Annotated in this window: 51 protein-coding genes, 1 tRNA gene and 1 pseudogene (1 of these 53 running past the window's edge); 37 read left to right on the forward strand and 16 right to left on the reverse strand. The window is 72.2% G+C overall.

The window, feature by feature from the left end:
* The first annotated feature begins 201 nt into the window (after positions 1–201).
* Positions 202–1,821, forward strand: a complete 1,620-nt coding sequence (locus KBX34_RS00005; RefSeq protein ID WP_210922531.1) for a DUF885 domain-containing protein — start codon at positions 202–204, stop codon at positions 1,819–1,821.
* A 135-nt stretch (positions 1,822–1,956) separates the two neighbouring features.
* Here KBX34_RS00005 and KBX34_RS00010 read toward each other — a convergent pair whose 3' ends face one another.
* Positions 1,957–2,649: a hypothetical protein gene (locus KBX34_RS00010; RefSeq protein ID WP_210922533.1), complete on the reverse strand. Its 693-nt coding sequence runs from the start codon at positions 2,647–2,649 to the stop codon at positions 1,957–1,959.
* Positions 2,650–2,862: 213 nt separating this feature from the next.
* Here KBX34_RS00010 and eno point away from each other — a divergent pair, with 213 nt between their 5' ends.
* From eno to KBX34_RS00030, 4 genes are read left to right on the forward strand one after another with little or no spacing between them, the layout of a single operon-like run.
* Positions 2,863–4,146, forward strand: a complete 1,284-nt coding sequence (eno, locus tag KBX34_RS00015) for a phosphopyruvate hydratase (RefSeq protein ID WP_210793240.1) — start codon at positions 2,863–2,865, stop codon at positions 4,144–4,146.
* 32 nt (positions 4,147–4,178) lie between these two features.
* Entirely contained in the window at positions 4,179–4,817 is a 639-nt protein-coding gene (locus KBX34_RS00020; RefSeq protein WP_210922535.1) for a septum formation initiator family protein, read from the forward strand.
* A 28-nt stretch (positions 4,818–4,845) separates the two neighbouring features.
* Entirely contained in the window at positions 4,846–5,403 is a 558-nt protein-coding gene (locus KBX34_RS00025; RefSeq protein WP_088946235.1) for a DUF501 domain-containing protein, read from the forward strand.
* Positions 5,400–5,936: an amino-acid N-acetyltransferase gene (locus tag KBX34_RS00030; RefSeq protein ID WP_088946236.1), complete on the forward strand. Its 537-nt coding sequence runs from the start codon at positions 5,400–5,402 to the stop codon at positions 5,934–5,936. Before KBX34_RS00025 ends, KBX34_RS00030 begins: the two co-directional genes overlap by 4 nt.
* Position 5,937: 1 nt before the next feature.
* Here the strand turns inward: KBX34_RS00030 and KBX34_RS00035 are convergent, their stop codons facing one another.
* Positions 5,938–6,807, reverse strand: a complete 870-nt coding sequence (locus KBX34_RS00035) for a PHB depolymerase family esterase (RefSeq protein WP_247671272.1) — start codon at positions 6,805–6,807, stop codon at positions 5,938–5,940.
* A 119-nt stretch (positions 6,808–6,926) separates the two neighbouring features.
* Here KBX34_RS00035 and KBX34_RS00040 point away from each other — a divergent pair, with 119 nt between their 5' ends.
* The 13 genes from KBX34_RS00040 to KBX34_RS00100 all read left to right on the forward strand — a co-directional run bounded on the left by KBX34_RS00040 (position 6,927) and on the right by KBX34_RS00100 (position 18,873).
* Complete coding sequence (locus KBX34_RS00040; protein WP_210922537.1) at positions 6,927–7,967, forward strand: helix-turn-helix transcriptional regulator; 1,041 nt, start codon at positions 6,927–6,929, stop codon at positions 7,965–7,967.
* A gap of 22 nt (positions 7,968–7,989) precedes the next feature.
* Entirely contained in the window at positions 7,990–8,922 is a 933-nt protein-coding gene (locus KBX34_RS00045) for a Ppx/GppA phosphatase family protein (protein ID WP_210922759.1), read from the forward strand.
* A gap of 160 nt (positions 8,923–9,082) precedes the next feature.
* Positions 9,083–9,415 carry a PadR family transcriptional regulator gene (locus KBX34_RS00050; protein ID WP_109820301.1) on the forward strand — a complete coding sequence of 111 codons (333 nt, stop codon included), beginning with the start codon at positions 9,083–9,085 and terminating at the stop codon, positions 9,413–9,415.
* Positions 9,412–10,449, forward strand: coding sequence for a hypothetical protein (locus KBX34_RS00055; RefSeq protein WP_210922540.1), 1,038 nt, complete (start codon positions 9,412–9,414; stop codon positions 10,447–10,449). The genes KBX34_RS00050 and KBX34_RS00055 overlap by 4 nt, the downstream gene beginning before the upstream one ends.
* A gap of 130 nt (positions 10,450–10,579) precedes the next feature.
* A complete protein-coding gene (locus KBX34_RS00060; protein WP_307871283.1) occupies positions 10,580–11,308 on the forward strand; it encodes a hypothetical protein in 729 nt (242 codons plus the stop codon).
* Positions 11,309–11,507: 199 nt separating this feature from the next.
* On the forward strand, positions 11,508–12,194 hold the full coding sequence (locus KBX34_RS00065; protein WP_179782177.1) for a dienelactone hydrolase family protein: 687 nt from the start codon (positions 11,508–11,510) through the stop codon (positions 12,192–12,194).
* 19 nt (positions 12,195–12,213) lie between these two features.
* Positions 12,214–12,927: a uracil-DNA glycosylase gene (locus tag KBX34_RS00070; protein WP_210922542.1), complete on the forward strand. Its 714-nt coding sequence runs from the start codon at positions 12,214–12,216 to the stop codon at positions 12,925–12,927.
* 19 nt (positions 12,928–12,946) lie between these two features.
* Positions 12,947–13,732, forward strand: coding sequence for a DUF4129 domain-containing protein (locus KBX34_RS00075; protein WP_088946243.1), 786 nt, complete (start codon positions 12,947–12,949; stop codon positions 13,730–13,732).
* A gap of 57 nt (positions 13,733–13,789) precedes the next feature.
* Positions 13,790–14,374 carry a hypothetical protein gene (locus KBX34_RS00080; protein ID WP_210922544.1) on the forward strand — a complete coding sequence of 195 codons (585 nt, stop codon included), beginning with the start codon at positions 13,790–13,792 and terminating at the stop codon, positions 14,372–14,374.
* On the forward strand, positions 14,374–15,381 hold the full coding sequence (locus KBX34_RS00085) for a MoxR family ATPase (protein ID WP_088946245.1): 1,008 nt from the start codon (positions 14,374–14,376) through the stop codon (positions 15,379–15,381). Before KBX34_RS00080 ends, KBX34_RS00085 begins: the two co-directional genes overlap by 1 nt.
* Complete coding sequence (locus tag KBX34_RS00090; RefSeq protein ID WP_210922546.1) at positions 15,381–16,823, forward strand: DUF58 domain-containing protein; 1,443 nt, start codon at positions 15,381–15,383, stop codon at positions 16,821–16,823. Before KBX34_RS00085 ends, KBX34_RS00090 begins: the two co-directional genes overlap by 1 nt.
* A gap of 55 nt (positions 16,824–16,878) precedes the next feature.
* Positions 16,879–17,439, forward strand: coding sequence for a hypothetical protein (locus KBX34_RS00095; protein WP_374223639.1), 561 nt, complete (start codon positions 16,879–16,881; stop codon positions 17,437–17,439).
* Positions 17,440–17,541: 102 nt separating this feature from the next.
* Positions 17,542–18,873, forward strand: a complete 1,332-nt coding sequence (locus KBX34_RS00100) for an NAD(P)/FAD-dependent oxidoreductase (RefSeq protein ID WP_088946248.1) — start codon at positions 17,542–17,544, stop codon at positions 18,871–18,873.
* Between the two features lie 175 nt (positions 18,874–19,048).
* Here KBX34_RS00100 and KBX34_RS00105 read toward each other — a convergent pair whose 3' ends face one another.
* Positions 19,049–20,908, reverse strand: a complete 1,860-nt coding sequence (locus KBX34_RS00105) for a hypothetical protein (RefSeq protein ID WP_210922548.1) — start codon at positions 20,906–20,908, stop codon at positions 19,049–19,051.
* A 101-nt stretch (positions 20,909–21,009) separates the two neighbouring features.
* Here KBX34_RS00105 and KBX34_RS00110 point away from each other — a divergent pair.
* From KBX34_RS00110 to KBX34_RS00125, 4 genes are all read left to right on the forward strand, one after another.
* Positions 21,010–21,090 (forward strand) — tRNA-Leu (locus tag KBX34_RS00110).
* A 108-nt stretch (positions 21,091–21,198) separates the two neighbouring features.
* Positions 21,199–22,014, forward strand: a complete 816-nt coding sequence (locus tag KBX34_RS00115) for a Bax inhibitor-1/YccA family protein (RefSeq protein ID WP_099850598.1) — start codon at positions 21,199–21,201, stop codon at positions 22,012–22,014.
* A gap of 269 nt (positions 22,015–22,283) precedes the next feature.
* On the forward strand, positions 22,284–23,042 hold the full coding sequence (locus KBX34_RS00120) for a Bax inhibitor-1/YccA family protein (protein ID WP_210922550.1): 759 nt from the start codon (positions 22,284–22,286) through the stop codon (positions 23,040–23,042).
* 46 nt (positions 23,043–23,088) lie between these two features.
* Positions 23,089–23,409 (forward strand): hypothetical protein, encoded by a 321-nt coding sequence (locus tag KBX34_RS00125; RefSeq protein ID WP_247671275.1) that lies wholly within the window; start codon positions 23,089–23,091, stop codon positions 23,407–23,409.
* A gap of 2 nt (positions 23,410–23,411) precedes the next feature.
* On the opposite strand, the gene KBX34_RS00130 is transcribed toward KBX34_RS00125, so the two are convergent.
* The 3 genes and pseudogenes from KBX34_RS00130 to KBX34_RS00140 form a co-directional block, all read right to left on the reverse strand.
* Positions 23,412–24,674 (reverse strand): acetyl-CoA C-acetyltransferase, encoded by a 1,263-nt coding sequence (locus KBX34_RS00130; RefSeq protein WP_210922552.1) that lies wholly within the window; start codon positions 24,672–24,674, stop codon positions 23,412–23,414.
* Positions 24,675–24,751: 77 nt separating this feature from the next.
* Positions 24,752–25,540: an SGNH/GDSL hydrolase family protein gene (locus KBX34_RS00135; protein ID WP_370453071.1), complete on the reverse strand. Its 789-nt coding sequence runs from the start codon at positions 25,538–25,540 to the stop codon at positions 24,752–24,754.
* Positions 25,532–26,610, reverse strand: a pseudogene (locus KBX34_RS00140) (SGNH/GDSL hydrolase family protein); the annotation flags it as partial. The pseudogene KBX34_RS00140 and the gene KBX34_RS00135, both read right to left, overlap by 9 nt.
* Before the next feature lie 150 nt (positions 26,611–26,760).
* Between KBX34_RS00140 and KBX34_RS00145 the strand changes: the two are divergent.
* Both KBX34_RS00145 and KBX34_RS00150 read left to right on the forward strand, forming a co-directional pair.
* Positions 26,761–27,117 carry a YkvA family protein gene (locus KBX34_RS00145; RefSeq protein WP_088946255.1) on the forward strand — a complete coding sequence of 119 codons (357 nt, stop codon included), beginning with the start codon at positions 26,761–26,763 and terminating at the stop codon, positions 27,115–27,117.
* 71 nt (positions 27,118–27,188) lie between these two features.
* Positions 27,189–28,559 carry a cystathionine beta-synthase gene (locus tag KBX34_RS00150; RefSeq protein ID WP_210793231.1) on the forward strand — a complete coding sequence of 457 codons (1,371 nt, stop codon included), beginning with the start codon at positions 27,189–27,191 and terminating at the stop codon, positions 28,557–28,559.
* 151 nt (positions 28,560–28,710) lie between these two features.
* Here the strand turns inward: KBX34_RS00150 and KBX34_RS00155 are convergent, their stop codons facing one another.
* The 4 genes from KBX34_RS00155 to KBX34_RS00170 all read right to left on the reverse strand — a co-directional run bounded on the left by KBX34_RS00155 (position 28,711) and on the right by KBX34_RS00170 (position 31,693).
* Positions 28,711–29,220, reverse strand: coding sequence for a GNAT family N-acetyltransferase (locus tag KBX34_RS00155; RefSeq protein ID WP_210922554.1), 510 nt, complete (start codon positions 29,218–29,220; stop codon positions 28,711–28,713).
* Positions 29,217–30,146, reverse strand: a complete 930-nt coding sequence (locus tag KBX34_RS00160) for a ribonuclease Z (RefSeq protein WP_210922556.1) — start codon at positions 30,144–30,146, stop codon at positions 29,217–29,219. The genes KBX34_RS00155 and KBX34_RS00160 overlap by 4 nt, the downstream gene beginning before the upstream one ends.
* A 386-nt stretch (positions 30,147–30,532) precedes the next feature.
* A complete protein-coding gene (msrA, locus tag KBX34_RS00165; RefSeq protein WP_088946259.1) occupies positions 30,533–31,195 on the reverse strand; it encodes a peptide-methionine (S)-S-oxide reductase MsrA in 663 nt (220 codons plus the stop codon).
* Positions 31,196–31,270: 75 nt separating this feature from the next.
* On the reverse strand, positions 31,271–31,693 hold the full coding sequence (locus KBX34_RS00170; RefSeq protein ID WP_210922558.1) for an HIT family protein: 423 nt from the start codon (positions 31,691–31,693) through the stop codon (positions 31,271–31,273).
* A 118-nt stretch (positions 31,694–31,811) separates the two neighbouring features.
* Here KBX34_RS00170 and KBX34_RS00175 point away from each other — a divergent pair, with 118 nt between their 5' ends.
* From KBX34_RS00175 to ilvA, 5 genes are all read left to right on the forward strand, one after another.
* On the forward strand, positions 31,812–32,861 hold the full coding sequence (locus KBX34_RS00175; protein WP_210922560.1) for a hypothetical protein: 1,050 nt from the start codon (positions 31,812–31,814) through the stop codon (positions 32,859–32,861).
* Positions 32,862–32,962: 101 nt separating this feature from the next.
* Positions 32,963–34,105 (forward strand): cystathionine gamma-synthase, encoded by a 1,143-nt coding sequence (locus tag KBX34_RS00180; protein ID WP_099850618.1) that lies wholly within the window; start codon positions 32,963–32,965, stop codon positions 34,103–34,105.
* Between the two features lie 12 nt (positions 34,106–34,117).
* Positions 34,118–35,527 (forward strand): amidase, encoded by a 1,410-nt coding sequence (locus KBX34_RS00185; protein WP_088946263.1) that lies wholly within the window; start codon positions 34,118–34,120, stop codon positions 35,525–35,527.
* Between the two features lie 44 nt (positions 35,528–35,571).
* Entirely contained in the window at positions 35,572–36,471 is a 900-nt protein-coding gene (locus KBX34_RS00190; protein ID WP_210922561.1) for a DUF4328 domain-containing protein, read from the forward strand.
* Entirely contained in the window at positions 36,468–37,688 is a 1,221-nt protein-coding gene (gene ilvA / locus KBX34_RS00195) for a threonine ammonia-lyase (RefSeq protein ID WP_088946265.1), read from the forward strand. Before KBX34_RS00190 ends, ilvA begins: the two co-directional genes overlap by 4 nt.
* A 61-nt stretch (positions 37,689–37,749) precedes the next feature.
* Here the strand turns inward: ilvA and greA are convergent, their stop codons facing one another.
* Both greA and KBX34_RS00205 read right to left on the reverse strand, forming a co-directional pair.
* Positions 37,750–38,247, reverse strand: a complete 498-nt coding sequence (gene greA, locus KBX34_RS00200) for a transcription elongation factor GreA (protein ID WP_099850624.1) — start codon at positions 38,245–38,247, stop codon at positions 37,750–37,752.
* 156 nt (positions 38,248–38,403) lie between these two features.
* Positions 38,404–38,844 carry a DUF4307 domain-containing protein gene (locus KBX34_RS00205; RefSeq protein ID WP_088946267.1) on the reverse strand — a complete coding sequence of 147 codons (441 nt, stop codon included), beginning with the start codon at positions 38,842–38,844 and terminating at the stop codon, positions 38,404–38,406.
* A gap of 203 nt (positions 38,845–39,047) precedes the next feature.
* Between KBX34_RS00205 and mca the strand changes: the two genes are divergently transcribed.
* The 6 genes from mca to purE all read left to right on the forward strand — a co-directional run bounded on the left by mca (position 39,048) and on the right by purE (position 47,071).
* Positions 39,048–39,929 carry a mycothiol conjugate amidase Mca gene (gene mca, locus KBX34_RS00210; protein WP_141907931.1) on the forward strand — a complete coding sequence of 294 codons (882 nt, stop codon included), beginning with the start codon at positions 39,048–39,050 and terminating at the stop codon, positions 39,927–39,929.
* A gap of 48 nt (positions 39,930–39,977) precedes the next feature.
* Positions 39,978–40,271, forward strand: coding sequence for a hypothetical protein (locus KBX34_RS00215; RefSeq protein WP_088946269.1), 294 nt, complete (start codon positions 39,978–39,980; stop codon positions 40,269–40,271).
* Positions 40,272–40,450: 179 nt separating this feature from the next.
* Entirely contained in the window at positions 40,451–42,982 is a 2,532-nt protein-coding gene (locus tag KBX34_RS00220; protein WP_210922562.1) for a bifunctional diguanylate cyclase/phosphodiesterase, read from the forward strand.
* 179 nt (positions 42,983–43,161) lie between these two features.
* Positions 43,162–45,255 carry a thioredoxin domain-containing protein gene (locus tag KBX34_RS00225; protein ID WP_210922563.1) on the forward strand — a complete coding sequence of 698 codons (2,094 nt, stop codon included), beginning with the start codon at positions 43,162–43,164 and terminating at the stop codon, positions 45,253–45,255.
* Positions 45,256–45,377: 122 nt separating this feature from the next.
* Positions 45,378–46,553: a 5-(carboxyamino)imidazole ribonucleotide synthase gene (locus tag KBX34_RS00230; RefSeq protein WP_088946271.1), complete on the forward strand. Its 1,176-nt coding sequence runs from the start codon at positions 45,378–45,380 to the stop codon at positions 46,551–46,553.
* A gap of 26 nt (positions 46,554–46,579) precedes the next feature.
* Positions 46,580–47,071 carry a 5-(carboxyamino)imidazole ribonucleotide mutase gene (gene purE, locus KBX34_RS00235; protein WP_088951467.1) on the forward strand — a complete coding sequence of 164 codons (492 nt, stop codon included), beginning with the start codon at positions 46,580–46,582 and terminating at the stop codon, positions 47,069–47,071.
* A gap of 160 nt (positions 47,072–47,231) precedes the next feature.
* Here purE and KBX34_RS00240 read toward each other — a convergent pair whose 3' ends face one another.
* On the reverse strand, positions 47,232–52,127 hold the full coding sequence (locus KBX34_RS00240) for an SCO7613 C-terminal domain-containing membrane protein (RefSeq protein ID WP_210922564.1): 4,896 nt from the start codon (positions 52,125–52,127) through the stop codon (positions 47,232–47,234).
* Between the two features lie 148 nt (positions 52,128–52,275).
* Positions 52,276–53,703: a UDP-glucose/GDP-mannose dehydrogenase family protein gene (locus KBX34_RS00245; protein ID WP_099850637.1), complete on the reverse strand. Its 1,428-nt coding sequence runs from the start codon at positions 53,701–53,703 to the stop codon at positions 52,276–52,278.
* Between the two features lie 251 nt (positions 53,704–53,954).
* Between KBX34_RS00245 and KBX34_RS00250 the strand changes: the two genes are divergently transcribed.
* Positions 53,955–55,124 (forward strand): acyl-CoA dehydrogenase family protein, encoded by a 1,170-nt coding sequence (locus KBX34_RS00250; RefSeq protein WP_210922565.1) that lies wholly within the window; start codon positions 53,955–53,957, stop codon positions 55,122–55,124.
* 88 nt (positions 55,125–55,212) lie between these two features.
* Here KBX34_RS00250 and KBX34_RS00255 read toward each other — a convergent pair whose 3' ends face one another.
* Positions 55,213–55,806 (reverse strand): DoxX family membrane protein, encoded by a 594-nt coding sequence (locus tag KBX34_RS00255; protein ID WP_088946275.1) that lies wholly within the window; start codon positions 55,804–55,806, stop codon positions 55,213–55,215.
* A gap of 161 nt (positions 55,807–55,967) precedes the next feature.
* Complete coding sequence (locus tag KBX34_RS00260) at positions 55,968–56,936, reverse strand: nitroreductase (protein WP_247671277.1); 969 nt, start codon at positions 56,934–56,936, stop codon at positions 55,968–55,970.
* Between the two features lie 201 nt (positions 56,937–57,137).
* On the opposite strand from KBX34_RS00260, the gene KBX34_RS00265 reads away from it, so the two are divergent.
* A protein-coding gene (locus KBX34_RS00265; RefSeq protein ID WP_088946276.1) for a response regulator transcription factor crosses the window boundary here: on the forward strand, positions 57,138–57,671 show its 5' portion. The gene runs 105 nt beyond the window's last position; only the first 534 of its 639 coding nucleotides appear in the window; it begins with the start codon at positions 57,138–57,140; its stop codon lies off the right edge, out of view.

Raw genomic sequence — 57,671 nt, forward strand, 5'->3', positions numbered from 1 at the left:
GGCCTCGACGAAGTCGCCCACGAGATGAACACCCGCCCCCGCCAGACACTCGGCTGGGCAACCCCAGCCGAGCGCCTGGACCACCTCATCGCCACCTGACGATTGCACTCACCCCTTGACCCCAAGCCGAGGTCGACGGCAATAACTTCATGATCGACGTAACAGGTGGCAGTGGGTGGGCCGGTCGGTAGGGTGGGCCGGGTGGAGGCGTTTGGGGTACTAGCTGAGCGGGTTGTCGAGGCACTGCTGGAGTCACGGCCGGGGGTTGCCACCGCTGCCGGGGACCACCGGTTCGACGACCGGCTGCCGGACCTGTCCGTCGACGCGCTGGCCGCCGACCGGGCGATGCTCTCCGACGCGGCCAACGCCCTGTCCGAACTGGACCCGGACTCGCTCGACGTGGAAGAGCAGGTCGACCACGCGCTGCTCAGCTCATTCGTGGACCGGGGGCTGTTCGAGCTGACCGAGATCCGGTCGCACGAGTGGGATCCGCTGCGCCACAACCCCGGCGCGCTCCTGCACCCGCTGCTGGCCCGCCCGTACGCCCCGGCGGAGGTGCGGCTGACCCAGCTGGCCGGCCGGCTCGCCGCCGTACCGGACGCCCTCGCCACCGCCCGCGCGACGCTGCGGGACATGCCGCGGATCCACGCGGAGACGGCGGTAGGCCAGTTCGCCGGCACGGCCGCGCTGATCCGCGACGAGCTGCCGCCGCTGCTCGCCCAGGCCCCGAGCGCCCTCGACCGGGTCGAGCCGGCGGCCACGGCGGCGATCGCCGCGCTGGAGGAGTTCGTCGCGTGGCTGCGCGCCGGCCTGGCCGCCGACGCCGGCCCGGGACGGGACCCGCGGCTGGGCCGCCGCCGCTGGGAGGCCCGGCTCTGGCACACCCTCGACACCGAGCTGGGCGCCGCCGAGATCCAGCGCCGCGCCTGGGCCAACCTGGACCGGGTCACCGCGGAGATCCGCGAGGCGGCCGTCGAGCTGGTCGGCGGCCCGGCCGACGACGCGGCCGTCCGCCGCGCGCTGGACGTGCTCGCCGCCGAGCACCCGGACGACGCGACGATCGTCGACCTGGCGGGGGTGACCCTGGACGAGGCGACCGACTTCGTCCGCGCGCACGACCTGGTCACCCTGGTCGACGACCGGTGCGTGATCCAGGAGATGCCGGAGTTCGCCCGGGGTGTCGCGGTGGCCTACTGCGACGCGCCCGGCCCGTTGGAGACGGCGGCCGTGCCCACGTTCTACTGCATCGCGCCCACCCCGTCGGACTGGCCGGTGCAGCGGGTGGAGTCGTTCTACCGCGAGTACAACGACCACATGATCCGCAACCTGACCGTGCACGAGGCGATGCCGGGGCACTTCCTCCAGCTCGCCCACGCCCGCCGCTACGTCGGTGGCACCCGGGTCCGGGCGCTGGCCGAGTCCGGCCCGTTCATCGAGGGCTGGGCGGTCTACACCGAGGAGCTGATGACCGGCCTAGGCTACGGCGGTCTGCCGGTGCGCTTGCAGCAGCTCAAGATGCAGCTCCGGATGACCATCAACGCCCTGCTCGACCAGTTGGTGCACGCCGACGACCTGCCCGAGGCCGAGGCGATGGCGTTGATGACCGGGCGCGGCTTTCAGGAGGAGGGCGAGGCGGCCGGCAAGTGGCGCCGGTCGTTGCTCACCTCCACCCAGCTCTCCACCTACTTCGTCGGGTACAGCGAGATGGCCGAGATCGCCGCCGCCCGCCCGGACGGCGTGTCGGTGCGCGACTGGCACGACGCGATGCTCGCCCACGACTGCCCGCCCCCGCGCCACCTGCGGACCCTGCTCGGGGTCTGAGCAACACCGGCGCCCGCGCCGGTCACCGCGTCCCGCCTCAAGATCGGCGCAACTTCTCGGATGTTGCTGCCTCCAGCGCCCCGGAGGCAGCAACTTCCCCGAACTTATGCGGATCTTGAAAGCTGCGCACCGCGGTCACGATCCGCCTGGGCGGCGGTCCACGACGCCGGCGCCGGCCGGTGGGTCGAACGCGTCCTTGTCCACGGTCTCGGAGTAGCGGCTCAGCGCCAGCTCCATCGGCTTGCCGTCGACCGGTCCGGTGAAGCTGCCCAGCACGCCCTCGGTGGTCACGCAGGCGGTGAAGTCGCCGGACGAGCCCTGCACCTCGACGCAGGCGGCGTGGTGCCCGGCGACGGTGGTGTCGCTCTGCTTGATGACCGCCTGCGGGTCGAGCGCGGCGGAGGTCAGCAGCCCGATCACCACCGGCGGCGTGACCAGACCCTGCTGGTTGGCCTCACCGAAGAGGGTCACTGTGGGTTTGCCACCCGGGGTGGGCGGGGCGACGAGCGTGCACTGCGGGCGGGTGCCGGTCGTCGTACACCGGGTGACGGCCTCGGGGGTGACGGTCAGTCGGCCTCCGGGGTAGGTGTACGCGGAGCGGGCCGGGTCCTGCGCCTGCACGATCGCGGCGCTCTGGCCGCCGGGCAACTGGTAGTCGGCCGAGTAGGTCGACTCCAGCGCGCGGTCGAGGCGGGCGGCGAGGTCGTTGACGAGTTCCGAGCGACTCATGGCGACTCCGGCGTCCTCGAATGTCTGACAGCCGGTGACCGTGAGCGACGCGATGACCGACACGGCAAGCATGCGGAGGGTGGTCGAGGCGGCGGGCATGGCGACCAGCCTGGTGGATCCGGTCCGCGCAGCGCAAACCCGTTGCCGGTTGACGCCCGGAAATCCGGGAATGTCCGTCAGTGCGGGCCGACTCGGGTGCGCGGGCGACGCCGTGCCCGTTCGCGCCGCCCGATACGCTGCGTTCAACACCTGCCTCAGCCGCACCGTCGCGGCCCACCCACGGACCGGATCACAACAACGAGGAGCGACTCAGTGGCAACCATCGAGGGAATCGTCGCCCGGGAGATTCTCGACTCGCGGGGCAACCCGACGGTCGAGGTCGAGGTCGGCCTGGACGACGGCACGGTGGCCCGCGCGGCCGTGCCCTCCGGCGCCTCCACCGGCGCCTTCGAGGCGATCGAGCTGCGCGACGGTGACGCCGACCGCTACCAGGGCAAGGGCGTGGAGAAGGCGGTCTCCAACGTCGAGGACAAGATCGTCGACCAGATCATCGGGTACGAGGCCAGCGAGCAGCGGCTGATCGACCAGAAGATGCTCGACATCGACGGCACCGACAGCAAGTCGGAGCTGGGCGCGAACGCCATCCTCGGGGTTTCCCTCGCGGTGGCGAAGGCCGCTGCCGGCAGCGCCGAGCTGAGCCTCTTCCGTTACCTGGGCGGCCCGAACGCGCACCTCCTGCCGGTGCCGATGATGAACATCCTCAACGGTGGCGCGCACGCCGACTCGAACGTCGACATCCAGGAATTCATGGTCGCCCCGATCGGCGCCCCGACCTTCCGTGAGGCGCTGCGCTCCGGCGCGGAGGTCTACCACGCCCTCAAGTCGGTGCTGAAGAAGAAGGGCCTGTCCACCGGGCTCGGCGACGAGGGCGGCTTCGCCCCGAACCTGCCGACCAACGCGGCGGCCCTGGACCTGATCGCCGAGGCGGTCGAGAAGGCCGGTTACCGGCTGGGCACCGACATCGTGTTCGCGCTCGACGTGGCAGCCACGGAGTTCTTCGACAACGGCACCTACACCTTCGAGGGTTCCGCGAAGTCCGCCGAGGAGATGAGCAACTACTACACCAAGCTGGCCGGTGACTACCCGATCGTGTCGATCGAGGACCCGCTGGCCGAGGACGACTGGAGCGGCTGGCAGACGCTGACCGCCTCGCTCGGCGACCGGGTGCAGATCGTCGGCGACGACCTGTTCGTGACCAACCCGCAGCGCATCGCGCGCGGCATCGCGGAGAAGTCGGCGAACGCGGTCCTGGTCAAGGTCAACCAGATCGGCTCGCTGACCGAGACGCTGGACGCGGTGGACCTGGCCCACCGGGCCGGCTTCAAGTGCATGATGAGCCACCGTTCCGGCGAGACCGAGGACACCACCATCGCCGACCTGGCGGTTGCCACCGGCTGCGGCCAGATCAAGACCGGCGCGCCGGCCCGCTCGGACCGCGTCGCGAAGTACAACCAGCTGCTCCGGATCGAGGAGGAGCTGGCCGACGCGGCGCGCTACGCCGGCGCCGGCGCGTTCCCGCGCTACCGTTCGGCCTGAGACGCGCGAAGCCTCGGGGGAGGGGTGTGACGATGCAGCAGCGCCGCACACCGGGTGGTCAGCGTCCCGCCCGCCGACCGGGTCAGTCCGGTCGGCCGGGTGGTGGCCGCGCCACGCGGGGATCGGTCCGGGAGGCCGGCGTACGCGCCGACCCCCGCGCCGCTGGTCGGGCGCCGGGTGCTGCCCGGGGCACCGAGGGCGTTCGCTCGGCGAATCGTCCGGCCGCAGCTCGGCGTACCGCCGCCGGCGCAGGCGTGAAGCGGCTCGCCGCGCCCCACCCTCGTCGCTTCACCGGCCGGGCCACAGTGCTGTTCGCGGTCCTGATCGCGCTCGCGCTGGCCTACACGTACCCGGTCCGGGTCTACCTGGACCAGCAGGCCGACATCGAGCGGATGGAGGCGGCCCAGGCGGTGCAGGCGGCGGAGATCGCCAAGCTCGAGGCCGAGGCTGCCAACTGGAACGACGACGAGTACATCAAGACGCAGGCTCGGGAGCGGTTCTTCATGGGCGAGCCGGGCGAGAAGATGATGGTGGTGCTGCACGACCCGGAGGGCGCCGCCCGGGACGCCGGGAAGTCGGCCGGTTCGGGCGCCCCGGCGGGGCCGTCGACCTGGTACGACACGCTCTGGTCGAGCGTGCAGGCAGCCGACAGCCAGCAGCCGGGCAAGTGATCCACCGATCGACGCACCAGGAGAGACCGTGACTGTCGTACCACCGTCGGAGCCGGCGGCGGATTCCGTACCTCTGCCGCAGCGGGAGCCGGCCACGGAGGCCGACCTGGCCGCGGTGGCCGCGCAGCTCGGCCGGACGCCCCGGGGCACCCGGGCGGTCGCCCACCGATGCCCGTGCGGCCTCCCGGACGTGGTGGAGACGACCCCCCGCCTCGCCGACGGCACCCCGTTTCCGACGCTTTTCTACCTGACCTGCCCCCGGGCCACCGCGGCGTGCAGCCGGCTGGAGTCGGCGGGGCTGATGAAGGAGATGGCGGACCGGCTGACGACGGACCCAGAGCTGGCCGCGCACTACCGTGCCGCGCACGAGGACTACCTCGCCCGCCGGGAGGCGGTCGGTGAGGTGCCGGAGATCGCCGGAATCTCGGCCGGCGGGATGCCGGGCCGGGTGAAGTGCCTGCACGTGCACCTGGGGCACGCCCTGGGCGCCGGCCCGGGCGTGAACCCGTTCGGCGACGAGACGTTGGCGCTGGTCGAGCCGTGGTGGTCGGCCGGTCCGTGCGTGGACGTCCCGGCGGGCGAATGAACGCGCCGGCCGAGTCCTCGGCGTCCGAGAGTCAGATCGTGGTGCGGCGGGCCCGCACCGGGGACGTACGGGGCATCCGGCGGCTGGTGGACACCTACACCGACGACCGTCGGCTGCTGAGCAAGGCCACCGTCACCCTCTATGAGGACGTGCAGGAGTTCCGGGTGGCGGTCCGCGCCGACGACGGCGTCGTGGTGGGCTGCGGCGCGCTGCACGTGATGTGGGAGGACCTGGCCGAGATCCGCACGGTCGCTGTGGACCCGTCCTGCCGGGGCCAGCGGATCGGGCACCGGCTGGTGGGGGAGCTGATCGACGCGGCCCGGGAGCTGGGCGTGGCCCGGATCTTCGCGCTCACCTTCGAGACGCGGTTCTTCGGCGCGTTCGGCTTCCAGGAGATCGACGGCGCACCGGTGCCTCGCCAGGTGTACGAGCAGTTGCTGCGCTCGTACGACGAGGGTGTGGCGCAGTTCCTGGACCTGGAGCGGGTCAAGCCGAACACGCTGGGCAACACCCGGATGCTGCTGCGCCTGTAGGTCAGGCCTTACGGGGGTGCGTCGCGAAGAACTCCCACATCAGGTCGGTGGCCGACAGCCCGGCGGAGGACGCGGCGAGCTGACCGGCTGTCGCCCCCGGCCAACTGTGGCCCATCTCGGGCAGGGTCCAGACGCTGACCTCGCTGCCGTCCGCGCAGCTCGCCACCGTGTGCGTCACACCCGGCACCCCGGCCGCCTTCGGGCTCGGCCGGCAGGAGAGCCGCTGCTGCCAGGTCTGCATGCCGGTCTGGAAGGTCGACGCGTACCGGTCCTGGCCGCCGATGAAGGTGATCACGGAGACGGGGCTCTTCGGAACGTAGCTGTCGGCCGTGGTCAGCTTCCCGCTGTAACCGCCGCTGACCACCCCGATCGCGGCGTACGTGCCGGTGCTCTCCACCGCCGCCCGGAAGCTCATGTCGCCGCCGTTGGAGATGCCGGTGAGGAAGACCTGGTTCGGGTCCGCGTGCCAGGTCTGCACCAGGTGACCGGTGAGAGCGGTGAGGAACCCGACGTCGTCCTGGTTGCCGCAGCAGACCAGCGCGTTGAAGCCTCCGCCCACGCCGTCGGGGTACGCGACCAGCACGTTGTCCTTGTCAGCCTTGGCCTCCAGGCCCGCCAGCTCCCTCATCGCAGAGCCGGTCCCGGGATAGAAGTGCAGCGCGATGACCAGCGCGGACGGCCTGCCCGGGTCGTAGCCGGGCGGGGCGTGCAGCAGGTAGGTGCGCTCGACCCCGTTGTGCGTCAGGGTGAGCTCGTGGTCGCCCGCCGCCGGGCGTTCGGTCGACGCGGAGGGAGCGGCGGTCGGGGCCGACGAGGGTTGCCCCCGCTCACCACAAGCCGCGGCCACGACCATGAGGCAGAGCCCCGTCAACACTGCCACCGTCCGCCGCACGCCGGCCACCCCCCGTCGACCCCGCCGTCCACCCTGGAGGGCGTCGGATTGTGGATCAACCCTTTCGGTCCTGGGCGAAGGACGGCAGGCTGTTTCCCATGCTTCGCCTCCATCTCGGGCCGGCGGATCTCTGCCGGGTGCGGTTCGGTGCCCGGCTGCACCCGGTCGGCACCGCGCTGCTGGCCGGCCAGTGGCTGCGGGATCCGACAGTGGCGGCGATGGCGCCGATGCTGGCCGAGCGGGCGGCAGCGCTGGAGAGCACAGGAGCCGCCCAGGCCGCCACCGCGGTTCTGCGGCACCTGCTGCCGGCACGGGGGCGCCTGCCGGACTTCGTCACCCCCTTCGCCGGTGTGGAGTCGGTCGCCGCCGGTCTGGAGGCGATTCAGGCGACCCCGGCACGACGGGTACGCGCCGAGGTCGGCGCGGCGTACGCGGACGTGGCCGCCACCCCGCTGCGGCGGCGGTTCGCCGCAGCCGACCCGGAGATGCTCGACCTGTTCGGCGGGGCCGTCCGCACCTGGTTCGACGCCGTCCTCGCGCCGCACTGGCCCGATCTGGTGTCCGCGTACCGCCAGCAGGTGACCTGCGCCAGTCAACGGCTGGCGCAGCACGGCCTGGCCAGCCTCTTCGCGGGCCTGCACCCGGCCATCCGGTGGCGGGAGCCGGTGCTGGAGGTGCGGACGTGGTGGGACGGCGAACTGCCCGGCACCGGCCACGGGCTCATCCTGCTGCCCTCCCCGCTGGCCGGCCCCCGGCCCCGGGTGCTGGTCGAGCCGGATCGCCCGATCCTGCTCGTCTACCCGGCGCTGATGCCTCCGCGCGGGGCCACCGCCGAGGGTGATCCTCTCGGCCGGTTGCTCGGCGCCACCCGGGCGCTGGTCCTGCGCCAACTCGCGGCCGACGGCGGGATGACCACCACGGTGCTGGCGCGGGCCGTCGGGATCAGCCTCTCTTCGGCCTCGGAGCACGCCACCGCGCTGAGGGCCACCGGCCTGGTGGCCAGCGAGCGGGACGGCGGGTCCGTGCGACACCACCTGACGGCGCTCGGCGCGAACCTGCTGCGGGGCCTGCCGGGCGACTCGTGCGAGGCGGGTCCGTCGGCCGCCCAGGCAGCCGGGTGGCCGCCCGCCCTGCCGTAAGGTTGCTGCCGTGACGACGCGAGTGGCGGCCATCGACTGCGGGACCAACTCGATCCGACTGCTGGTCGCCGACCTGCCCGGGGAGTCGGCCGGGCCGCAGGCGCCGCTGGTCGACCTGACCCGCCGGATGGAGATCGTCCGGCTCGGCCAGGGTGTGGACCGCACCGGTCGGCTGGCACCGGAGGCGATCGAACGGACCCGGGTGGCGCTCGCGTCGTACGCCGCCGACATCGAGAAGTTGGGCGCCGAGCGGGTCCGCATGTGTGCCACCTCCGCCTCCCGCGACGCCGCCAACGCCGCCGACTTCACCGAGATGGTGCAGCGCACCCTCGGCGTCGCGCCCGAGGTGGTCACCGGCGACGAGGAGGCCCGACTGTCGTTCACCGGCGCGGTGCGCGGGCTCCCGGCCGACGCGAAGGCGCCGTTCCTGGTCGTCGACATCGGCGGAGGCTCCACCGAGTTCGTGGTCGGTGACCGGGCCGCCGGCGTGCGCGCGGCCATCTCGGTGGACATCGGCTGCGTCCGGATGACCGAGCGGCACCTGCCCGGTGACCCGCCGACGTCCGAGCAGGTCGCGGCCGCGCAGGCCGACATCGCGGCCGCCGTCGACCGGGCGCTCGCCGTGGTGCCCGGCCGCGAGGCGGCAACCCTGGTCGGTCTCGCCGGGTCGGTCACCACAGTCGTCGCCCTCGCGCAGGGCCTGCGGGAGTACGACCCGGAGCGCATCCACCACGCCCGGGTGTCGTACGAGGCGGTCGCCCAGGTGACCGCGGACCTGCTGAGTCAGACCCGTGAGCAGCGGTTGGCGAACCCGGTGATGCACCCGGGCCGGGCCGACGTGATCGGCGCCGGCGCGCTGGTGCTTCGCGTGATCATGGAGCGGGCCGGGATGCCGTCGGTGGTCGCCTCCGAGCACGACATCCTCGACGGCATCGCCTGGAGCCTGGCCACCTGATCGACTCGGTTTCCTGAAAGTCGCGGTGTCCCAGCAGGGCGGATACCCCGATTTCCAGGAAGTCCAGTCGATCAAGGTTTCGGTAGGGCCGCGCCCCCTCGCCTGCGTGTCGGGGCGGAATCGTTGACGCTACTGCGCATTGCGCACTAGTGTGCAATGCGTGGACACCACACAGTTGCTGAAGGGCGTGCTCGATCTGGCCGTCCTGGCCGTGCTCCGAGAGGAGGACGGCTACGGTTACGACATCCTGCGCCGGTTGCGCGAGGCCGGCCTGGAGGAGGTCGGCGACGCCTCGGTCTACGGGACGCTGCGCCGCCTCTTCGCCGCCGGCCTGCTCACCACGTACGTCGTGCCGAGCGAATCCGGGCCGCACCGCAAGTACTACTCACTCAACGCCGCGGGGCGTGACCAGTTGACCCGCTCCGGCAAGCTCTGGCGCTCGTTCGCCACCACCATGGACAGTCTGCTCGACGATCGGGGGCTGGCGGCATGACCGTCACGGAGCAGGAGATCACCGACTACGTGGCGCGGGTCCGGGCCGCTCTGGCCGACCTGCCAAGCACCCAACGCGACGAGCTGACCGAGGATCTCGCCGACCACCTCACCGAGGTCGCGGCCGAGGCCGAGGGCACTCTCGTCGAGCGGCTGGGCGAGCCCGAGACGTACGCTGCCGAGCTGCGCGCCGCGGCCGGCGCCGCCGCCGGGGGAGGTGGGCGGAATCTCGACCAGCGGGTCGCCGCCGCGCTGGTCGGGGTCCGCAGCCGCCTGCGCACTGTCGACACCCGACTGGGCCCACCCCTGGGGTACGACACGGCGAGCGACTTCCTCCGGTTGTTGCGCCCGGGCTGGTGGGTGCTGCGTGGCTACCTGGCGGCGATGCTGGTCACGGTCATCTCCACCGGCGGCAACTATTACAACCTGTTGCCCCGGTTCGGTGGAGAGCTGCTCGCCGGCCTGATCATGCTGGTCGGCTTCGTGCTCGCCTCCATCTGGATTGGCCGCCAGTCCGCCCGGCTGACCCGCTGGCCACGTTCGGCGGTGCAGGTGGGCAGCGCGGTGCTGGTGGTCTTCGCGTTGGCCGCACTGGTCAACACCGAGGACCGGCTCGGCCGTGACTACTACTACGACCAGACCTCGGTCGACAGCCAGTACGGCCAGATCCGGGACGTCTTCGTCTACGACAGCGAGGGCCGGCTGGTGGAGAACGCCCGGCTCTTCGACCAGAACGGCAATCCGATCCGGCTGGGCTACCCGGACTGCGGTGGCCGCATCGACGAGTACGGCAACCCGCTGCTGCGGCCGTACCCGTACTGCCCGGAGCAGGCGCCGTTCGGCCCCCGGGCCCCGGGTGCGCCCCTCGCTCCCACGCCGCCCGCGACCACGCCGGACCCGAGCAGCACGCCGGACCCGAGCAGCACACCCGGTCCGACCGGGACGCCGACGGCGACCGGGACGCCCACCGGCCAGCCCACGGCCGGCAGCACCGTGACGCCGAGCGACGCACCGACTCCGACTCCGACGAGCTGAGTCGCGGTGTGAACTGGATCATGCTGCTGAAGCTGGGAAATAACTGAACGGACGAGGCGAGCGGGACGGCACCGGAAATCAATGATCGTTACGGTGTCGTCTGCTCATCAACCCCTCGGAAGGACCCCCCGTGCCAGACCAGGTCGCACCGCCCTCCGCGCCCGACGCCGCAGCACCCCAGCCGGCCGTCGAGGCGCCGCAGCCGACGCCGGCCCAGCCGCAGGCGGCCACGTCGGATGCGGCCGAGCCGCTGGCGGCGAAGCCGGGAACGGCCGACCCACAGACCGCCAAGCCGGAGGCGGCCGAGCCGCAGGCGGCCACGTCGGGTGCGGCGGACCCGCAGGCCGCCAAGCCGGAGGCGGCGGACCCGCAGGCGGCCACGTCGGGTGCCGCCGACCCGCAGGCGGCCACGTCGGATGCGGCCGTGCCGCCCGCGACCGCCACGGCGACGGCCGAGCCAGAGGCGAAGAAGTCCGGTACGAAGAAGGCTCTGGGCATCGTCGGCGCGATCCTCGCGATCGTCGTCGTCGCTGGCCTGAAGTTCGGCCTCGTCTCGGCGATCGGCGGCTTCTTCAACAAGGACGAGACCGCCGACGCCAAGGCCGGCGACTGCATCGCCGAGCTGCCGGAGGTCACGGGGACCGGGCAGGAGAAGGTCGACGGCGCCAAGGTCGTCGAGTGCACCTCGACCGACGCGGCGTACACCGTGGTTGGTCGGGTGAACGGCCAGAGCGAGGCGCAGGCCAAGGCCGGCACCGCCTGCGACTCGTTCTTCCAGAACGACGAAGAGGGCTACATCTTCTCCAGCGTCGAGCCGGGCAAGTCGGGCTACGTGCTCTGTCTGACCAAGAAGGCCTGACCGGCGCGCCAGGCCAGCATCGACGGCGGCGGGAGCAGACCCCGCCGCCGTCGGCGTACCCGCAGTCACCGGCCGGCGAACAGGAGGTGAATGCCACTGTTCCGGCGTCTTCCGGACGGCCGCGTGGCGTGGCAGGCTACCGGCACGTAGGACCACTGGGCGACCAGCCAACGATGACTGACCGCTAGGAGGACGGCCCATGGGCGAAATGGTGAGCTACCGCAGCAACGGGGGCATGAGCGAGGGGTATCTCGCGATACCCGCCAGCGGCATGGCCAGCCCCGCCGTCATCGTCATCCAGGAGTGGTGGGGCCTCGTCCCGCACATCCGGTCGGTGGCGGACCGGTTCGCCGAGGCTGGTTTCGTCGCCCTCGCGCCCGACTTCTACCACGGTGAGACGACCAGCGAGCCGGACGAGGCGCAGCGGCTGCTGATGGCGATGCGGATGGACGAGGCGGCGAAGGACATCGCCGGTGCGGCCGACTATCTCGCGGAGCGTCCGGAGGTGACCGGTAAGGTCGGTGCCGTGGGCTTCTGCGCCGGTGGCAGCCTCGCCCTCTGGTCAGCCACCATCTCCGAGCGGATCGTCGCGACCGCCGGCTTCTATCCCGTGCTGCCGTGGGAGTCGATGCGCCCCGACTGGGCCGACTATGCCGGCAAGGCCGCGGTCATCCACTGCTCCGAAGAGGACGGCACCTCGGCCGCCGAGGGCGTACAGACCGCCCGTCGGGCCATCGAAGAGGCCGGCGGTGACTGCCACCTCTACGACTACCCGGGCACCTCGCACGCCTTCTTCAACGACGACCGGCCGGAGGCGTTCGACCAGCGCGCCGCGTCCAGCGCCTGGGCTCGCACCCTGGAACTCTTCCGGGCCAAGCTTGGCTGAGTCGCGTACCCCCGAGGAGGTGGTCGCCCGCGCAGCGCGGGCGCCCGACCTGGCGGACCTCGACGCGGGTGTCAGCGACTGTTTTGCCTGCCCCCGGCTGGTCCGGTGGCGGGAGGAGGTGGCCCGCACCCGCCGGGCCGCCTTCCGCGACCAGGAATACTGGGGCCGGCCGGTGCCGGGTTTCGGCACCGCCGACGCGCGGATCGCCATCCTCGGGCTGGCGCCCGCCGCGCACGGCGGCAACCGCACCGGCCGGATCTTCACCGGTGACCGGTCCGGCGACGTGCTGTTCGCCGCGCTGCACCGGGCCGGGCTGGCCAACCAGCCGACCAGCGTCGCCGCCGACGACGGGCTCGCCCTGCGGGACATCCGGATCTTCTCGGCCGTCCGATGTGCGCCGCCGGACAACAAGCCGACGCCGCAGGAGCGGGACACCTGCGCACCCTGGCTGCACCGGGAGGTCACGCTCATCCGGCCCACGCTGCGCGTCGTGGTCGCGCTCGGCGCGTTCGCCTGGGCCGCGTGGTGGCCGGTGCTCCGTCAGGTGTACGGGCTGCGCCCGCCCAGCCCGCGACCGGCGTTCGGTCATGGGGCACACTGGTCCGGCACGGACGCGCCGGACCTGTTGGGCTGCTACCACGTCAGCCAGCAGAACACCTTCACCGGGCGGCTGACACCAGAGATGCTGGACGATGTCTTCGGCCAGGCTAAACAGCTGGCCGGGGTGGACTGAGACGCGTGGGGCGGTGGCGATGACAGACGGAACACGCCCGCCCACGCCGTCCCCTGCCGCCGAGCAGGGGGTGTTGCGCCCGGCCCTCGGGTTGCTTCGTCGGTGGTGGCCGGTCGGCGCGGTCGCCGCGTTGCTCGTCGGTGCGGCGCTGGCGTCCGCCAACTCGTCGATCGGGGCCAGTCGGATCCCGCCAGCTGCGGAGAACGTCCCCTGGGTGCCCGAGTACCCGACCGCCGAGCCGCCGCCGTCGATTCCGGTCGAGCCGCGCGACGCCGGTGAGGCCACCCAGGCGCACATACCGCAGTGGATCGCCACCGTGGCGATGGTCCTGCTCGGGCTCGCCATCTTCGCCGCCCTCGGTTACCTGACCTGGATCCTGATCCGAGGTGCGTTGCGCCGCACCACCCGGAATCTGCCCACGCAGCGGGCCCGGCGTAGCGCCGAGGGCACCGCCCGGGAGGTGGTCGCGGCCCTCGACGCCGGCCTGGTGGAACTCGACGACCGGGACACCGACCCCCGGGTGGCGGTGATCGCCTGCTGGGTACGCCTGGAGGAGACCGCCGCTGCGGCCGGTGTGCCACGGCTCGCCGGGGACACCCCCACCGACCTGGTCAGCCGGCTGCTGCACGGTGACCCGGCGGCCGGCGTGCCGGCGATCGTCAGCACCGATGTGCTGAACGAGTTCGCACACGTCTACCGGGAGGCCCGGTACGCGACCCGCCCGGTCGACGAACGCACCCGCGACCAGGCGCGCGCCGCGCTGCGCCGACTGCGCGGCGAACTCACCGCGGTGGTGACCCCGTGAGCGCGAGGAGTGAGCCGGGTCTGCGAGCCCCGCAGTCGCGAACCAGAGGTGCAGCGCATGAGTAGCACCAGCATCGACGACCTGCTCGCGTTCGAGGAGGAGGCGGCGCCGGCGGGCCCCCAGGCGCGCCGTTCCCGGATCCGCCCGGTGCTGCGCTCGCTCGCGTGGGCCGCCGCGGTGGTCGCGGTGCTGCTCGTCGGCCTGCGCGCTGTCGGCCTCCAGGTCTCGCTGCCCGTGCTGATCGCCGGGGTGCTGGCCGTGCTGGCCGTCCGCCGGGTCACCGCCCTGCTCGCGCCGCCACCTCCGCCGCCAGCCGCTTCCCGGAACGTCTCGGGTGAGGAGGACGGCAGTTACAACTGGGGTGCCCGGGACGCGCTGCGCAGCGCGATCAATCGCTGGGAATGGCCGTTGGACTGGTCCAACACCCGACCCGAACGTTTCAGCGGGGTGGTCCTGCCCCGCATCGGTGAACTGGCCGACGAGCGGATGCGCCTGAAGCACGGCGTCACCCGCGAGTCGGATCCGGCCCGCGCCCGCGCCCTGCTGGGCGACCGGCTCTGGACGTTCCTGGAGACCCCGCCTCGCCGCACCCCGTCGCCGCGCGACCTCGCGGTGATCGTCGCCGAACTGGAGAAGATCTGATGAACGACGTGGACCGGACCATTGCCCCCGCCGAGGTCGGCCATCTGGCTCGGGCGGTCCTGGACGCGGTCGGCACCGTCGTGGTCGGTAAGCGGGACGCGTTGGAGCTGGTCCTCGCCGGCATCCTCGCGGGCGGGCACGTGCTCCTGGAAGACCTGCCGGGGCTGGGCAAGACGCTGACCGCGCGCTCGTTCGCCCAGGCGCTCGGGTTGGACTTCCGCCGGTTGCAGTTCACCCCCGACCTGCTGCCCGCCGACGTCACCGGCTCGTTCCTGTACGACCAGCGCAACGGGGACTTCACCTTCCGGGCCGGCCCGGTCTTCACCAACCTGCTCCTCGCCGACGAGATCAACCGGACGCCGCCGAAGACGCAGTCCGCGCTGCTGGAGGCGATGCAGGAGAAGCAGGTCTCGGTGGAGGGTGTGACCTACAAGCTGGACGAACCGTTCCACGTGCTGGCCACTGCGAACCCGATCGAGTACGAGGGCACGTACCCGCTGCCTGAGGCCCAGCTCGACCGGTTCCTGCTGCGGGTCTCCTTCGGGTACCCGCAGCACGAAGAGGAGTGGGAGGTGCTGCGCCGTCGGATGAGCCGTCGCCGCGAGGAGGCGGACATCAAGGCGGTCGTCGACGCGGCAACGCTGCGGGCCATGCAGGCCGCCCTGGAGGACGTGGTGGTGGAGGACTCCATCGGCCACTACATCGTGTCCCTCACCGCGGCGACCCGGGAGCACCCGTCGGTGCTGGTCGGCGCCTCGCCTCGCGGATCGTTGGCGCTGCTGCTGCTGGCCCGGGTGCGCGCGGTGTTCGGCGGACGCGACTACGTGGTGCCGGAGGACGTCAAGGATGTCGCGGCACCTGCCCTGGCCCACCGGATCACCCTGCGCCCGGAGATGTGGTTGCGCCGGGTCGACCCGGCGTTCGTGGTCGGCGAGGTGCTGGAAGCGACCCCCGCCCCGGCCAGCGGCGCCCTGCCCAGCTACGCCGCCGGCGGGCCCCGGAACTGATGACCGGACCGACCGTGCCGAGATCCACCGAGCCGGAACCGGCTGCCGGCTGGGCACCCACCCCGGCGCTCGGCCGGGCGGTCCTGCTCGCCGGCCTGCTGCTGGTGGCGGGGGTGCTGCTGGGGCGGGTCGACCTGATCGTGCTGGCTGCCCCGTTCGCGCTGGGCACCGCGTACGCGCTGCGCCGACGCCCCACGGCGCTGCCGCAGGTGTGGATCACCCCGGGCGACGACGGGCCGCTGGTCGAGGGTGGCGACGTGACGGCGGCGGTGAGCGTCGGCAACCCGGACACTGTCGACTACGACCTGGTCGTGCTGCGTACCCGCGTGTCGCCGTGGCTGCGGATCTTCCGGGCCGGTTTCGCCCGGGACGGGGTCGCCGCCGACGTGCCACCCGCGGCGACGACGCCGACCGGCAGCCAGGGTCCGGCCAGCGGCGCGAGTCGTTCCGCCGCCGATCGGCCGTTCGTGACGTCGGTGCCCACCGGGTCGGCGGTGGACCTGGAACTGGTCGGCCGTGCGCTGCGGTGGGGCCGGCATCCGGTCGGCCCGGCCGGTGCCAGGGTCGCGACGGCGGGCGGGCTGCTGGTCTCCCGCGCGGTGATCATCGAGCCGGTCCGCGTGCGGGTGTACCCGCGTACCGAACCGTTCGAGGCGGTGGAGGCGATGCCCCGCGCCGCCGGCCTGGTCGGGGCGCACCACTCACGGCGGCCCGGTGAGGGTGGCGAGCTGGCGGGCGTACGCAGATTCGGTCCCGGGGACCGGCTGCGCCGTATCGACTGGCGGGTGTCGTTGCGGGCCCGGCAGTTGCACGTGGCGGCCACCCTCTCCGACCGTGACGCGGAGGTGGTGGTGCTGCTCGACGTGCTCGCCGAGGCCGGCCGTTCCGGTGGCGTGGACGGCGCCGCCTCGGTGCTGGACACCACCGTCCGGGCCACCGCCGCGATCGCCGAGCACTACCTGCACCGTGGCGACAGGGTCTCCCTGCTGGAGTACGGCCCGTCAGCCCGTCGGCTGCGACCGGCGGCCGGGCGACGGCAGTACCTGACCGTCCTGGAGTGGCTGCTCGACGTACGCGCGACGTCGTCCTCCCATGAGCCGTACGACCAGGTGTTCGGCCCGCAACTGCTCTCCTCGGACGCGTTGGTGGTGGTGCTCACTCCGCTGCTGGACGAACGGTCGGCGCAGATGCTCGCCCGGCTGACTCGGGCCGGCCGGTTCGTGGTGGCTGTCGACACGTTGCCGACCGACCTGTCGTCACCGAAGGACCGGGGCTGGGCCGAGGTGGCGTACCGGCTGTGGCGTCTGGACCGGGAGATCATGATCGGGCAGCTCCGGGAGCACGGCGTCCCCGTGGTGCGCTGGGCCGGCGCCGGCAGCCTGGACCAGGTGCTGCGGGACGTGGCCCGGCTGGCGACGGCCCCAAGGGTGGGTGGCCGGTGAGCGCGAGGAGTGAGCTTGCGAGCCCCGCGGTCGCGAGCGAGCGGAGGCGCAGATGATCGACGGTGTCGCCGGGCGGGTCCGGTCCTTTCAGAATGCGGTCAGCCGGATCAGCGCCGCTCCACTGCTGGTTCGGGCCGCGATCTTCGTCACCGTGCTTGCCGGGTTCGTCCTCGCCTTCCCCGCTGAGGTGTTGTCCGGTCGGCCGATCCTGTTCCTGACTGTCGCCGCACTGTTGCCGGCTTTCGGCCCGCGCCGGGTCTGGGCGACGTTCACGGCGTTGGTCACGATTGGTGGCTGGTTGGTCGCCACCGACGGGTACGGCCGCCCGGTCGCCCTCTGGCGTCTTCTCGCCCTCGCGGCCCTGCTCTATCTGGCGCACACCCTCTGCGCGCTGGCCGCGCTGTTGCCCTACGACGCGGTGGTGGACCCGGAGATGATCACCCGTTGGTTGTTGCGGACGGCGGCCGTCCTGTTGGGCACCGCCGTGCTGGGGGTGCTGTTGTTGCAGGCCGGGGACACCGGTGGGGAGGCCGGATACCAGTGGGTCACGGTGCTTGGCCTGCTGCTGGCGGTGGGTACGGCAGCGTTGCTGGGCTGGCTGTTGCGACGGCGGTGACCGTTGCGACCTGAGGGTTACCCAGGTCACATGGGTTGTGCTCCGTCACAGATGGGGGCCGCGAGCGGGATTACCTGAGCCGGCCGGGGAAAGATAGACAACGTGAATCCGAAGCGGATCCTTGTGGTGGGTGCCGGGCACGTCGGTCTGTACGCGGCGCTGCGCCTGTCGAAGAAGCTCAGCTCCCGTGAGGCTGAGGTCATGGTGGTGGATCCCCAGCCGCACATGACCTACCAGCCGTTCCTGCCGGAGGCGGCGGCGGGCAACATCTCCCCGCGGCACTCCGTGGTGCCCCTGCGGCGGGAGTTGCGTCGCTGCAAGATGGTGGCCGGCACTGTCACGCGGATCGAGCACGGCCGCAAGGTGGCCACCGTGCAGCCGATCAGCGGCCCGGCCCGGGAGATCACCTACGACCACGTGATCGTGGCGCCGGGTTCGGTCTCCCGCACTCTGCCGATCCCCGGCCTGCACGAGCAGGGCATCGGATTCAAGACCATCGGCGAGGCGATCTACCTGCGCAACCACGTACTGGACCGGCTCGACGTGGCTGCGGCCACGCCGGATCCGGACGTCCGCCGTGCGGCGCTGACCTTCACCTTCGTGGGCGGTGGGTACGCCGGCATCGAGGCGCTCGCCGAGATGGAGGACATGGCTCGCGACGCCCTGCGTTACTACCCGGAGCTCAAGCAGGACGAGGTTCGCTGGGTGCTGGTCGAGGCCACCCAGCGGGTGCTGCCCGAGGTCGACCGGGACATGGGCGCCTACACAGTCCAGCAGTTGATGAAGCGGAACATGGACATCCGGCTGGACACCCGGCTCGAGTCCTGCGTCGACGGGGTGGTCAAGCTCTCCGACGGTGACAGCTTCCGGTCCGACACGATCGTGTGGACGGCCGGCGTGAAGCCGTCGCCGATGCTGGACTCGACCGACTTCCCGCGCGACGACCGTCGGCGGATCACCTGCCTGCCCACTCTTCAGGTGGTCGACGGCGACCAGGTGGTCGAGGGCGCGTGGAGCGCCGGTGACTGCGCCGCCGTGCCGGACCTCACCAAGGAGCCGGGCAACTTCTGCTCGCCGAGCGCCCAGCACGCGGTGCGCCAAGCCGCTCGGATGGCCGACAACATCACGGCCGTGATCCGGGGCCGCGAGCCGGTCAACTACAAGCACAAGCACGTCGGCAGCGTCGCGAGCCTCGGGCTGCACAAGGGCGTCGCCCAGGTGTACGGGATCAAGATGACCGGCTGGCCGGCGTGGGTCATGCACCGGACGTACCACATGAGCCGGATCCCGTCGTTCAACCGCAAGGTCCGGGTGGTCGTGGACTGGTCGTTGGCGTTCTTCCTCAAGCGTGAGGTGGTGGCCCTCGGGCAGCTGCACGACCCGCGCGAGGAGTTCGTCGAGGCGTCCCAGCCGGTCGGCGCGCCGCGCGTCTGATCTCAGGTACTGCGAAAGGGCCCCTCCCGGTCGGGAGGGGCCCTTTTGTGCTCCGGTGCCGGCAGCACCCAGCCGATCATGGAGTTGTGGTGCCGGTTTGGTTCCACAGCGGGCGCTTTGTCACCCACCACAACTGCATGATCGACCCGGTGGGGGTGGGGTGGCGGGGGTGGCGTCAGACGCGCCAGATCCAGGCGTCGGCGATCCGGGTGGCGGGGCCGTAGAGCTGCTCCAGGGTTGCGCGCAGACTCTCGGCGTGCGGGGCGTCGTCGGCCAACGCGATGCAGGAGGCACCCCAGAACTGGGCGTCCCGTGCGGCCTGGCGGCGCTGCTCGTCGCCGATGGCCGGTTGGTCACCGCGCCGGGCGACGTCCGCCAGCAGCGCGGAGGTGGGCTGCTTGAAGGTGCCCATCGCCGCGGTGCCACCCCGCCCGTACGGGCCGATGAAGAACCCTTCCGGCAGACCGAAGGCGGCGTCGGCAGCGGTCGCCCAGCGCATCGGCCAGGGCTCCTTCGGCGTCGGAAGCGGCACCGGGACGAGCACCCCGCCGGGGCGTACGCACTGCCGCCAGTGGCCGCCGCTGACGAATTCCGGCACGGCGGGCCGTTCGGCGGTCGGCAGCGGGGTCGGGAAGATCGGCAGCAGTGCCGCGCCGACGGCCAGGGGCACGAGCCGTCGAGCCCGTCCGGTGCTGCGCAGAGCCCGGTCGACGGCCAGCACCACCAGCGTCGCGATGATCGGCAGCAACGCCAGCGCGAACCGCATCGGCAACGCGCCGTCCACCACCGGCAGCCCGCCGATCAGGGCGTACGGGCCGGGCAGCGCTGTCCTGGTGCCGCCGAGCACCACCTCCGGGCCGAGCGAGAGCGCACCCATCACGAGGCCCGCCACCACGCAGGCGAGGACCAGTCGGCGTCGCCCGGCCCAGATCGCGCAGACCGCGGCGACCACCAGCAGCGGCCAGCCGAGGAAGGTGTTGTACTCGGCCGGGCCGGTGGTCAGCCGGGCGGACTGGTCGCTGCCGGCAACCGACAGGGGGGAGATCGTCCACCAGCTACTCAGGTCGGCGGAGAAGTAGGCCGGCGTGAACATCCCGTCGGCGACTCCCTGCGGGCCGGCGAACTGGAACCACAGCGGGTAGCCGAGCACCAGTAGGGCGAGCCCGGCGGCGATCGCCAGCCCGCCGGCGAAGCCGGGCAGCGCCCGCCGGGCCAGGTCCCGGTCCGCCACGGCGTAGCTGATCGCCATCACCAGCAGCGTGACGGCGGCGAGGAAGAGCACCTCCTCGCCGATGAAGACCTGCGCGGTGACCGCGGCCGCCAGTCCCGCCGCCGAGGTGAGCATCCGCCGGCGATCCGGCCCGGGGAGCCGGTCGCGACCGGTCCCGTCGAGAGTCGTGCGCCCCGGGTCGGATGCCCGCAGCAGTCGGGCCACCAGCCAGACGATCACCGGCACCAGCCACTGGGCGGTCATGTGCAGGTGGCTGTTGGTCTGCGAGATCATGCCCGGGCCGAACCCGCAGATCCCTCCGCCGAGCGCGGCGGCGAGCCGGCGGGCGCGCAGCGTCCGGTGGAACAGCAGGTACCAGGCGAAGGCCGTACCAGCGAGGTTGGCGGCGGCGAGCAACGCGAAGGTGACCGGCGCGCCCAGCAGCAGGGTGACCGGCGCGAAGACGATGCCCAGCGCGATCACCGTGGTGTTGGCCATCAGGTTGACGCCGTCGGGAGCGTTGAGACGGTCGGTGAGCAGGCCGAAGTCGCCGAGCAGCGCGCGGGCGTCGACGGCCAGGAACCACTCGTAGAGGGCCTGGTCCTCCGGATTGAGGGCCAGCGTGCGGCCAGCCGGGTCGGGCCACAACCCGTGGGTGACCCAGCCGGCCAGCACCGCGCAGACCAGAGCGGCCAGCAGATCCAGCCGGTGCCGACGGACGGCGGCCAGGAGCCGAACGGCCCGGGGCCGGCGGTTGACCTGATCGGCGAGGCGGAAGGCCTGCTCAGGGGCGGCGTCGGGGGCCGTGGGGGCTGCGCTGCTCACGGCATCGACCCTAATGTGACCGGCCCCACGGGGTACGTCGGGTCGCCGCAGACCCGCTACGGTGACATTGCATCGTGCGTGTCGGCGCGCCGGTGCCACCCGCCCGGGTGGTGGAAAGGCAGACACGGCCGCCTTAAAAGCGGCTGCCGAAAGGCGTGCGGGTTCGACCCCCGCCCCGGGCACCGGTCGGCTCCCACGCATTCTCATTCGTGATCACCAGGACTTGGCTGCGCCGTTTACTCTTGGAGGGCACGTTCACGTGCAAACGACCCCCTGAGGGAGGCCAGACAGTGAAGACCTCGAACCCGGTGCTCGCCCGGCTCGGCCAAGCGGCCGAGCGGGAGCGCTCCGCCGGGTACGCCCCGGCCGGGCCGTACGGACAGCCCGGCATTCCCCAGCAGTACCCGTCCCAGGCCGGTTACCCGGCTGCGCCGCCCACCGTGGCGCCCATGACCGTCGACGACGTGGTCGTCAAGACGGTCGCTCTGCTCGGCATCCTCGGCATCACCGCCGCGGCCGCCTGGGTGCTCGTGCCCGACTCGCTGGTCAGCACCGCCTGGATCGGCGCGGCGGTGGTCGGCCTGGTCCTTGGCCTGATCATCTCGTTCTCCCGGATGGCCAACCCGGCACTCGTCATCGCGTACGCGCTCGTCGAGGGCGTTTTCGTCGGCATGGTGAGCAAGGCGTTCGAGACGCGCTACGACGGCATCGTGCTCCAGGCCGCCGTGGCCAGCTTCGGCATCTTCTTCCTGATGGCGATGCTCTACAAGGCGAAGGTCATCCGGGCCACCCCTGCCTTCGTCAAGGGCATGATCGCGGTGATGGTCGGCCTCTTCGCCGTCATGCTGATCAACTTCGTGCTGGCCATGTTCGGCGTCAACACGGGCCTGCGTGACGGCAGCCCGCTGGCGATCGGTTTCAGCCTGGTCTGCATCGTGGTCGCCTCGTTGAGCTTCGTGCTCAGCTTCAAGGAGATCGAGGACGGCGTCCGGATGGGCCTGCCGCAGCGCTACTCCTGGGTGGCCGCGTTCGGCATCCTGGTCAGCCTGGTCTGGCTCTACATCGAGATCCTGCGCATGCTGAGCTACTTCCAGGGCGACGACTGACCTCGTCCGCTCTGCCGACCGGCGCCCGCTCCCGCTCTTGCGGGGGCGGGCGCCGTCGTTCGCACCGGGCCCGCCGTTTCGCCGCCAGCGCCGGGCCGCCCGGGGCAGAGTGACTGCAAGGGCGTGTGTCAAAGCCTCGGTCGAGCCGAGGCGGAGTCCAGGCGGCGGTCCGCCAATTCCCAACGCGGCCGGTCGTCGTCTGGGCCCGTCGCAGGCCGGCCAGGGGCTTTGACACACGCCCTGGGGGTACGCGGGCGAAGGAGGCGGCGGTGCGCAGCAACAACCCGGTGCTCAACCGGCTGGACGAGACCGGCCGGGTGGAGGCCCGGGTGCTCGGCTCCCGCGACGTCGAGCCGATGACTGTCGACGACGTGGTGGTCCGTACCGTCGGACTGCTGGTCGTCACCGGCGCGACCGCGGCGGTGTCCTGGGTGGTGATCCCCGACGTGGCCTGGTTGGGTGCCGCGCTGGCCGGCAGCGCCCTCGCCTCGATCGCGTTGGTCCTGGTCATCTCGCTGCGGGGGATCACCAACCCGGTGCCGATCGTCGGCTACGCCCTGCTCCAGGGCTTGCTGCTGGGGGTGGCGAGCCGCGCGTTCGAGCAGGTCTATCCGGGCATCGTGGTGCAGGCGGTGGCCGGCACCTTCGGCGTCTTCCTCGGCATGGCGGCGCTCTACCGGGCCCGGGTGATCCGGGCGACGCCCCGGCTGGCCCGCCTGGTGATCGGCACGTTGCTCGGCATCGCCGTGCTCAGTGTCGTCAACCTGGTGTCGTACCTGATCTCCGGGCGACCGGGGCTGGAGGTCTACAGCGTCAGCGGGGAGGTCGGCTGGCTGCCGTACGCCTTCTCGGTGGTGGCCATCATCGCCGGGGCGTTCAGCTTCATCCTCGACTTCGACCTCGTCGAGCGTTCGGTGCGCGACGGCCGACCCCGCCGGTACGCGTGGCTGAGCGCGTTCGGCCTGCTCACCGGGTTGGTGTTCCTCTACTGGCAGCTGCTGCGGCTGCTCAGTTACCTGCGCCGTTGACCGGGCCGACCAGGCGCGGTCGGTGCCGGCCGTAGACTCGGCGGCGATGAGCGCAGCGGAGTTGGACAAGGCCATGCAGTTGCTGGTCCGTCAGATCGTGCACTGGCAGCAGCCGCGCTGGTCGGCCATCGCGACCGCCGGCAACGTGTCCCGCGCCGACCTGGTGCACCGTCTGGTGCAGGAGATCGCCAACCTGGCCGCCGACGCCGAGGGAGAGCCGCGTCGGGTCGTGCCCCGGCTCGACAATGACCTTGCCCTGCCCGATCAGCTACGGGTGGTGACAGCGGACCTGCTGACCGCCGACCCGGGGGCCGAGGCGTTGGCCCGGGCCGCCGCCGAGGTGGCGGCGACCCGCAGCGCGCTCTGAGGTCAGTTCAACCGTTCGAGCACCATGGCCATGCCCTGGCCGCCGCCGACGCACATGGTCTCCAGACCGATGGTCTTGTCGTGCCACTCGAGGGCGTTGAGCAGGGTGCCGGTGATCCGTGCGCCGGTCATGCCGAACGGGTGGCCGATCGCGATCGCGCCGCCCATCACGTTCAGCTTCTCCTCCGGGATGCCCAACTGGCGGTAGGAGGGGATGACCTGAGCGGCGAACGCCTCGTTGATCTCCACGAGGTCGACGTCGTCGATGGTCATGCCGGCCCGCTTCAGGGCCTGCCGGGACGCCTCGACGGGGCCGAGGCCCATGATCTCCGGCGACAGGGCGGTCACACCGGTGGAGACGATCCGGGCCAGCGGGGTGAGCCCGAGCTCCTCGGCCCGCTGGGCGCTCATCACCACCACGGCGGCCGCGCCGTCGTTGAGCGGGCAGCAGTTGCCCGCGGTGATCCGGCCGTCCGGGCGGAACACCGGCTTGAGACCGGAGACCGCGTCGAGCGTGACGCCGGCACGGGGACCGTCGTCGGTGCTCACCACGGTGCCGTTCGGCGTGGTGACCGGGGTGATCTCCCGGGCCCAGAAGCCGTCGGCGATGGCCTTCTCGGCGAGGTTCTGGCTGCGTACGCCGAACTCGTCCATGTCGGCGCGGCTCACGTCGTGCACCTGGGCCAGGTTTTCCGCGGTCTGCCCCATGGTCAGGTAGATGTCGGGCAGCTCACCGGCCTCGCGCGGGTCGGTCCACACCTCGGCGCCGCCCTGTGCGCGGCGCTTCGAGCGCTCGGCCGCCGCGCCGAAGCGCGGGTTTTCCCAGCCGCCGCCGACGAGGGCCTGCGCATCGGGAGGCAGCCCGTCGGAGCTGCCCCGGGCGTAGCTGGAGACCATCTCCACGCCGGCGGAGACGAACACGTCGCCCTCGCCGGCCCGGATCGCGTGCATCGCCATCCGGGTGGTCTGCAACGACGAGGCGCAGTAGCGGGTCAGCGTGGCGCCGGGCACAGTGTCCAGACCGAGCAGTGTGGACACCACCCGGGCCATGTTGAAGCCCTGCTCGCCACCGGGCAGGCCACACCCGAGGTAGAGGTCGTCGATCGTGGTCGGGTCGAGCTGGGGGATCTTGTCCAGGGCGGCCTGGACGATGGTCGCGGCGAGGTCGTCGGAACGGACGTCGCGCAGGGACCCCTTGTGCGCCCGGCCGATGGGGGAGCGGGCGGTGGCGACGATGACGGCGTCGCGGGACGACTCAATCGGCATGGACCAACGTTAACCCGCCGGTAACATGCGCGGAAGAAGCCGGCGCGGCGGGAAATGTCACCCTGACCGGGAACGATCTAGCGCCGGGTGGCGACCGTCGCGGCGGCGGCGACGGCGGGCAGCAGCGCGTGCGCCCACACCCGGTAACCGTCGGCGGAGGGGTGGAAGCCGTCGTGGCAGAGCGTCCCCGCATCGGCCCGGAACACCGGCCCGGTCTCGGTGCCCAGGTCGACCACCGAGCCGCCAGCGTCCAGCACGGCCGTGGTCTGCGCACGGGCCATCCGCCGCCCGGACCAGCCGACCACCTGGCGCAGCGGAGGCGCGATGGCACGCACCGCGCCGAGATCGGGGCACGTGCCCACCACCACCTCGACCCGCGCCTCCCGCAGGCGGTGCACCGCGGCAGCGAGATAGGCCGCAGAGTCGACCGGCCGGCGCAGCCCGGTGGCGTCGTTCGCGCCGATCAGGATCAGCGCCACGTCGGGCCGCTCACCGAGCAGGGCCCGGGCCACCTGGGTGGCCAGGTCGGTCGAACGGGACCCGGAGACGCCGACGCTGGACAGGTGCACCCGCCGGCCCGTCGGGCCCTCGGCGAGCAGGTTGGCCAACTGCCCGCCGATGGTGTCCTCAAGCCGGTCGACGCCCACGCCCAGCGCTGACGAGTCACCGAGCAGCACCAGCCGCAACGGCGGAGCGCCAGCCCGGCCGATCGTGGCCCGCAGGGCCAGCCCCAGCTCCGGTTGGGCGTACCGCCGGTGCCGGGCCACGAACGCCTCGCCGGCCAGGACGGCGGCACCGCCCACGGTGCCGGTGAGCAGCGAGAACGCCGCCGCCCGACCCAGTCGGCCGGCGAGGCCGGAGATCACGCCCCGCTCGCTGCGCTCGTTCATGCCAGTCCCTCCACTGTCGAGGTGTCCGAGGCGGACCCGTGCGGCACCGCACCGACACCGAAGAACGCCCGCCGGCGCAACTGCGCCCACCGGCCCGCCGGCCCTCGGTCGCGGCCCCGGACCTGGGTGCCGCTGACCTCCGTGCCGGCGTGCCGGGCCGCCTGCTGCGCGGCCTCCGGCAGCGACCGTACGCCCTCGCCCCGGGTCGGTGTGGCCCGTCGTTCCTGCCCAGCGCCGAGCGCGGAGAGCATCGTCGGCAGGAGCGCTGCAGCGGCCATCGCGTACCCCTCGGCGGAGGGATGGAACCGGTCCCAGGCGAACATCCGGGTCGGCTCGGCGGTGAACCGGGGGCCGAGCAGATCACCGAGGGAGACCGTCCAACCGCCGGCCTCGACCACCGCGACCGTCTGGGCTGCGGCGAGTTGGCGGCTCCACCGGTGCGCCAGCCACCGCAGCGGGGGTTGGATCGGGCGGATCGCGCCCAGGTCGGGGCAGGTGCCGACGACCACCTCGCAGCCGGCGTCGCGCAGCGTGTGCACCGCCTCGACCAGGTAGCGCACCGCCAGCCCACGGGGGGTGCGGTTGGTGATGTCGTTGCCGCCGATGAGGATCACGGCGATGTCGGGCCGGCACTCCAGCGCCGCCTCCACCTGGTGCCGCAGCGCCGAGGAGATGGCACCGACCACCGCGAAGCGGTGCAGTCGCACCGGTCGGTGCAGCCGACGGGACAGGCCGGTGGCGAGCAGTGCGCCAGGTGTCTCCCGGCGACGGTGCACCCCGTAGCCGGCCGCCGAGGAGTCACCGAGCACGACCATGGTGAGCGCGGGACCAGGGAACTTCGCGCCGTACGTCCCGTCGCAGCGTGGCGGCGGTGCCTCGGCCATCGGGATGGTGCGTCGGGCCTGCCGGGCCTGGCCGAGCAGCACGCCGCCGGTCGCCACCGCGGCCGCCGCGGTGGCACCCGTCCCGATGGCCGCCAGGCGGGCGAACCGCCGGGCCTGCCGCCAGTGCTCTCCGCCGGGTACGACGGAATCAGCCACCCCCATACCACGACATTATCGCGCCGGTCCGACACGCCGCTGTCGTCGCGACGCCACTCAGGTGCCTGGAAACCGACGCGACGGGGTATCTGTCCAGGAGAGGCCGGCCGACTTGCGCCGACCCGCCACGCTGATCCGGCGGAGAGGAGCGCGACGATGGGGAAGACACTGAAGCGCAGCGCGGCGTTCACGGCCCTCGCGCGGGCACTGGCGGCTGGGGCCCGTGGTGGGCCGTCGTTGGGCACGCGGTTGGCCGCGCTGCCCCGGATGATCCGGGCCACCACCAAGGGGGAGTACGACGGCGGCCTGCGACTGGCCCTGATGACCGCCGCCACGGCGTACATCGTCTCGCCGATCGACCTGCTGCCGGAGATCCCGCTGGCGATCTTCGGGCTCGCCGACGACGCGGTCATGATCACCTGGCTGGCCGGCAGCGTGCTCGCCGAGACCGATCGCTTCCTGGAGTGGGAAGCCCGCCGCAGCTCGGTCATCCCCGGGGGGCTGGTGCCCTGACGGCACGTACGCTGGACGCGAGGAAACGTCTGCCCGGCCGCGGTCGCCGGCGCCGCAACGAAGGGCACACCGTGCAGTACTACGACAACGTCGTCGACATGATCGGCAACACCCCGCTGGTACGTCTGCGTAACGTCACCGAGGGCATCCAGGCCACCGTGCTGGCCAAGGTGGAGTACGTCAACCCGGGCGGCTCGGTGAAGGACCGGATCGCGCTGCGGATGGTGGAGGACGCCGAGGCCGCCGGCCTGCTCAAGCCCGGCGGCACCATCGTCGAGCCGACCAGCGGCAACACCGGCGTCGGGCTGGCCCTGGTGGCCCAGCTCAAGGGCTACAAGTGCGTCTTCGTCTGCCCCGACAAGGTCAGCCAGGACAAGCAGGACGTGCTCCGGGCATACGGCGCCGAGGTGGTGGTCTGCCCGACCGCTGTCGCTCCGGAGGACCCGCGCTCGTACTACAACGTCTCCGACCGGCTGACCCGGGAGATCCCCGGCGCCTGGAAGCCCAACCAGTACAGCAACCCGGCCAACCCGCGCTCGCACTACGAGACCACCGGCCCGGAGCTGTGGAAGCAGACCGAGGGCGGGCTCACCCACTTCGTGACCGGCGTGGGCACCGGCGGCACGATCTCCGGCATCGGGCGCTACCTCAAGGAGGCCTCCGAGGGTCGGGTGCGCATCATCGGAGCCGACCCGGAAGGTTCGGTCTACTCCGGGGGCACCGGCCGTCCGTACCTGGTGGAGGGCGTCGGCGAGGACTTCTGGCCGGAGACGTACGACCAGGGTGTCGCCGACGAGATCGTCGAGGTGTCCGACAAGGCGTCCTTCGAGATGACCCGGCGGTTGGCCCGCGAGGAAGGGCTGCTGGTCGGTGGCTCTTGCGGGATGGCTGTGGTCGCCGCGCTGGAGGTCGCCCGCAAGGCCGGCCCGGACGACGTGGTGGTGGTGCTGCTGCCGGACGGCGGCCGGGGCTACCTCTCGAAGATCTTCAACGACTCGTGGATGGCCCGGTACGGCTTCCTCGACAACTCCGGCGCCGAGCCGACAGTGGCCGACGCGCTGGCCAGCAAGCCGGGCGCGCTGCCCGAGCTGGTGCACGTGCACCCGACCGAGACGGTCCGTGACGCGATCGACTACATGCGGGAGTACGGCGTCTCGCAGCTGCCGGTGCTCAAGGCCGAGCCGCCGGTGGTGACCGGTGAGGTCGCCGGCTCGATCGCCGAGCGGGACCTGCTCGACGCGCTCTTCACCGGCCAGGCCCACCTGCACGACACCATCGAGCGGCACATGGGCGACCCGCTGCCGATGATCGGTGGCGGTCAGCCGGTCAGCGAGGCCGTCGGCCTGCTGGAGAAGTCCGACGCCGCGCTGGTCCTGGTGGACGGCAAGCCCAAGGGCGTCCTCACCCGCCAGGACCTCCTGGCCCACCTCGGCGCCCACTGAGTCCCGTCCCGGTGCCCCGCCTGCGGGCGGGGCGCCGGGCCACCCTGTCGCGCCCTTTGCTCTGCATACGCATACGCACCACCCACGGCCACGGCCACGGTCACCGCTGGTGCGTGTTGGTAAGCAGAGCAAAGGCGCCGGCGAGGACTGCTCAGAGAGGGCGGGCGTAGCGCAGTTGGAGTGTGGGGGCAAGGCCGATCTGCTCCTCACGCTCCGCTCCGGTCGGGGTCCAGCCGCCGCGCTCGTAGAAGGCGCGGGCGTGGGAGTTGTCCCGGAGCACCCAGAGCACCGCCCGCTGCCATCCTCGCGCCCGCATGGCGTCCAGCGCGTCCACCATCAGCGCGCGGCCGACGCCCCGGCCCTGCTCGCCCGGGTCGAGATGGATCGCGTTGAGCAGCCCGGTGGCCGGGTCGTCCTCGTCGTCCGGGCCCAGGTAGCTGAACCCGGCCAGCGTCCCGGCCCGTTCGGCCACGAACATCCGGTGGGTGTCCCGCTCCCATTGCCACCGCTCGACCCAGTAGCGCCCCATCGCCTCCGGCGTCGGGTCGGCCAGCGCCTCGGCCGGCAGGAACGAGGAGTACGTGGCGACCCGGGAGCGTTGGTGCAGGGCGCCCACCGCCATCAGGTCGTCACCGGTTGCTGGGCGGAGCGTGACGGTCATCCGGCCGAGGCTACCCGGCGGGGTGGGAGCTGCACCACGGTCAGGTCCTCGGCGATGATCAGGTCACCGTCGAAGTGCGCGCGTGCCTCGTCGTGGAACCGGCGCGGGTCGGAGTAGCGCTGGGAGAAGTGGGTGAGCACGAGCCGGCGTACACCGGACTCGGTCGCCACCCGGGCGGCCTGCGCCGCGGTCAGGTGGCCGACCTCGGCGGCGAGCGCGGCCTCCGACTCCAGGAACGTCGACTCGATGACCAGCAGGTCGGCGTGCTCGGCGAGGGCGTACACCCCGTCGCAGAGGCCGGTGTCCATCACGAACGCGAACCGCTGCCCCGGCCGGGGCTCGCTCACCTCGTCGCGAGTGACGCGACGTCCGTCGAGGTCCAGGTGCCCGACGCGGATCAGCTCGCCGACAGCCGGCCCGGCGATGCCGTACGCGCTCAGCTTCTCCGGCAGCATCCGGTGGCCGTCCGGCTCGACCAGCCGGTAGCCGTACGTCTCGATGGGGTGCCGCAGTCGGCGTGCCTCCAACGTGCCGCAGCTCAGCGCGATCCGTTGGCCGTCCGTCTCGATCGGAGTGACCTGGAGTTCGGCGGTCTCGTAGAAGGAGGTCGCGTGCCGGAGCCGGGCGAAGTATTCGGCCCCGCCGGCCGGGAAGTGCACGGCGACCGGGTGTGGCACCCGGTCCAGGGAGAGTCGCTGGATGGTGCCGGGCAGGCCGAGGCAGTGGTCGCCGTGGAAGTGGGTGACGCAGATCCGGGTGAGGTCGGTGGCGGTGACACTGGTGTGCAGGAGCTGACGCTGGCTGCCCTCACCCGGGTCGAAGAGGATCACCTCGTCGTCCCAGCGCAACACGTACCCGTTGTGGTTGCGCTGACGGGTCGGCGCCTGGCTGGCCGTCCCGAGCACCACCAGCTCGCGCATGGACATCGCCGGTCCTCCGGATATCTCGCCGGTCCTCCGGATATGGAGCGACCCCCGGGGCGCTCCGCGCTGTTGCGCGGGCCGGCTGGACTTGGCCGGCACCCCGGGGGTCGGGTGGCTGTCGTGGATTCGCCGCACCGCTGCCACACGGTCTCGACGATGGTGCTGTTGCCCACCTTGCGGCGGGCCGATCACTGTCGAGGACAGCGGCTAGCTGACAGCCACCTCACGAGTCCGATTGCTATACAAGTCTGGACCACCTCCCTTCACGTGTACGGCCACGTTATCGAGTTCCCGGCGGGCTCGGCAACGGATTTCGATCACACGGTCAGATGGGAATGCCCGGCCGCCTCATCGGCGGCCGGGCATCACGCTGGTGCAGGTGGCGGTGGTCAGCCGGCGACTCGGGCCACGCCGACCGGGCAGCTCAGCCCGTTCGGGCCGTGGTTGCAGTAACCGTTCGGGTTCTTGGTCGGCGCCAGATACTGCTGGTGGTAGTCCTCGGCGAAGTAGTAGCTGCCGAGCGGGGCGATCTCCGTGGTGATCTCACCCTTGCCGGCGCGCGTCACGATCGGCTGGAACGCGTCCCGGGACGACTCCGCGATGGCTCGCTGCTCGTCGGTGGTCGTGTAGATCGCCGACCGGTACTGGGTGCCCACGTCGTTGCCCTGGCGCATGCCCTGGGTCGGGTCGTGGTTCTCCCAGAAGACCTTCAGCAGGTCCTCATAAGTGATCTTGCTGGGGTCGTACACCACCTGGACGACCTCGGCGTGCCCGGTCCGGCCGGAACACGTCTCCTCGTACGTCGGGTTCTTGGTGACGCCACCCGCGTAGCCGGCGGAGGTGGTGTAGACACCGGGCAGCGTCCAGAACAGCCGCTCGGCGCCCCAGAAACAGCCCATGCCGAAGACCGCGACCTGCAGGCCCTCCGGGAACGGGCCCTTCAGCGGGGTGCCCAGCACCTCGTGGCGGTCGGCGACCGGCATGGCGATCGGACGGCCCGGCAGGGCCTGGTCGGGCGAAACCATCTCGGCGTTCATACGGCGCAAAAACACGTGGGGATCTCCTCTCGTACCTCTCCCAGCGTGTAACACCGGTGGGTCCACCTTCCTTACCCGCGCCGGTGTGAGTCAGGCCCCGCCCGGGAGTGCGGCGGCGACCCGGTCCGCGTGCGTCCGAGCGTCGGCGTCGTCCTCGTAGCGGGTACGCGGCCAGAAGAAGCCCCGCAGTCCGTCGCCCTTGGTCCGTGGAACCACGTGGGTGTGCAGGTGCGGGACGGACTGGGACACCTTGTTGTTCATCGCCACGAACGTCCCACCGGCCCCCAGACCGGTCTCCACTGCCACCGCCAGGCGCTGGACCAGCGCGAAGTAGCCGGGCAGCAGGTCGGACGGCAACTCGGCCAGGGTCACCAGGTGAACCCGGGGGACCACCAGCACATGCCCCTTGAACACCGGCCGAGTATCCAGGAACGCCACCCCGTCCGGGGTGTCGGCGACCTTGAAGGCCGGCACCTCACCCGCCACGATCCCGCAGAACACGCACCCGCTCATCCGCCCAGGCTAGGCGGCGGCCGGCGACGCGCGGGCCCCCCACGCCCGCACCGCCTGTGGTACTCATCTATCGAAATAAATCAGCGCAGGTGTGACCTGCGCTCCGAAAGGACGAACCTTGCAGATCAGAAGAGGCGCCACCGTGGCCCTGGCGGCACTGACCGCCGGGCTGCTCACCGGCGCGTTCCCGGGCCCCGCCGTGGCGGCTGCCACGCCGACCGCCACCCCGCTGCCGCTGACCCAGGTGGCCGACGTGGTGTCCGCCGGCGACCGGGTCTTCCTCAGCGGTGGCCGCTCCTCCACCGACGTCGTGGTGGCCAGCGCGACCGGCGCTCTCGTCGGCACCCTGGCCGACCTGCCCGGCCCCACCGACCTGCTGCTCAGCGCCGACCGGCAGACCCTCTACGTGGCGCTGCCCAGCGCCAACGCCATCGCCGCCTTCGACACCGGCTCCCTGATCGAGTCGGCCCGCTACGACACCGGCGTGGGCGAGTGTCCGTCGTCACTGGCGTTGACCGGCCGGTACCTGTGGTTCGGCTACGGCTGCGACCAGTGGGGTGGCAACATCGGCCGGATCGACCTGGGACGCCAGCCGGCCCGGGTGACCACGGGGATGGCCACCACCCAGGACTTCTACGGCGCTCCGCTGCTGGCCGCTGCCAGCCAGAACCGTTCGGTGCTGCTGGCCGGGCAGGCGGGGTTGAGCCCGGCGTCGGTCTACGCGTACGCGATCGGAGCGGGGGGAGCACTGACCCTGCTACGGGCGAACGACTGGACGGCGATCGGCAGCAACCTGCAGGACATCGCCCTCGACCCGACCGGTACCACCCTCTACACCGCCTCCGGTGCCCCGTACGAGGTGCAGGCGTTCCCGTTCGCCGACATCAGCATCCCCTCGGCGACCTACCAGACCGGTGCGTACCCGAATGCCGTCGAGGTGTCCCGCGACGGCAGCCGGATCGCCGCCGGAGCGGACGCCAGCTACGCGCCGGACGTGTTCCTCTTCCGGTCGGACGGCACCGCGTTGGCCCAGTTCGAGCTGGGCGACGAACTCAGCCCGGGCGCGTTGGCCTGGGCGCCCAACGGAGCCCGGGTCTATGCGGTCTCCTACGACTGGACCGGGGCCAACCCGGCCACCCTGCACGTCCTGCCCGTCCCGGCCACCTGACCGGGCCCCGGAAGCACGGGGGCCGGGCCGGTTGGTCCGGCCCCCGCCTGGGAGCGCGGGTTCCGTTCCAGTCCTCGGGACGGGGGATTAGCCTCACGAGCATGAACCACGGCTTCGAGACGCTCGCCATCCATGCCGGCCAGGACCCTGAGGCCCGTACCGGCGCGGTGATCCCACCGATCTACCAGACCAGCACGTACGCGCAGGACGCCGTCGGCGCGCCCCGGCTCGGCTACGAGTACAGCCGCTCGGGCAACCCGACCCGCGACGCGCTCCAGGAGTGCCTGGCAGCGCTGGAGGGCGGGCCGGTCGGCCTCGCCTTCGCCAGCGGCCTGGCGGCGGAGGACACCCTGCTGCGCGCCGTGTGCCAGCCGGGCGACCACGTGGTGATCCCGGACGACGCGTACGGCGGCACGTACCGGCTCTTCGCCCGGGTCGCCCAGCGCTGGGGCCTGGAGTTCACCCCGGCCAAGGTCTCCGACCCGGACGCGATCCGGGCGGCGGTGCAGCCCGGCCGCACGAAGATCGTCTGGCTGGAGACGCCGACCAACCCGCTGCTCGGCATCGCCGACATCGCCGCCCTGGCCGGTGTCGCGCACGACGCGGGCGCGCTGCTGGTGGTCGACAACACCTTCGCCTCGCCGTACCTCCAGCAGCCGATCGCGCACGGCGCGGACGTGGTGGTGCACTCCACCACCAAGTACATCGGCGGGCACTCCGACGTCGTCGGTGGCGCGCTCGTCGTCGCCGACGCCGCACTCGGCGAGGAGCTGCGCTACCACCAGAACGCGATGGGCGCGATCAACGGCCCGTTCGACGCCTGGCTCACGCTGCGCGGCATCAAGACCCTCGGGGTACGGATGGACCGGCACTGCGACAACGCCGAGCGGCTCGCCGCGTACCTCGACGGGCACGCCAAGGTGGCCCAGGTGATCTACCCGGGGCTGCCCTCGCACCCCGGTCACGAGGTGGCCGCGAAGCAGATGCGCCGGTTCGGCGGCATGATCTCGTTCCGCGCCGCCGGCGGTGAGGACCACGCCGTCGAGATCTGCAACCGCACCAAGCTCTTCGTGCTCGCCGAGTCGCTGGGCGGCGTGGAGTCCCTGATCGAGCACCCGGGTCGGATGACACACGCAAGTGCTGCCGGCTCGCCGCTTGAAGTTCCCGGCGATCTCGTGCGACTGTCTGTCGGCATCGAGACGGTCGACGACCTGCTCGCCGATCTGGAGCAGGCGCTGGGCTGACCGCTGGGGAGGATGGCCGTGCAGGACATCAAGGCGACCTGGGTCGGGACGACCGCCAAGCAGATCGCCCGGGGCGTACGCCGGGGTGACGTCTCGGCCACCCAGGTCGTCGCCGACCACCTCGAGTACATCTCCCGAGCCGACCGCGAACTGGCCGCGTTCCGCGCCGTTCGCGGCGGCGAGGCGATCACCGAGGCGGAGAAGGTCGACGAGCAGGAGGACCTGGCCAACCTGCCGCTGGCCGGGGTGCCGGTGGCGGTCAAGGAGAACACTCCGGTCGCCGGCCTGCCCACCTGGAACGGGTCGGCGGCCGCCCGCAGCGACGTTGCCGAGGCCGACCACGAGGTGGTGCGTCGGCTGCGCGGTGCCGGCGCGGTCATCCTCGGCGTGACCCGCATGCCCGAGCTGGGGCTGTGGGCACTCACCGACGACGACAGCGCGGTGACCCGTAACCCGTGGGACAGCACGCGTACTCCCGGGGGGTCCTCCGGTGGCGCGGCCGCCGCGGTGGCGGCCGGGCTGGTGCCGATCGCGCACGGCAACGACGGCCTCGGTTCGATCCGGATCCCCGCGGCCTGTTGCGGCCTGGTCGGGCTCAAGCCCGGTCGCGGCGTGGTTCCCTGCCAGCTCGGCGCGGACGACTGGTTCGGTCTCACCGAGCACGGCATGCTGACCAGCACCGTCGCCGACGCGGCGGTCGGCTTCTCGGTGCTCGCCGGTCGGCGTCCCGAGAAGCTGGTCCCGCCGCAGCGGCTGCGGGTGGGCGTCTCGCTGCGATCGCCGGTGCGCGGTGTCGCACCCGACGCGCCGAACCGGGACGCGGTCGCCGCCGCCGGCCGGCTTCTCGCCGCCGCCGGGCACGACACGGTCCCCGCCGACCCGGTCTACCCCACCGCGCTCGGCCTGCAGGGCATCGCCACCTGGTTCGCCGCCGCCGCTACCGACGTCCGGGCCTCCGGGCTGGACCGGCGTGGCCTGCAACGGCGTACCCGGAGGCACGTCGCGCTGGGTGAGTGGGCGCAGCGCCGCGGCTACGTGCGGGAGGCCGACCGTGCCGCGTGGCGGCAACGGTCGGTCGACTTCTTCACCGACCACTCGGTCGACCTGCTGCTCACCCCGGCGCTGGCCACCGCGCCGCCCGAGGCGGCCCGCTGGTCGGAGAGGTCCTGGCGGGCGAACATGACAGCCAACATCCGGTACGCCCCGTACGCCGCTCCGTGGAACATCGCCGGCCTGCCGGCGGTCGTGGTGCCGGTGGGTCGACGCCCGGACGGCCTGCCGGTCGCCGTGCAACTGGTCGGTCCGCCCGGCTCGGAGCTGCTGCTGCTCGGTGTGGCCGGTCAGTTCGAGATGGCCGCCCCGTGGGCGCGCCACGCCCCGGGCTATCCCCGCGTCGGAACGGGGTCGCCGGCCACCGCATGATCGTCTACGGTGTGCGCGCATCAACGCGCGGACCGGGGGCTTTCATGCACTGCCAGACCTGTGGGGGCGCCACGTCCCCCGAGCACAACGAATGCCAGCGGTGCTACACGCCGCTGGGCCAGCCCGCCGTCGCTCCCGGGCTGCCGACCTACCGGGTGCGCGGGCTCGGTCTGGCCGTCCGCATCGCGGTCGGCGCGACCACCGTGCTGTACCTGGCGGTGGCGCTCTCCCCGCTGGTGGGGATGGCCCTGGCTCGGCAGGCCCGGGTCGACAACGAGCATGAGCTGCTGCTCGCCGCGTTGATCGTGCAGGTGGTGCTGTCGCTGCCCATGGTGGCCGCGTACCTCACCGCCGCCGTGCTTGTGATCATCTGGACGTGGCGGGCGCGGAAGAACATCGAGGCATTCCCAGGTGCGCTGCCGACGCTCGGTGCAGGGTGGGCGATCGCCGGTTGGCTGGTGCCCTTCGCGAACCTCGTGATGCCGGTCCGGGTGATCGCCAACGTGGCGCGGGACAGCCTCTGGCGGCGCTTCACCCCGACCCTGGTGACCGTCTGGTGGAGTGCCTGGCTGGTCTTCAGCATCGGCGAGCGGGTGGTCAGCCGCCTCGACAGCCGGGCGTACGACAAGCTGCCGGAGACACCATCCACCAACGGCGACTACCAGGCGTACGGCGACTACTACCGCGACTCGCTCCTGCGCAACGCCGTGCCCGCGGTGGCCTGCGTGATCGCCGCGGTGGCGCTGTACCTGCTGATCCAGCGGATCTCCGCAGCCCAGGAGGCCCGCGTCGCCCGCGCGGCGCCGGCGTGGCCGAACGCCCCGGTCTGGCCGAACGCCCCGGTCTGGCCGGCCGGGTCGGTCCCGGCTGGTTTGGCCCCGGGGCCGGGCCCGGTCGGTGCGCCGCAAAGGACTCCGGAGGCGGGTGGCACGATCGGGGCATGACGGAACTGGTCAGTCTCGACGACGTGCGGGCCGCACGGGAGTTGCTCGCCGGCGTCATCCGGACCACTCCGCTGGAGCCCTCCCGTCCGCTCAGCGCGGCGCTGGGCGGGCCGACCTGGCTCAAGTGCGAGAACGTGCAGCGTGCCGGCTCGTACAAGGTGCGGGGCGCGTACGTGCGGATCTCCCGGCTGTCGGCCGAGGAGCGGGAGCGGGGCGTGGTCGCGGCCAGCGCGGGCAACCACGCGCAGGGCGTGGCCCTCGCCGCCGGCCTGGTCGGCACGCACGCCACCGTCTTCATGCCGGTCAACGCGCCGCTGCCGAAGGTGGCCGCCACCAAGGGGTACGGCGCGCAGGTCGAGTTGGCCGGCAACACCGTCGACGAGTCGCTGGTCGCCGCGCACACGTACGCCGAGCGCACCGGCGCGGTGCTGATCCACCCGTTCGACCACGCCGACGTGATCGCCGGTCAGGGGACGGTGGCGCTGGAGATCCTCGAACAGTGCCCGGAAGTGAAGACGATCATCACCGGGGTGGGTGGTGGCGGGCTGATCTCGGGCATGGCGGTGGCCGCGAAGGCGTTGCGACCGGACGTCCGGATCATCGGCGTCCAGGCCGCCGGTGCGGCGGCGTTCCCGCCCTCGCTGGTGGCCGGGGAGCCGGTCCGGCTGCCCACCTTCTCCACCATCGCCGACGGCATCGCAGTCGGTCGGCCGGGGGAGATCACCTTCAACCACGTGCGGAAACTCGTCGACGAGATCGTCACGGTCTCCGAGGAGGACATCTCCCGGGCCCTGCTGATGCTGTTGGAACGCGGTAAGCAGGTCGTCGAGCCGGCCGGGGCGGTCGGCGTCGCCGCGTTGCTGGCGGGCGTGGTCGAGGTGGAGACGCCGGTGGTCGCGGTGCTGTCCGGCGGCAACATCGACCCGTTGCTGATGCTGCGGGTGATCGAGCACGGGTTGGCCGCCGCGGGTCGCTACCTGCGGGTGACAGTGCGCTGCTCGGACCGGCCGGGACAACTCGCGTCGCTGCTCAGCCAGATCGCCGAGCACCGGGCCAACGTCGTGGACGTGGAGCACCAGCGGGCCAACCCACACCTCGGCCTCGGCGAGGTGGAGGTGGCGCTGTCGGTGGAGACCCGGGGCGTGGAGCACTCGGACACGCTGATCAGCGCCCTGCGGGCCAGCGGCTACCAGGTGGTTTTCGCCGCCGAGGCGTGACACCGGTGGGTGCCACGCCTCGGAAGCGGTGCTGGGGAGCGGCTCGTGGGGCCGCCGCCGATCAGCCGGAGAACGGCTCGAAGCTGACCACTGTCACCTTGATGTCGGCGCCGCTCGGCGCCGTGTAGGTGCAGGTCTGCCCGGGCCGACCACCCAGGATGGCCTTGCCGAGCGCCGACTCGGGGCTGTAGACGGTCAGGTCGGTGGTGGCCGCGATCTCCCGCGAACCGAGCAGGAAGGTCTCGGTGTCGTCGGCGTCGTCATCGAAGTAGATCGTCACGACCATGCCGGGCGAGACCGCGTCCGCCGTCGGCGCCTCGCCGACCTTCGCAGTGCGCAGCAGTTCCTGGAGGTAGCGGATGCGACCTTCGGCCTTGCCCTGCTCCTCGCGGGCGGCGTGGTAGCCGCCGTTCTCCCGCAGGTCGCCCTCCTCGCGCCGAGCGTTGATCTCGGCTGCGATGGCCGGGCGGTTGGCGATGTGCTCGTCGAGCTCGGCCTGGAGGCGGTCGTGCGCGTCCTGCGACAGCCAGGTGGCGGGCGCCTCGTTGCCAGTGGACACAGGCGTTCTCCTCAGTTGTGCGTGGCTGGCTGACAGGTGAACTACCAAGTTACCAGTGCAGTACGACACAGGGTGTCGGCCATCACCGCCGGTGCCCGGATCCGACACCGCGCGTAGGTGCTTTCCGGCCCTCGTGGCCGGGGCTGTTATGGCAGGTCAGGACACCGGTCGGCAGCGCATGACCTCGCCGATGAACGGCCGTGCGGTGGTGGCCAGGCGGTGCCGGGTCGTCACGTGCCGGCTGCCGGGCTCGGCGGTCACCGTGACCTGTTCGCGAGCCACCTCGGCGCCCGCGCGGTCCCGGGCACGCAGCAGGCAGACCGCCGATCCGCCCGACGGCACTGTCACCCGAAAGTCGACCAGCACCTGATTGTCCGTGATGTCGGTGTAGGTGATCACCTGGGCGTCATAGACCGGGTCACCGTACTGGCGGTAGAGCCGGACGGAGATCACGGTCAGCGTGGCCACGAGCGCCAGCAGCACCACCGCCGCCAGCAACGTGCGTCGCCGCCGTCCGCCCGGTGCGCGGCGGCGGCCGTAGCGCCCGGCCGGGAAAACCGGAGCACCTCGTGAAATTGTGGCGTGCGTCTCGGTCACCGGCGGGTATCTCCTGGCGTTGTTGTCGGCGGCATCAGCAAGAATGACAGAGTCCCATCCTCCCACCCGGTCCAGCGGCAGGAATGGCAGGTCATGCCCGCGCTGCTGACCGACGACTGGGGTGCGGTGAGGAAAGATCCCGGCAGGTCAGCCGGTCGAGCCCGGTCGGGTCCACCGTCCGGCACAGACGAGGAGCGCCGACGTTGGCAGAGCAACTGCGTCTCATGGCCGTGCACGCGCACCCGGACGACGAGTCGAGCAAGGGCGCAGCGACGATGGCGAAGTACGTCGCGGAGGGGGTGGACGTCCTGGTCGTGACGTGCACGGGCGGCGAGCGCGGGAGTGTGCTCAACCCCAAGCTCGACCGGCCGGACGTGTGGGCCAACATCGCCGAGATCCGGCGTGCCGAGATGGACGCCGCACGGGCGATCCTCGGCGTCGACCAGGCGTGGCTCGGCTTCGTCGACTCCGGCCTGCCCGAGGGTGACCCGCTGCCGCCGCTGCCCGAGGGTTGTTTCGCCCTGCAGGACGTCGAGGTGGCCGCCGGGCCGCTGGTGCGGCTGATGCGCGAGTTCCGTCCGCACGTCGTCACCACGTACGACGAAGAGGGCGGCTACCCGCACCCGGACCACATCATGTGCCACAAGGTGAGCATGGCCGCGTTCGAGGCCGCCGGTGACCCGGAGCGCTACCCGGAGCTGGGCGCGCCCTGGCAGCCGTTGAAGCTCTACTACGACATCGGCTTCTCCAAGGGCAAGATCATGGCCCTGCACGAGGGCATGCTGGCCGCCGGTCTGGAGTCGCCCTACGAGGAGTGGCTCAAGCGGTGGGAGGACCGGCCCGACAAGGGCCCTCGGATCACCACGCGGGTGGAGTGCGCTGACTACTTCACGGTTCGCGCCGACGCGCTGCGCGCCCACGCCACCCAGGTCGACCCGGACGGCTTCTGGTTCCAGGTTCCGATGGAGCTGCAGCAGCGCGCCTGGCCGACCGAGGACTACGAGCTGGCACGCTCGATGGTCGACAGCCCGCTGCCCGAGTCGGATCTCTTCGCCGGCGTACGGGAGACGGCCCACGCACGCTGATTTCCGTCGGGTCTACCCTGGTTACCAACCGCACATCGGAGGAACGCCATGCTGACCGCTGCCCAGGTGCTCGCGGAGAACAACTTCGGGGACACCCGCACGGGTGGTCTGGCCGGGCCGATGGGCCTGTTCCTCATCCTGCTGCTGGCCACCGCGACCATCCTGCTGATCCGCAACATGAACGCTCGGCTGCGCCGCCTGCCCGACCGGTTTCCGCAGCAGGCGGGGCCGACCGACCCGACCAGGGCCGATGCGGCAGTCGTCGATCCGACAGACGGGACCGGGGGGCGTGATTCATCCACGCCCGCTCCCAATGGGCACCAGCAGCAGCGGAACGGGTAGTCCGCGCATGAATCACGCCGAACCGGTTGGTCGCCCCCTGTTGCGGCCACCCGGTTTGGCTTAGCCTTCCGCCGGGGGGACCAAAAGTCCCCGAGCCGTGTGCGGGAGGGGGCGCCGATGACCAGCACAGCAGCGGCCGCCCACCGTAACCTCGGTCGGTCGGCTGACGGGGGAGGTCGATGACCTCCGGTCCAGCCGGTGGCTCGTTCGACCGGCTCGGGGTGCGGGGCACACCGGTCCGGTTGCTCGTGCTCACCGCCGCCGTCGCGCTGACCGCCGTGGCCGCCGCCGCAGTCGGGCTGACCCTGCCGGTCAGGCTGCCGGTCGACGACCCCCTCGGCGGTCCGGCCCGCTTCGGCATCGCCGTCGCCGTCCTCGCTCTCGCCCAGCTCGCCCGACTGCGGTTCCGTTCGTCCGCGGGCATGGTCAGCATCACCTGGGGCGAGGCCGCGCTGATCGTCTGCCTCTACCTGGCTCCCGCCGGCTGGCTCCCATCCGCCACGCTGCTCGGCACCGGGCTGGCCTGGACGATGCTCTCGCTGCACAACGACCGCCGCCCGGTCCTCGAGCTCGTCCGGATCGCCGCGTCGCTGGCCGCCGCGTCGGCACTGGCCGTCTCCGTGACCACCGCACTCGGGCGACCGCTGCTCGCCCCGCCCACCCCGAAGCTCGCGCTGGCCCTGATCGCCGGGTCGGTGACCTATCTCCTGGTGACCGCCTGGCTGGGCGGGGTGACGCTGGGCCTGCGGCACGGCCTGCCGATCGGGCCGCCGCTGCTCGCCGCGCTGCGCGGCAAGCTGTTGATGTTCGTCGGCAACGTGGCGGTCGGCCTCGTCGTGGTCGCCCTCCTGGAACTCGACCCGCGCTGGTTGCTGTTGCTGCCGCCGCTGCTCTGGCTGCTGCAACAGACCTACGGTTACCGGCTGCGCTCCGATCAGGAGCGCCGCACCTGGAGAGCGTTCGCCGAGGCCACCGCGGCCCTCAACCAGCTCGACGAGCGCGGCGTGGCCACCGCGGCGGTCACCGGAGGGCTGACGCTGTTCAACGCCGAGCTGGTGGACGTCGACGTGGCGCGGGCCGACGGCCGGTGGCACCGGTACCGGGGCGACGCCGGCGGTCAACTGGTCGACCGCGAGACGGACCCACCGGACCAGTCGGAGCCCGACGAGCACGAGCTGAGCCGGGCACTGTCGGTCGGCGCCGCACCAGTCGGTCGGCTGCGGGTGCGGTTCCCCCGCTCGGCCCCGCCCACCGCGCGGGAGCGCGACGCGGTGGCCGCGTTCGGCGACGCGCTCGCCGCCGCGCTGCACGACGCCGCGACCCACCGCGAGCTGCGGCTGGTGACCGCCCGTTCGTCGTACGAGGCGGTGCACGACCCGCTCACCGGGCTGGCCAACCGGGCGGCGATGCTCGGCAAGGGCGACCAGTCGCTGCGGCAGCTCGCGCACGATCACCCGGTGGCGCTGCTCCTGCTGGACATCAACCAGTTCAAGGAAGTCAACGACACCCTCGGCCACGCCGCGGGCGACCAGTTGCTGCGGCTGACCGCGAACCGGCTCGACGCGCTGGTCCGCCCCGGTGACCTGCTCGGTCGGCTCGGTGGCGACGAGTTCGCCATGCTGCTCACGGCGGTGCCGGTGCTCGGTGACCGGGCCGCGCCGATGGCCCATGCACTGCGCCAGGCCCGCGAGATCGCCGAACGGCTTGCCGCGCCGACCGAGGTGGCCGGCGTACGGATGTCGATCGAGGTTTCCGTCGGGGTGGTGGTGGCCGACGCCGGCACCGCCGACCTGACCGAGCTGCTGCGCCGGGCCGACATCGCGATGTACCAGGCCAAGGAGGGCGGCGGCAACGTCGCCGTGTACGACGGCGCCCGGGACGCGGCCAGCACCGACCAGCTCGCCCTGCTGGCCGAGCTTCGCGAGGCGCTCCTGGTCGACGACCAGCTGGTGTTGGCGTTGCAACCGGCGGTCGACCTGGCCACGGGTGCGCCCACCGGCGTGGAGGCGCTGATCCGCTGGCAGCATCCCCGGCGCGGGTGGCTGAGCCCGGCCGACTTCATCCGGCCGGTGGAAAACAGCGAGCAGCTCGGCACCTTCACCCGGTACGTGCTGGACAAGGCGCTCAGCGTGGCCGCCAGTTGGGCGCGGGAAGGGCTGGACGTCCCGATCTCGGTCAACCTGTCGGCCCGCAGCCTGCTCGACCCCCGGCTGCCGGCGGAGATCGCCGACGCGCTGCGCCGCCACCAGGTGCCGCCGCACCGGCTCGTTCTGGAGATCACCGAGACGGTGGTGATGAGTGAGCTGGAGGTCATCGACGAGGTGCTGGCCACGCTCCGGTCGATGGGCGTGCAGCTCGCGGTCGACGACTTCGGCACCGGCTTCTCGTCGCTGACCTTCCTCACCCGGATCGCCGTGGACGAGTTGAAGGTGGACCGCTCGTTCGTGATCCGGATGACGGACTCGCCGGAGGCGGCGGCGATCGTACGGACGACAGTGGGGCTCGCCCACGAGTTGGGCCTGCGGGTGGTCGCCGAAGGGGTCGAGACCGCCGAGCAGCGGATGGCCCTGGCCGAGCTGGGATGCACCTCCGCGCAGGGCTACCACTTCTTCAAGCCGATGCCGGCCGACAAGATCGGCGCGGTGCTCGGTACGCTGCGCGACTCGGCGGAGTCGAACGTGTTCCGGCTGCGCGCCGACGGTGCCTCCTGACCCTCCCGCACTAGTCGGTCCCGACGCCGACACCGTGGTGGTCCGGCTGAAGAAGGGCTGACGGGTCCCGGCCCGGGCCGGAGGCCCGGGCCGCCGCAACCCGGTCCTGAGGCTCCGGCCGCCGGACCATCCGGGTGGAGCCCGCGCGGTCCGCGCCAGGGCTGGTTATGGTCGTGGGCGTGAACCGACTCGTCGACGCCACCAGCCCGTACCTGCTCCAGCACGCGGACAACCCGGTCGACTGGTGGCCCTGGTCGGACGAGGCGTTCGCCGAGGCGAAACGGCGGGACGTCCCGGTGCTCATCTCGGTCGGCTACGCGGCCTGCCACTGGTGTCACGTCATGGCGCACGAGTCGTTCGAGAACGAGCAGGTCGGCGCCCTGATGAACGACAACTTCGTGTCGATCAAGGTGGATCGTGAGGAGCGCCCGGACGTGGACGCGGTCTACATGACCGCGACGCAGGCGATGACCGGCCAGGGTGGCTGGCCGATGACTGTCTTCGCCACCCCGGACGGCACCCCGTTCTTCTGCGGCACCTACTTCCCGCGGCCCAACTTCGTCCAGTTGCTCCAGTCGGTCACCACCGCCTGGCGGGAGCAGCGCGAGGAGGTCGTGCGCCAGGGCGCCGCGGTGGTCGAGGCGATCGGCGGCGCGCAGGCCGTGGGCGGCCCCACCGCCCCGCTGGACGCGCCGCTGCTCGACTCCGCGGCCGGCCGGCTGGCCAGCGAGTACGACGCCACGAACGGCGGCTTCGGGGGCGCCCCGAAGTTCCCACCGCACATGAACCTGCTCTTCCTGCTGCGCCACCACCAGCGCACCGGCGACCCGCGCAGCCTGGAGATCACCCGGCACACCGCCGAGGCGATGGCCCGTGGCGGCATCTACGACCAGCTCGCCAGCGGCTTCGCCCGATACTCGGTGGACGCGCACTGGACGGTTCCGCACTTCGAGAAGATGCTCTACGACAACGCGTTGCTGCTGCGGCTCTACGCCCAGCTGTGGCGGCTCACCGGTGACCCGCTGGCCCGGCGGGTGGCGCGCGACACCGCCCGTTTCCTCGCCGACGAGCTGCACCGGCCGGGCGAGGGCTTCGCGTCCGCGCTGGACGCCGACACCGAAGGCGTCGAGGGGCTCACCTACGCCTGGACACCCGCGCAGCTCGTCGAGGCGCTGGGTGAGGAGGACGGCCGCTGGGCCACCGACCTCTTCGCCGTCACCGACGAGGGGACCTTCGCCCCTCATTCCGCCTCCGCGCCGCAAGACGGCACTCCGGACGGAAAGAAGGGCGTCGAGCACGGCATGAGCGTGCTCAAGCTCGCCCGGGACGTCGACGACGCCGCACCCGAGGTGCGGGCCCGCTGGCAGCAGGTCGTCGGGCGGCTGCTCAGTGCCCGGGACACCCGGCCGCAGCCGGCCCGCGACGACAAGGTGGTGGCTGCCTGGAACGGCCTGGCGATCACCGCCATCGTCGAGTTCCTCCAGGTGGCCGCGTTGTACGCGTCTCCGCAGGACGAGGACGCCAACCTGATGGACGGCGTGACGATCGTCGCCGACGGCGCAATGCGCGACGCGGCCGAGCACCTGGCCACCGTGCACCTGGTGGACGGCCGGCTGCGCCGGGTCTCCCGGGACGGCAAGGTCGGCGAGCCGGCCGGCGTCCTGGAGGACTACGGCTGCGTTGCCGAGGCCTTCTGCTCGCTGCACCAGCTCACCGGCGAGGGCCGTTGGCTCACGCTGGCCGGCGAGCTGCTCGACACCGCGTTGGCGCACTTCGCCGCGCCCGGTGGTGCCTTCTACGACACCGCCGACGACGCGGAACGGCTGGTGGCCCGGCCCGCTGACCCGACCGACAACGCCACCCCGTCCGGCCGGTCGGCGTTGATCGCCGGGCTGGTCGCGTACTCGGCGCTGACCGGGGAGACGCGCTACCGGGAGGCCGCCGAGGCGGCGCTCGCCACTGTCGCGCCGATCGTCGGTAAGCACCCCCGATTCACCGGCTACGCCGCCATGGTCGGTGAGGCGTTGCTCTCCGGGCCGTACGAGATCGCCGTGGTGACCGACGATCCGGCTGGCGATCCCCTGGTGGCCGCGGCTCGACGGCACGCCCCGCCCGGGGCCGTGGTCGTCGCCGGGCAACCGGACCAGCCCGGCGTGCCGCTGCTCGCCGACCGTCCGCTGGTCGACGGGCGGTCCGCCGCGTACGTCTGCCGGGGGTTCGTCTGCCAGCGGCCGGTGACCTCGGTCGAGGAGCTGGTCGCCGAGCTCAGCTGAGCGCCCCGCCACGCCCTGTAGTGCCCGCGCTCCCGGCGCCGCCCGTCTCCGGACCGGTCCGGCGGCGCGGGTGCCGGCCCTCCGGGTGGGCGTGCCGATGGCCCGGATAGGCTGGCCGCGCTATGGATTCCCGTACCGGTCTGCCTGTTGTCGGCATGGTGGGTGGCGGCCAGTTGGCCCGGATGACCCACCAGGCCGCGATCGCCCTCGGCCAGTCACTGCGTGTGCTCGCGACCGCCCCCGACGACGGTGCGGCGCTGGTCGCCGCCGACGTCCAGTACGGCGACCACACCGACCTGGCCGCCCTGCGCACCTTCGCCAAGGGCTGCGACGTCGTCACCTTCGACCACGAACATGTGCCCTCGGAGCACATCCGCACGCTGGCGGCGGAAGGGGTGACCCTCTACCCGCCGGCGGACGCGCTGCTGCACGCCCAAGACAAGCAGGTCATGCGGGAACGCCTGACCGAGCTGGGTGCCCCCAACCCGCTGTGGCGGCCGGTCGGCGAGCCCGCCGACCTGGTCGACTTCGGTGAGCAGGTCGGCTGGCCGGTAGTGCTCAAGGCGGCGCGCGGCGGCTACGACGGCCGGGGCGTGTGGATGGTCGACGACGCGACCCAGGCCGGCGAGCTGGCAGCAACGCTGCTCGCCGGCGGCACCCGGCTGATCGTCGAGGAGCGGGTGCCGCTGCGTCGGGAGCTGGCCGTGCAGGTCGCCCGGTCGCCGTTCGGCCAGGTGGCCGCGTACCCGGTGGTCGAGACGGTGCAGCGGGACGGCATCAACGTGGAGGTGCTGGCCCCGGCGCCCGGCCTGGACGAGGAGCTGGCGGTCTCCGCCCAGCAGCTCGCCATCGACCTGGCCACCGCGCTCGGCGTGATCGGCCTGCTGGCCGTGGAGCTGTTCGAGGTGCGCGACGAGGCCGGTCGGCCCGCGATCGTGGTCAACGAGCTGGCCATGCGGCCGCACAACTCCGGGCACTGGACCATCGAGGGCTCCCGCACCTCGCAGTTCGAGCAGCACCTGCGGGCGGTGCTGGACTACCCGATGGGCGACACCTCGCTGACCGCGCCGGTGGTGGTGATGGCGAACGTGCTCGGCGGAGAGCCGGGCGGAATGTCGATCGACGAGCGGCTGCACCACCTCTTCGCCGCCGAGCCGGGCGCCAAGGTGCACCTGTACGGCAAGCAGGTGCGACCCGGCCGGAAGGTCGGGCACGTCACGGTGCTCGGCGACGACCTGGATGACGTACGGGCACGCGCGGCGCGGGCCGCGCGCTGGCTGCGTGAGGGGCACGAGTGACCACCTCGGTCGAGAAGGAGACCCCAGTGACCACGGTCGGGCTGATCATGGGCAGCGACTCGGACTGGCCGACCATGCGGGCCGCCGCCGAGGTGCTGGACGACTTCGGCGTGGCGTACGAGGTGCGGGTGATCTCGGCGCACCGGACTCCGGTCGCGATGATCGAGTACGGTCGGGACGCCGCCGACCGGGGCCTGAAGGTGATCATCGCCGGGGCTGGAGGTGCCGCCGCGCTGCCGGGCATGGTCGCCTCGGTGACGCCACTGCCGGTGATCGGTGTGCCGGTGCCGCTGAAGCACCTGGACGGCATGGACTCGCTGCTGTCCATCGTGCAGATGCCGGCCGGGATCCCGGTGGCCACCGTGTCGATCGGCAATGCCCGCAACGCCGGCCTGCTCGCCGTACGGATCCTCGGCGCGAGCGACGACGGCCTGCGCGCCAGGATGACGACCTACCAGGAGGACCTGGAGAAGCTGGTGGCGAGCAAGGAAGCCGCCCTCCAGGCAACCCTCCCGTAGCTCGCGTCAGACCCCAGCCTCGTCGATCATGCAGTTGTGGTGCCGATAAGAAGGCACCTTGGGGGCTTTTGTCACCCACCACAACTCCATGATCGACCCCAGCCGCGAACCCCGGCCCACTCACCGCGCCCACTCACCCACGCCGCAGGGCCCCTCCGATTTATCTCATGCCGCGTAGTGCGGTCTGGAGGCGTTCCTGGGCGCGGCGTCGGCGCTCGTTGCTCGCGCCGAGCACGAGCAGCAGGATGCCGACCGGGATGAGCGCGAGCCACGGGCCGAGGCTGAACAGGGCGTGGATCGCGGTGATCGCGGTCACCGAAGCGCCGACGATCACCGGTGCCTGCTGTTGGGTGGACGAGCCGAAGATCAGCACCGCGACCGCGCCGAGCAACAACAGCATCTGCCGCAGCGTGCTGGACTCGGTGGCCAGCACGATGGCCAGCGTCGGTACGAAGGCGGCGACCAGCGCCGGCCCGTACGCCACCCAGCTGCTCAGGTCCGCTCGGTGGCGCAGCTCCAACACCCCGACGAGCAGGGCCAGGGCGGCGAACGGCAGCGTGTACGCCTCGGGCAGCGCCACGTCGGCGACCCGCATCAGGATCCACCACGCGGTGATCTCGCAGACCACCACGGCCCAGAACAGGATGCGGCGTTCCACCGGCCGACGACCGGGTCGGGTCGCCGCCACCCCGAGGACCGCACCCCAGGCCGCCAGCAGGGCGGCGATGTGTCGGGGCGAGTCGAAGGCGAGGGCCAGGGCGATCAGCGCGGCAGCGTAGCCACTCCATTCGACTGTGGAGGCCTCGCGCTGCGCCTCGGGGCGGCGCAGCCGGGGCAGGGTCGCGGCGAGCACCTGCAGGACCGCTCCGACGGCGAGCACCCCGAACGCGGACCAGACCGCTGCCAGCCCGGCGACCAGGCCGGCGGTGAGCACGAAGAGCTGCGCCATGAGCGAGGCGAAGAGCCAGCCGAGGATGCGTGCCCGCTGGGTGGTGCCGAAGAAAGCACCGACCGCGCCCACCCCGACGGCGCTGCCGAGGGTGAACAGGGTCAACTGCCGGTCGGCCAGGCTGCCGGCGAGCCCGGCGCTGCCACCGGCAAGACCGATGGCGAACACCAGCACCCGGGCCAGCCGCAGTGAGCGGGCCCGCTCGGCCAGCGGCGGCGGTGGGGTCAGCGCGAGACCGAGCATCGCGATGGTGAAGACGGAGAGCGCGGCGACGCTGCTGGCCGGCCAGCCCCGGCCCAGCGCGGTGGGCGCGATCAGCAGGGTGACGGCTGCTCCGGGCAGCACCACCGGGACGGCCCGGGAACGACGCCCACCGCTGAACCCGGTGGCGGCCAGCGCGGCGGTCGCGGTGAGCAGCAGGGCCGTCAGCACGTGGGTCGGGTTGACCACGTCCGGCGGTGGGGTGAGCAGCTCCGGTGGCGGGCCCTGCCAGATCCGGGTCAGTGTGCGGTGCGGCTCGACCAGTGCGGTGACCAGCGCGGGCGTGATCGAGGCGAGTGCCAGGGCGGTCGGAAGGGCCGCCGCGGCCAACGCGCCGGCGGCCGGGTTGAACCGCCACCGCCGTCGCTCCGGGTCGTCCGGCAGTCGACGGAGTGCCCCGTCGAGCCGTACCGCCCAACGCCGGACCGGCTGGGCGGCGCCGGTGGGCGGCACGGTGGCCGCGCGGATCAGCTCGGCCAGCACGCCGAGCAGGGCGGCGGCGGCCGCGTAGACGCCCGCGGGGAGGCCGGTGGGGATGGCGGCGAGGGCGCTGATGCTGGCACCGCCGACCACCGCCGCGCTGACCCAGGGCAGATATTGCGGCACCTCCCGGCGGACCGCGGCCACGGCGGCCAGGCCGAGGCTGGACGCGGCCAGCGCGGCGGTCAGCACCACCTCCGCCGAGTGGTCGAACTCTGCGGCCAGCGCCGCCACCGAGCCGGGGAGGGCCAGCAATGCGGCACCGATCGCCGCACCGCCGATCTGCGCCAGGTGCGGTGGCATCCCCTCGGTCTCGATGTCGGTCACCTGCGGGCCAGCCAGCACACGGGCCAGCGCGGCCACCACCACGCCGATCAGCGCGATGCTGCCCAGGGCCAACGCTGTGGTCCAGGGTCGGACCAGGCCGGCTCCGGCGGCGTGCAACGCGACCACCCCGGCGACGGTGGCCCGGGACAGGGCCGCGCGGGCCTCCTCGGTGGCAACCGCGGCGATGCCGTACACGGTGGCGACCATCCCGCCGATCAGGACCGGCGACCACCAGGCCAGGTCGAACGCGGCCGGCGCGCCGATCGTGGCGAGCACCGCCGCCACGCCGGACACGTCCCACCGCCAGGGCGGCGGGAGCAGGATGCCTGCCGCGACGGCCAACAGCGCCAGCGCGACCGGAGCCTGCCAGGTGGAGCCGCCGACCGGCGCGGCGGGCCAACCGATCAGGTCGCCCTTCCAGATCGGACCGGGTGTGGCGAGCACACCGACGCCACCGCGCACCGCCGACCAGCCGGCGAGTACGCCGATGAGGGCACCGCCGACGGCGAGGCCGAGGATCGGCCCGCGTCGCCACTCCTCCGGCATGGTGCGTGCTGCCACGGCGACCACCAGGACCAGTGCGGCGGCCACCGCCAACTGCCCGCCCGGGGCGAGCACCGCACCGATCCGCACCAGGGTGGCGATCAGGGCGGTGGTGACCGCGGCGGCGGCCAGGTCCGAGCCGTCCAGGGTGAGGTCGGCGCGTCGGCCGGCGTCGATCGACGGGGCCAGGAAGAGCAACACCGCCGCGACCAGCAGCAGCGCGCCGACCCAGGCGTCGGCGACGGTCGCACCGGGTGCGCCGAACGCGGCGGCGGTGACCACCAGGGCGCCCAGCCCGGTGCCGACCGACAGCGGCGCGGGGATGCGGCGCTGGGAGACCTGCACGACGGCGGCGTAGCCGAGGGTCACGCAGACCGCCAGGAAGCTGGCGGCCAGGACCGGGACGGTCACCTCCCGGAGGCTGGCCGGGGTGGGGGTCGGGTCGGTCGGCATGGTGGCGGCCACGAACGCGGCCACGGCCCCGGGTAGCGCGAACGCGGCGCCTCCGGCCGCCCAGGCGGTGACGGTGTCGGAGGCGGCCGAGGCGATCCGGACCCGGGGTGCCAGGGCGACCAGCGTGCCGGCCGCGAACAGGGTGAGCAGGACCGCGGCGGTGAGGGTGGGGCTGGCGAGGCTGGCGCCAGCGCCGAACAGGCCCACCACGGCCGCACCGACGGCGTGTGCCACCGCGGCTCGGTCGGTGCGGGCGGAGAGCCCGATGACGCCGATGCCGATCGAGGTGGCCACCATCGGCCCGGGTGCCGCCGCCCAGCCGAGACCGAACGAGGCGGGAACGGCGAGTGCGGTCAGCGCCGCGCCGGCGACCGCGAACTCGCGGCGGATCTCCGGGGGCAGCGCCAGCACCGCCGCGATGGTGAGCAGGAATGCGGCGCCCGCGAGCTGCCACGTGTTCGGCCCGACCGCGGCGGCCAGCTCGGCCGGGTACCGGCTGAGGTCGGCACCCCAGGCGGGCAGCGACGCCCGGACCGGCGCCACCCCGGCGCGTAGCGCGCCTCCGGCGACCACCACACCGCTGACGGTCAGCGCCACCGCCGAGGCGATCTGTGGGCCACGCCGGGCGGTCTCGGGGACGGCGCGCACTGCCAGCCCGGTCACCGTGATGACCACCGCGATCAGCAGCAACGCCCGGTCGGGCAGCGCCACCGAGGCGATTCGGCTGAGTGCGCCGATCACGGCCAGGGTGACGATGCCGGCCGCGACGTCGGGCAGCGGTGGTCGACGCAGCACCAGCGCGCCGGCCAGCCCGACCGCGGCGGCCAGCAGCAGCACCATCCCGGCGCCGGTCGCGGTCGGCACGGTCTGTGCCCGCAGCAGGGCGGTGACCGCGTACGCCAGGGCGACGGCGACCGCCACCGCGTGCAGCAACCAGGTCAGCTCGCGTAGCCCGGGCACCGGGCGCAGCGGCAGGGTGTCGGCGGAACCCGCGCTGGCGTCGATCAGCTCGCCGGCCTCCTCCGGGTCGCCCTCCGGTCGGCTCTCAGCGCTGCGCTGGCGGGGCGCCGACGGGGTGCCCGGCACCGGCAGGTCCTGCCGGACGGGGCGTTCCAGGGCCACGCCGGAGCGGGCCAGCCAGAGGTCGACGAGGGCGACCAGAGTCAGCACCAGCGCCCAGCCGCCCGGCCCGGTGATCCGGTCGTACGCCAGCAGCGGCAGCACCGGCTGCGCGGCGAGGACGGTGGCGAAACGGGGTGCCCGCAGGCCCGTCAAACGGGCGTAGCCGAATGCGACGGCTGCCGTGACCGCGAAGATCACCCCGCTGAAGACCGTGGCGGAGCCGCCGCCGGTGCCGATCCGGTCCACCGCCCAGAGGGCGTTGCCGGCGAGCGGCACCAGCAGTAGGCCGACCGCGGCGATGGTCTCGGCGGTCGAGGTGAGCCCGCGCCGGGCCAGTGCCGGCGGGGCGAGCAGCATCAGCACGGTGGCCAGGAGCAGGATGCCGAGCCGCGCCACCGCGTCCATCGAGCTGGTCGCCACCGCGGCGAAGACCACCGCGGCCACCCCGAGCAGCAGCGCGCCCAGCCCGAGGGGGATGTTCTGCACCTCGCGCGACGACGCCTCCGGCGGGTGCTCCGGGTCGTCCGCGTCCAGCCACCTCGCCCGGGGCGGGGGCGGCGGCGGGTCCTCCGGGGTGGGCGGGGTGTTCTGCCGGGGCACCCGGGGTGGCGCTCCGTTGGTGGCGGTCGGTGGCCGCCGGCCGGCACGGCGGCGCAGCACCCGACGTGGCCGGGTGGCCTGCTTGAGTCGCTCCTCGCTGGCGTGGGCGAGGATGTCGCGCTGGAAGAGCGCAGCCTGCATCTTGGCGGCGATCTGCCGTTGCTCGCGGGCGATGGCGGCGTCGCGGGCCTTCATCTCCGCGATCGAACGCTCGATGTCCGCCAGGTGCTCGACCCACTGCGGCTGATCAGCCCCACAGTGCGGGCATCGCACGGCCGGCTTGATCTCCCGGCCGCACGAGGAGCATTGAAAGGTCGCCACGACACCCCTCCACCCGCACTGTGGACTTCCACTGTCGCAGCATGCCCAAAGCTGGCGCAGATTTCGACTCTTGTCGGCGGGTCCGGGGCAAACAACGACACCGGCCGGCCACCGAATGCTCGGTGGCCGGCCGGTTGGGGTCGTGCGGTCAGGGGCGGCCCATGCCCCGGTATTCCCAGCCGGCCTGGGTCCACAGTGCCGAATCGAGACAGTTCCGGCCGTCGACCACCATGCGGCCGTTGACCAGCTCGCCAAGGGCGACCGGGTCGGCGTTGCGGAAGTCGGCCCACTCGGTGAGGACGCAGACCAGGTCGGCGCCGGCGACCGCCTCGTTGATGCCGGCCTCGTAGGTCAGCTCGGGGACCGCGCGGCGGGCGTTCTCGGTGCCCTGCGGGTCGTACACGTGCACTTCCGCGCCGGCCTTGTGCAGCAGCGCCGCGACGGCGAGCGCCGGGGCGTCCCGGACGTCGTCGGTGTTGGGCTTGAACGTGGCACCGAGCACGGCGATCCGGGTGCCGGAGAAGTCCGGGCCGGCCGGCCCGGAGCGGCGGCCGAGCAGATCGGCGGCGAGGTTGAGCACGCGGGTACGGCGGCGGAGGTTGATCAGGTCGACCTCGTGCAGGAAACGTAGCGCCTCGCCGGCGCCCAACTCCTGGGCCCGGGCCTGGAAGGCGCGGATGTCCTTGGGCAGGCAGGCGCCACCGAAGCCGAGGCCGGCCTGGAGGAACCGGTTGCCGATCCGCGGGTCGTACCCGATCGCGCGGGCCAGTTGGGTGACGTCGCCACCGGACGCCTCGCAGACCTCGGCCATCGCGTTGATGAAGGAGATCTTGGTGGCCAGGAAGGCGTTCGCGGCGACCTTGACCAGCTCGGCGGTGGCGAAGTCGGTGACCACCAGGGGCACCTCGCGGTCCTCCGTGGCGGCCAGGTCGAACACGCCCTTGTGCGCGGCGTAGAGCATGCCGTTGGCCCACTCGCTCTTCACGCCGACGACGATGCGGTTGGGGCGCAGGACGTCGTCGACGGCGAAGCCCTCCTGGAGGAACTCGGGGCTCCACGCCACCTCGACGTCAAGGTCGCCGGGGGTGTGCTTGCCGACGAGCTGCTCCACCCAGTCCGCGGTGCCGACCGGCACTGTGGACTTGCCGACGATCAGTGCCTTGCGGGTCAGGTGCTGCGCGAGGCTGGTGACCGACGCCTCGACGTACGACAGGTCGGCGCCCATCCCGTCGGCCCGCTGGGGGGTGCCCACGCAGATGAAGTGCACGTCACCGAACTCGGCGGTCTCGGCGATGTCGGTGCTGAACCGGAGGCGTCCGGCGGCGAGGTTGCGCCGCAGCAGCTCGTCCAGGCCGGGTTCGTGGATGGGCACCTGGCCGGCGTTCAACATCGCGATCTTGTCCGCGTCGACGTCGAAACCGAGCACGTCGTAGCCCAGCTCGGCGTAGCAGATGGCGTACGTCGCACCGAGGTAGCCAGTCCCCAGGAACGTCACCCGCGGCCGAGGAGCGCCCGAGGGCGGTGTCACCGCGGCGATGGCGGGGGTCGGCTGGATGGTGGGATAGGGGATCGTCACGCCTGTATCTCCGCTCGCACTGGCGGCGCGTCGTCGCGTCGCATTCTGCCGGGGCGCCTAAGCGGGGCACCGAAGGGGTGGCTCACTGTCTGTCCTCCATCATCGCCCAGCGGCGTGGGTGCACCCGCATGGCCCATGCCTACGCGCCGGTAACATCACCTGAACTGCAGTCGCTAGTCTTCAGTCTGCGCGGTCGGCGGTCAGGAGTCGTCACAGACTGCGCATGATAGCGGTGAAGGGGAGGGGCCGACATGGCCGCAGGCGAGTCGTTCGACGTCTACCGGTTGCCCGAGGAGCACGTGGCGATCCGGGACGCGGTCCGGGAGGTCTGCACGGCGAAGGTGGCGCCGCACGCCGCCGAGGCCGACGAGACCGGAGAGTTCCCCAAGGCGTCCTACGACGCGCTGAGGGGGTCCGACTTCCACGCACCGCACATTCCCGAGGAGTACGGCGGCGCGGGCGCTGACGCGCTGGCCACCGCCATCGTGATCGAGGAGGTCGCCCGGGCGTGCGCGTCCTCCTCGCTGATCCCGGCGGTGAACAAACTTGGCACGATGCCGCTGTTGTTGTCCGGTTCCGAGGAGCTCAAGCGCCGCTACCTGACGCCGGTGGCGGCGGGTGAGGTCATGTTCTCGTACTGCCTCTCCGAGCCGGAGGCGGGCAGCGACGCGGTGTCGATGACCACCCGGGCGGTGCGTGACGGGGATCACTGGGTGCTCAACGGGGTGAAGCGCTGGATCACGAACGCCGGCGTGTCGGAGTTCTACACCGTCTTCGCCGTCACCGACCCGTCCGCGCGGTCCCGGGGCATCTCGGCCTTCGTGGTCGAGAAGTCCGATGCCGGGGTGAGCTTCGGCGCGCCGGAGAAGAAGCTCGGCATCAAGGGCTCGCCGACCCGCGAGGTCTACCTCGACAACGTGCGGATCCCCGCCGACCGGATGATCGGCGCGGAGGGCACCGGCTTCGCGACCGCGATGAAGACCCTGGACCACACCCGGGTCACCATCGCCGCGCAGGCCGTCGGGATCGCGCAGGGCGCGCTCGACTACGCCAAGGGGTACGTGGCTGAGCGCCGGCAGTTCGGCAAGGCCGTCGCCGAGTTCCAGGGCATCCAGTTCATGCTCGCCGACATGGGCATGAAGCTGGAGGCTGCCCGGCAGCTCACGTACGCGGCGGCCGGCAAGTCGGAGCGTGGCGACGCGGATCTGACCTACTTTGGCGCGGCAGCCAAGTGCTTCGCCTCGGACGCCGCCATGGAGATCACCACCGACGCGGTGCAACTGCTGGGCGGCTACGGCTACACGCGGGACTACCCGGTCGAGCGGATGATGCGCGACGCCAAGATCACGCAGATCTACGAGGGCACCAACCAGGTGCAGCGCATCGTCATGGCTCGGCAGCTGCTCAACGGTCTCGTCTAGGTTCTTCTCCCGCCTGGCTCCGCCCAGACTGACGTGACATGACGAAGGCCGGCACCGCCTTGGCGGTGCCGGCCTTCGTCCGTGGTGACTACGTGAGCCAGGGCAGTCTCCGGACCAGGGGAGTGTTGGCCCACCAGCGGCCGAGGCCGAAGGTGGCGCCGGCTCCGGCGGCGGCGATCCCGATGAGCAGGGCAGCCAGGATGAGGTGGTCGTCGATGATCGGGTTGGTCTTGGGAGGCAGCACGACGGTGTACATCATGATGAGCATCAGCGCGCCGGCTCCGGCGGCGATTCGCATCCCGATGCCCAGCAGCAGGGCGACGCCGATGGCGGCCAGGCCGACCATGAAGGCGATGTCGGCGAACGTGGTGCCGGCGAGGTTGTGGTAGAAGCCGGCGAAAGGCCCTTCCGCTCCAGCGAGGAAGCCCTTCGTGGGGTGGCCGCCGTCGACCCAGCCCTTACCGTCCGGGGTCGCGTAGCCCAGGCCGAACAGCTTGTCGACGAATGCCCACAGGAAGGTGAAGCCCATCCCGATTCGGGCGGCGAACCAGGCGTACCTGGCCACTGTCCGGGCGGTGGTGCCACCACCGGTGGCCGGCGTGTCGGTGGTGCCTGCCGCCGGCTCGGTCCCCGACGCGCTGCGGGGAGTCCGGTCGAGACGCGGGGGGACGATGGCGTTCATGGCATCCTCCATCTTTGCCGCCAGCCTGGTCGACCGGCGCTCAACTACAGTTCACGGCAACCGGCGCGGTGCCAGTAGGACCACAGGGCATCGATGCGACGGGACCAAATCCCTGTCCGGTGGGACCTCTGTCCTGCTCCCACGAGATCGGGGTCCTGGGGTCAGGCGAGATCGATCGTCTCGTCGACGTCGCGGCGACGGGCGGAAGGCCCACCCGGTTGCCCGTACCCGATCCGCATGACCATCTGAGGCGTGCCGTACCTGCCGAGGGCCAGTCGCAGCTGCTCGCGGGCTCGGGGTACCTCGATGGGTTGGGACAGCATGGAGACGGCGAGGCGGCTGTCGGTGGCGGTGAGGAGCACGCGTTGCAGCGCCTGGCCGGCGGTGATCTGGTCGGTGGCGCTGTCGCCCTGGACACCGAGCACAGCGACGAGTGGTTCAGGTTCGAAGTCCCGGCCGGGCGCGCGGGTGCGTACCCCGAAGGCCCGTTGGGGTAGCAGGTCCTGCGGTTCGGGGACCGGCCCGCCGGCCTCGACCGGGATACCGTCAACGGCGGGCGAGGTGCGGATCCACCGCGTCAGCTCCGCCCGGTAGGCACAGTCGCGTTCCAGCACCCGGTTGGCGCTGCGGGCGATCTCGGCGACCGTCTGGACCGCGCCCGCTCCAATGACCATCTCCAGCCATGCGCCCTCGGCCCGGGCGGCCTCGATCAGACGCCACCGTGCGTCCGCCGCTACCGGGTTCGGCCAGAACGGCCTGCGGTTGCTGTGCCGTCGGGGGATCGCGGAATACAGGTCCTGCTCGGCCGGAGTCGCGGGCCGTGGTCGGGCGGGGACCAGCAGGGCCACGGTATCCAGATCATGTGGATGCGGACGCAGCCGCACCTCCGCCGGAGTGCCAGCGACGGCGAGCGCCAGGCGAAGGTTGAACACGGCGGCGCCGCAACTGAGCCGTGCCGCCCAGCGGTTGGGGTCACCGACCTGCGGCAGCCGGTCCGGATCGATCCGCACCTCGATACCACCGTCGGAGAGTCGGAAACGCCAGGGCTGACTGTTGTGCAGCGACGGCGCCCGAATCGCTGCGGCCACCGCAGCGCGAAGCCCGGCAGGTGTGAACGTGGTGCTGATCATCGCGGCACATCCTTCACGGCGCAGAGATGCAGGTCAGCCCGGCCAGGTCCCGGTGTGGACCCAGCCCTCACCATCGCGTCAGCCGGGCCGCACCGGCAGGGCCGGACGTCCCAAGGGTGCGGGCCCCCGGTCCCTGTCCACCCGCGGGTGACGGGACCTTCGGCCCTGTGTCCACCGGAGCCGCACCTGTAGAAAGGGGAGATGATCCGTGTGTTCCTCCTCGACGACCACGAGGTCGTCCGCCGTGGTCTGACCGACCTGCTGCACGCCGCCGGCGACATCGAAGTGGTGGGTGAGTCAGGGTCGGCACGGGAGGCCACGGCGCGCATCCCTGCACTGCGGCCGGACGTGGCGATCCTCGACGCACGCTTGCCCGACGGCAGCGGCATCGACGTGTGCCGGGACGTACGCACCGTCGACTCGTCGATCCGGGGTCTGATCCTCACCTCGTACGAAGACGACGAGGCGCTGTTCGCGGCGATCATGGCGGGAGCTGACGGATATGTGCTCAAGCAGATCCGCGGCACCGACCTCGTCGACGGGGTCCGCCGGGTGGCGGCCGGCCAGTCGCTGCTCGACCCGGCGGTGACCCAGCGGGTGCTGGAGCGCATCCGCAACGGGGTCGAGCAGCCGCGCGAGCTGGAGATGTTGACCGAGCAGGAGCGCCGGATCCTGGGGTACGTCGCCGAGGGGCTGACCAACCGGGAAATCGCCGGAAAGATGTTCCTCGCTGAG

It is taken from the genome of Micromonospora sp. M61 (assembly GCF_018070245.1).
Lineage (GTDB): Bacteria > Actinomycetota > Actinomycetes > Mycobacteriales > Micromonosporaceae > Micromonospora > Micromonospora zamorensis.

Coding starts and splice junctions, on each gene's coding strand:
- KBX34_RS00180 (WP_099850618.1), top strand. CDS start 32,963: ATGAACCACGGCTTCGAGACGCTCGCCATCCATGCCGGCCAGGACCCT.
- KBX34_RS00215 (WP_088946269.1), top strand. CDS start 39,978: ATGCTGACCGCTGCCCAGGTGCTCGCGGAGAACAACTTCGGGGACACC.
- KBX34_RS00230 (WP_088946271.1), top strand. CDS start 45,378: ATGGATTCCCGTACCGGTCTGCCTGTTGTCGGCATGGTGGGTGGCGGC.
- KBX34_RS00170 (WP_210922558.1), bottom strand. CDS start 31,693: ATGAGCGGGTGCGTGTTCTGCGGGATCGTGGCGGGTGAGGTGCCGGCC.
- ilvA (WP_088946265.1), top strand. CDS start 36,468: ATGACGGAACTGGTCAGTCTCGACGACGTGCGGGCCGCACGGGAGTTG.
- KBX34_RS00020 (WP_210922535.1), top strand. CDS start 4,179: ATGCAGCAGCGCCGCACACCGGGTGGTCAGCGTCCCGCCCGCCGACCG.
- KBX34_RS00065 (WP_179782177.1), top strand. CDS start 11,508: ATGGGCGAAATGGTGAGCTACCGCAGCAACGGGGGCATGAGCGAGGGG.
- KBX34_RS00010 (WP_210922533.1), bottom strand. CDS start 2,649: ATGCCCGCCGCCTCGACCACCCTCCGCATGCTTGCCGTGTCGGTCATC.
- KBX34_RS00075 (WP_088946243.1), top strand. CDS start 12,947: ATGACAGACGGAACACGCCCGCCCACGCCGTCCCCTGCCGCCGAGCAG.
- KBX34_RS00125 (WP_247671275.1), top strand. CDS start 23,089: ATGAGCGCAGCGGAGTTGGACAAGGCCATGCAGTTGCTGGTCCGTCAG.
- KBX34_RS00130 (WP_210922552.1), bottom strand. CDS start 24,674: ATGCCGATTGAGTCGTCCCGCGACGCCGTCATCGTCGCCACCGCCCGC.
- KBX34_RS00080 (WP_210922544.1), top strand. CDS start 13,790: ATGAGTAGCACCAGCATCGACGACCTGCTCGCGTTCGAGGAGGAGGCG.
- KBX34_RS00040 (WP_210922537.1), top strand. CDS start 6,927: ATGCTTCGCCTCCATCTCGGGCCGGCGGATCTCTGCCGGGTGCGGTTC.
- KBX34_RS00090 (WP_210922546.1), top strand. CDS start 15,381: ATGACCGGACCGACCGTGCCGAGATCCACCGAGCCGGAACCGGCTGCC.
- KBX34_RS00085 (WP_088946245.1), top strand. CDS start 14,374: ATGAACGACGTGGACCGGACCATTGCCCCCGCCGAGGTCGGCCATCTG.
- KBX34_RS00220 (WP_210922562.1), top strand. CDS start 40,451: ATGACCTCCGGTCCAGCCGGTGGCTCGTTCGACCGGCTCGGGGTGCGG.
- KBX34_RS00155 (WP_210922554.1), bottom strand. CDS start 29,220: ATGACCGTCACGCTCCGCCCAGCAACCGGTGACGACCTGATGGCGGTG.
- KBX34_RS00260 (WP_247671277.1), bottom strand. CDS start 56,936: ATGATCAGCACCACGTTCACACCTGCCGGGCTTCGCGCTGCGGTGGCC.
- KBX34_RS00185 (WP_088946263.1), top strand. CDS start 34,118: ATGGCCGTGCAGGACATCAAGGCGACCTGGGTCGGGACGACCGCCAAG.
- KBX34_RS00190 (WP_210922561.1), top strand. CDS start 35,572: ATGCACTGCCAGACCTGTGGGGGCGCCACGTCCCCCGAGCACAACGAA.
- KBX34_RS00250 (WP_210922565.1), top strand. CDS start 53,955: ATGGCCGCAGGCGAGTCGTTCGACGTCTACCGGTTGCCCGAGGAGCAC.
- KBX34_RS00030 (WP_088946236.1), top strand. CDS start 5,400: ATGAACGCGCCGGCCGAGTCCTCGGCGTCCGAGAGTCAGATCGTGGTG.
- KBX34_RS00160 (WP_210922556.1), bottom strand. CDS start 30,146: ATGTCCATGCGCGAGCTGGTGGTGCTCGGGACGGCCAGCCAGGCGCCG.
- KBX34_RS00145 (WP_088946255.1), top strand. CDS start 26,761: ATGGGGAAGACACTGAAGCGCAGCGCGGCGTTCACGGCCCTCGCGCGG.
- KBX34_RS00055 (WP_210922540.1), top strand. CDS start 9,412: ATGACCGTCACGGAGCAGGAGATCACCGACTACGTGGCGCGGGTCCGG.
- KBX34_RS00255 (WP_088946275.1), bottom strand. CDS start 55,806: ATGAACGCCATCGTCCCCCCGCGTCTCGACCGGACTCCCCGCAGCGCG.